The sequence below is a fragment of the Wolbachia endosymbiont of Chrysomya megacephala genome (genome assembly GCF_008245065.1).
Lineage (GTDB): Bacteria > Pseudomonadota > Alphaproteobacteria > Rickettsiales > Anaplasmataceae > Wolbachia.
The window spans coordinates 1-57,671 of the sequence record NZ_CP021120.1 but is presented as its reverse complement, the minus strand read 5'-3'; the positions used below and the strand labels follow the sequence as shown (position 1 = coordinate 57,671).

Genomic DNA, 57,671 nt, shown 5'->3' with positions numbered 1-57,671 from the left:
AAAATTTTTATATCTTCAGGTTTCTTTAGTAATAGCTTCATATCAGATATATGATCTGAATTAAAAGCTCTCTCTTTCTTTTGACTTATTGCTTTATGGGATAACTCTATGCATTCATTACAAATGAACACCTTTAAACCATCTGAAGAGTTAGTAATCAATTTATCTACTTCGTTTTGTGCCTTGTTACAAAAAGAACAGTAGTGTAAATCATTATTGTTATCCATTAAACTACCTTTTGTTTAACTTTAATATTTTCAATCTTCATATCTTTACGCTCAGCTATTACTCTGTCAATTAAGCCAGTTTTCATTGCTTCTTCAGGATCCATGAATTTATCTCTTTCCATCATTTCTTCAATTTTTTTTAGTGAATTTCCAGTATGTTTTTCATAAATTTGATTTAATTTTTTCTTAACTCGCAAAATTTCATTAGCATGTATTTCTATATCAGTTGCTTGCCCATGATAACCACCAGATGGCTGATGTATCATAATTCTTGAATGAGGTAGCGAGTAACGTTTACCCTCCGCACCAGCTGTAAGCAACAAAGAACCCATAGATGCAGCTTGACCTATACACAAAGTTGAAACGTCTGGATTTATATACTGCATTGTATCGTAGATCGACAAACCAGCAGTTACAACACCACCTGGTGAGTTAATATACATACAAATGTCTTTATCGGGATTTTCCGATTCTAAAAATAAAAGCTGTGCTACTATTACGCTGGCCATGTTGTCTTCAATAGGGCCAGTTACGAAAATTATTCTTTCTTTTACTAGCCTTGAATATATGTCATAAGCCCGCTCACCGCGACTAGTTTGTTCAACTACAATTGGTATAAGAGTCATACCTTATTCCTATCAAATATTATCAAATAATTCCTTTAATTCTTTCACAGAAACAATCTGTTCTTCTTTACTAGCTTTTTCTATCATATAATCCGTCACTTTATACTCAAGCGCTTGCCCTCTAACTAATTCCTGAAATTGTCCATCTGATTTAAAATGTTTAAATACCCTGTCAAATGATACATCTTTACTGACATATTGATTTACAATAACATTCATAATATCACTTTGAGTTAATGATATTTCATGTTCTTTACTGAACTCCATGAATAGCATTGCAAGCTTTACGCGTCTTTCAGCTTCTTTACACGAATCATCTTTAGCATTCAACTCTCTTTCCACTCTCTGCTGTTCCTGTTTTACTACTTCTATAGGCAAATCAAAACTATAACTAGCATCCAAACAATCAAATAGCTCTTTCTTAATTAAGAGATCTTCCATTTCTTTACACTGATTATCAATTACTTCTTTTACATGATCTATTAGCGAAGAATGATCTTCAAAACCAATTCTCCTAGCTATTTCATTATCACTTTGCAAATCTTTGGCAATCTGAATGTCATTAACTCGAACAGAAAAAGCAGCCTCCTGTCCCGCAAGGGAAATTACCTGGTAATCTTCAGGAAATCTCAACTTAAAGCTTTTTGTTTCCCCTTTTTTCATGCCAATTAATTGATCTTCAAAACCATTTATAAATGTTCCAGATCCTAAATTAACAGTAAAATTTTTGCCACTTCCACCTTGAAAGAGCTTATTTCTAATTCGCCCTTCAAAGTCAATTATCAGTTTATCCTCGTTTTTTGCTTGATAAGAAGCATCATCAACAGAGACAAAGTTAGGAAATTTTGTTTTTATAGAATCAATAAATTCTTTTATGTCTCCCTCTTTGATTTTTGCCTTAACTTTCTTCAAATTTATTTTATCAAGATCTATTACTGGCACTTTTGGCATCGATTCAAAAGATAATTTGTACAGAAAGTCACCTTTTTTATCCTTTTTATCAAGGTTTGGTAATGACATAATATCAACCTTAGGATGGATGTGAGACTTAACTTCGATTTTTTTCATTAAATCACTTGAGCAATAGTCAATCGTATCGTTTATCACATATTCCAAAGCTTCGTTTTTATAATTTGTAATAACAAGATCGTAAGGCATCTTTCCTGATCTAAATCCAGGAAATTTTGCATTCTTCGCTATTTCTTGTAATCTAGAGTTTATCTTTTGTTCTATATAATCACTACTAACTGTGATTTCATACTCATACTTTAGTTTATCTACACTAAGTTCCTTATAGGTATATATATTACTTAATGTATCTGCTTCGACTGCATTTTGAGGTATATTACTAGACATTACAACCTGTTATCAATATTTTATTTATGTTTTAATAAAGCCATTTTACCAGAATTTAAGTTAAATACAATCCTTAAGAACAGGTTCTTATACAAACAAAAGTGTACTTAGTGATTATAAATTTTCTCTTAAAACCTGAGTTACATGACTTTAAGTGCGGATAGAGGGACTTGAACCCCCACGAGCAAGCTCACCAGGACCTAAACCTGGCACGTCTACCAATTTCGCCATATCCGCAAGAACCCTTCATTAACTTATAGATAACCACTTCTGTCATCTTATACAATTTAAAGATTAGATTTTAGTACCACAGACTGAACTTATAATACTAGTTAACTCCACTATGAATCTAAGCCTGAATTACTTTAACTAACATTATTGAGATAAGTACTGTCTTAGAAATATTCAAGGCTTATTCAATTTATAGTATTTACACAATAAAAAAAGCTTATTAATATTCTTTAATTAAAGCTCTAAACTCTGGAAATTAATAATGAGATTAATAGCAAGCTTCTTACTCGCAATTTTTCTGATTACACAGAGTGGCTGTACGACTCTTGTAAGTGGTATAGTGGTAACAGCAACTGCAGCGGCTACAGCAATAACAATGCAAGATAAATCCTTGGGAAACATTATTGATGATACAACTATAGTAATAAAAATCAATAAGGGACTCTTAAAACACGGACTGTTCTCATCTATAAAAGTTAAAGTGAGTGAAGGAAGAGTATTACTCATTGGAAATGTTGATAATCATGAAAAGCAACTCACAGCAGAGAAAATAGCTTGGCAGCAAAAAGAGATTAAAGAAGTGATAAATGAAATAAGAGTCACACCAATTAAAATGACTTCTATGCTAGATGTTACTGTAGATGGTATGATAACAGCAGAGATAAGCACGAGGCTTCTGGGAAAAAGAAATATTAAATCAATTAATTATAGCGTTAATACAGTTGATAGAGTCGTTTATTTGATGGGTATAGCTCAAAATAAGGCGGAATTAAAAGCTGTAATAGCAATTGCAAGAAAAGTAAAAGGAGTAAAGCAAGTTGTAAGCTATGTGAGATATAGACATAGCAAATTGCGTCATTGATGAAAATTTACTTGAGTGTTAGTACCATGTAGCTAAGCCATAAAACTCCTTTACAAATTTCGTCAGTTCACTCTTATGGTATGTATAACAATGTTACAAAAAATAATATCATAGAATTCAATAGAATAATTCCTAGAAAATCTCTACATACTAAAAAAAGTAAAATGCTATTTAACACTCCCAAGCTTAAGAATAAATAGCAAACATCTATATCTTGTGCGATATGGCGTTTTATTCCTGAGATTTTTTTACCAGCGTCATAGCCTTTTTCTTCATCAGTGTCTGCGTTCTTTACACTCTGAGTGTCAATTATGCAAAAGCTGATTTTTTCTTTCCAAACATTGTTTTGTCGGACCACACTAACTATTTTTTTTAACATGCACTCCAAAATACTTTTTTTTATTTCCTTTTACTTTTTCACTCCATTTTTGAAATAATCATAACAATTGCGCCATTTTGGAAATTCTTTTGGTAGCATCCTCCACTGATAACCACTTTTTAGGGCGTACAACACTCCGCAAAATATATCATACAAATCAAGTTTTCTTGGTTTTGTTTTTTCCACAAGACTCCAGATCTGGTGAAATAATCTCAAACTTCTCTCGACTTATGTCACTTGGGTATACACTCCTCATATATCCTAATTTATACACTCTATTTCTTACTTTATGTCTTTCTTGAGATTATGAACAGGTTCTTAGAAAGCTAGCGTTCTACTAGTCATGTTCTTTATCTTGCTTTACAACAATGCATCTTTTCATTCCAGCCAAGTCGTATACGTATTCCTGAAAAGCCAGTCCATATAAGGGTATTATTTTGTCAATATTGCTTTGATCTTCGCCTATTTCCAATATCGCAAACCCATCTTTTTTAAGGCACTTTTTCAATATTGGAAAAATACTCAGGTAACAGCTCAATCCATCGATACCGCCATCAAGAGCAATTCTTGGCTCTTTTTGCACTTCAGCTTGCAGATCTTTTAACTTACTTCTTTTAATATATGGAGGATTGCTTATTATGAGATCAAATAAATCTCTGCATTCTATCCACGAATTTGGAAATATTTTAGCTCTGTTGAGAAGATTATGTTTCTTTGTGTTCTGGTAGGTAATTTTGTATGCTTCCAGGCTTTTTTCAAAACCAACTCCAATAGCATATTCATACTCACTAAGTACGGAGATCAACAAACAGCCTGTGCCTGTGCCAAAATCTGCAATTTTTATTTTTTGCTTCTTATTTTGGTAATATTTTAACACTGTTGAAATTACTGTCTCACTATCTGGTCTTGGATCTAGAACATGTTGGTTAACTATAAAATTTTTACTCCAGAATTCACGATTACCTATTATTTGCGATATTGGATATCTTTCTGCTCTTTTTTTTGTTAATTTCCAGAATAGAAGTTCTTTGTTTCTTGGTACCTGATTGGTGTGATTCATGATTGTGAATGATCTTTCTACTCCAAGTACGTACTGCATGATGATTTCACAATCCAAATGTGGTGATTCAATTCTATGTGATGATAGTAGCTTTGACCCTTCTTTAATTAAAGCGCTGATTGTTTTCATTATTCTAAAAACGTGTTCCTTGTATGCAAGAACAGCAAAATTGAGTATAGAATTTTGAACTTAGGGTAGCTGCATTAAATCTAAGTGTCAAGAGTAGGATTGTAAAAATCATCCGGCTTTACTGGTAATTCGGTTAGTTCGGTTGGTATTTTTGCATTAATGTTAGAAGCTCTTGGCTCTATTATAAGCATTATTTTCTGCATATTCTTTGATAGCCATCACAGTATATTACTTGTTCCATATCTATATTAATTCGACCACAGCAAGTGATAATTTCTTAATATTAAAACCAATATGCGCTTTAGCATATAATTATCAGTAGCTTTCAAAGCAATTGGGCTGAGATTATTAGAGTAGTAATGTTTATTTTTATATTGACTATTGAGGTTTATTATTTTATAACTAAGACTTAGTTATTTTCAGAGTTTTAAATTTACAGTATATGCCTACGATAAATCAATTAATATGTAAGGGTAGATCAGGGTTAACTCGCAAGAAGAAGGTGCCAGCTTTGGGAAAATGCAATCCTCAAAGAAGGGGTGTTTGCACTAAGGTATATACTACAACTCCTAGAAAGCCTAACTCAGCACTACGTAAGGTAGCTAGAGTAAAGATTAGTGGATACGGTGAAGTGACGGCTTATATACCTGGCGAAGGTCATAATTTACAAGAGCATTCCGTTGTTTTAATACGTGGTGGGCGAGTTAAGGATTTGCCGGGTGTACGTTATCACATAATAAGAGGTGCTCTTGATCTACGTGGTGTGCAAAATCGAAAGAAAGCCCGTTCGAAATATGGTGTAAAGAAATCTGGTTAAAATTTATGGCACGTCGTAATAAAGCAAAAAAAAGAACAAGCCCTGACTCTCGTTATGGTAGTGTCTTGCTTATGCGTTTTATTAATATAATTATGAAATGTGGTAAAAAGTCTATTGCAGAAAAGATTGCTTATAGTGCTTTGTCCTTAGCTGAAAAGAAAATAGGCAAAGATGCCTTATCAATTTTTGAAACAGCAGTAGAAAATGTTACCCCTTCTATAGAAGTACGCTCTCGGCGTATTGGTGGTGCAACTTATCAAGTCCCTGTTGAAATTCGTCAAGATAGAGCAATTTCTTTGGCATTAAGGTGGATTGCTAGAGCAACTTCTGCTGCTCGCAAAAAGAGTGGTAGAACTACTGTTTATTGTTTGCAGTCTGAAATATTAGATGCTTATAATAAATGTGGTGGTGCATTTAAGATGTGTGAAGAAAAGTATAAAATGGCTGAAGCTAATAAGGCATTTTCTCATCTTCGTTTTTAATATTAGCTGATTGATTGTGGTATGGAAGTTTTAATATCTAGGTATAGAAATATAGGAATAATGGCTCATATAGATGCTGGCAAGACCACCACAACAGAGCGTATTTTATTTTATACTGGTAAACAAAATAGGATTGGTGAAGTGCACGATGGTGCAGCTTCTATGGATTGGATGGAGCAAGAGAAGGAGCGTGGCATTACAATTACCTCTGCTGCAACAACATGTTTTTGGAATGATCATAGGATTAATATAATAGATACTCCTGGTCATGTTGACTTCACTATTGAAGTTGAGAGATCTTTGAGGGTTTTGGATGGTGCGGTTGCTGTATTTGATGGAGTTGCTGGAGTTGAGCCTCAGTCTGAGACAGTTTGGCGTCAAGCTGATAAATATAACGTTCCTCGTATCTGCTTTGTTAATAAAATGGATAGAATCGGGGCAAATTTTTATCGATGTGTCGATATGATAAAAACGAAGCTTGGCGCATCACCTTTAGTTATTCAGTTGCCAATAGGAAGTGAGAAAGATTTTAAAGGCATAATCGATCTTATTTCTATGAAAGCTATTATATGGCAAGAAGAAACATTAGGCGCTAAATTTTCTTATGAAGATATTCCTTCTGATTTGCTTGATAAAGCTCAAGAGCATCGAAATCTTTTATTAGATGCTGCAGCTGAAATGGATGATGAGGCGATAAATACTTACTTTGAATCTAACGATCTGCCAATTGATTTGTTGAAAAAGTGTGTGAGAAGCGGGACCATTAAAGGAAAATTTGTCCCTGTATTATGTGGGTCAGCTTTTAAAAACAAAGGCGTGCAATCACTTTTAGATGGTGTGGTTGATTTTTTACCCTCTCCTATTGATGTTGATGTAATTATTGGAACTGATCCTAAAGATTCAGAAAAGAAAATTGAGATCAAACCTTCAGAAAAAGAGAAATTCGTTGCTCTTGCGTTTAAAGTGATGACGGATAAATTTGTAGGTAGCTTGACGTTTATTCGTATTTATTCCGGTAAGTTAAAATCTAAATCTGCTGTGTTAAATGCTGGAAAGAATGAGACTGAAGGAATTGGTAGAATGTTGCTTATGCATGCAAATAACAGAGAAGATATAAACGAAGCTAAAGTTGGTGATATAGTTGCCTTAGTTGGATTAAAGAAAACAATTACTGGTGATACTTTATGTTCATCTGATTTTCCTATACTATTAGAGCGTATGGAATTTCCTGATCCTGTTATTGAAATTGCTATAGAACCGAAAACCACCTCAGATCAGGAAAAATTAGGTGTTGCTTTGAATAGATTGGTTGCAGAAGATCCTTCTTTAAGGATGTCAGTAAATGCGGAGAGTGGGCAGACTATATTGAAAGGTATGGGTGAGCTGCATCTTGAGATTATTATTGATAGAATGAAGCGCGAGTTTAATGTTGAAGCTAACGTTGGTGCACCTCAAGTTGCATATCGTGAAACTATCACTAAATCTGTTGAAATTGATTACACTCATAAAAAACAATCAGGTGGTGCTGGTCAGTTTGCTAAAGTTAAAATAAAATTCGAACCTCTTGAGCCTGGTTTTGGCTTTCAGTTTGAAAGTAAAATTGTAGGCGGTGCTATTCCAAAAGAGTATATACCTGGAGTGCAAAATGGCTTAGAGTTGATAAAAGAAGGTGGTATAATTTCCGGCTTTCCATTGATTGATTTTAAGGCTACTCTTCTTGATGGTGCTTTTCATGATGTTGATTCTAGTCCTTTGGCTTTTGAACTTGCTGCTAAAGGTGCTTTTAAGGAAATGGCAAATAAAGCTGGTCCAAAAATGCTAGAACCTATAATGAAAGTGGAAATCATTACTCCTGAAGAATATATGGGTGATGTTATGGGTGATATAAATAGTAGAAGAGGCAGTGTTGTTGATATGCTGGATTTAGGTAATAATAGCAAAATAATTACTGCTTCGGTTCCTCTTGCAAATATGTTTGGTTATATAAATGTTTTGCGTTCTATATCTCAGGGAAGAGCTCAGTATAGTATGCATTTTTCTTGTTATGAACAAGTGCCACAATATGTGGTTGATGAGTTAAAGTTAAAGTATAATTAAAGGTTAGTAATTATGACAGCGATAGTAGAAGCATTTGGAAAGCCGCATGTAAATGTGGGAACGATAGGACATGTGGATCATGGGAAGACAACGTTAACAGCGGCGATAACAAAGCATTATGGTAATTTTGTAGCATATGATCAAATAGATAAAGCGCCAGAAGAAAGAAAGAGAGGGATAACAATAGCAACAGCGCATGTTGAATATCAAACAGAAAAGAGACACTATGCACACGTTGATTGCCCTGGACATGCTGATTATGTAAAGAATATGATAGTAGGTGCAGCACAGATGGATGCAGCGATATTGGTAGTGTCAGGGGTTGATGGGCCGATGCCACAAACGAGAGAGCATATATTGCTGGCAAAACAGGTGGGTGTTGGATATATCGTGGTATATATAAATAAAGCTGATGTTGCTGATGCTGATATGATAGATTTGGTAGAGATGGAAGTGAGAGAGTTGCTGAGTAAGTATGGATTTCCAGGTGATGAAGTGCCTATGATAGTTGGGTCTGCGTTAAAAGCATTAGAGGATGATAGTAGTGAGTATGGAAAGAAATCAATAGATAAATTGATGGAGAAGTTAGATGAGTATGTGGCAGTACCTCCAAGGCCTATAGATTTGCCGTTTTTGTTGCCAATAGAAGATGTATTTTCAATATCGGGCCGAGGGACGGTAGTAACAGGAAGAATAGAGAAGGGGGAGATAAAGACAGGGGATGAGATAGAGATAATAGGTCTGAAAGCGACGCAAAAGACGATATGTACTGGTGTTGAGATGTTTAAGAAGTTGCTAGATAAGGGAAGTGCAGGACTCAATGTAGGAATACTACTAAGAGGAACAAAGAGAGAAGAAGTGGAGAGAGGGCAAGTATTGGCAAAACCAGGGACAATAACCCCGCATAAGAAATTTAATGCGGAGGTGTATATATTGAAGAAAGAAGAAGGAGGAAGGCATACACCATTTTTTGGAAATTATCAGCCACAGTTTTATTTAAGGACAACGGATGTAACTGGGAGCATAAAATTGCTAGATGGAAAGGAGATGGTAATGCCAGGGGACAATGTAAGTATAGAAGTGGAGTTGCAAGTACCAATAGCAATGGATAAAGGATTACGTTTTGCGATAAGAGAAGGTGGTAGAACTGTTGGTTCTGGCGTTGTTTCGGAAATTTTAGAGTAAACTTTGAATTATAGGAGTGTAGCTCAATTGGTAGAGCGCTGGTCTCCAAAACCAGAGGTTGTAGGTTCAATTCCTATCGCTCCTGCATTAATATTATGGTAGAAATGTTAAAAAACCTGTATGTTTTTTTTTGCGATATAAAGCAAGAAATAAGGAGAATTGCTTGGATAAAAAAACAGCAGGTATTGTCATCTTTGTTTATTGTAATAACTGTTATATTATGCTTTTCGATTTTCTTTTGCTTCGTAGATTTTATGTCTCTTTACGTAATTAAGACTTTATTTGGAATTATTTATGGAATATAAGTATAAATGGTATATCATTAAAGTCGATTACGGGTATGAGAAGGATATATGCGAGTTGGCAACCAATACTGTTTACTTTAAGGAGGTGTTTATTCCTTATCAGACAGTATGTGATGTAAAATCTGATATAAAAGAGTTATGTGAAGTATATATATGTATGCATCTGTGTGATGAAAGCAAAAATATTTTGAATCAAATGACTGGGTTTTGTGGTGATGAGTCTGGTCATTTTGAGATGATTTCAGATGATGAGGTAATTTTAAAACGTAAGGAATTTAATAGATATAAGTGGTACATTTTAAGAGTTGCCTCTAATTATGAAGAGAAAGTGCGCCAATATATATTAGAAAATTCTATGAGATTGAATATTAATAATTATTTTAATAGGGTTTTTATTCCTTGTGAAGAATTAAGTGAGATGGATTTAAAATCTAAAAAAAATGCTAAACGAAGGAAGTCCTTTCCTGGTTATGTCTTTTTATACATGAATTTATGCGATGAGGTATTAAATTTTATTAATAATATACCAAAATCTCTTAAGGTTTATGGATTTTTGAAAAATGGTAATGTTCCAAAGGTGATTGAGGATAATGAGATTCGCTCAATGTGTAGTGCGCTTTACAATGCTCAAGAAACGAAAAAGTTGAGTTATGGTTATGAGAAAGGTGAAAAAGTAAAAATTAATGATGGTCTTTTTCAAAATTTTACTGGTAAGGTAGATATGGTAAATGATGAGAAAAAAATTATTAATATTGAAGTATCAATCTTAGGTAAGCCAACAATAATAGAGCTTGATTTGGCTCAAGTAGAGAAAATAGAGGATTAATTATGAGTAATGTAGTTGCTAAGATTAACTTGCTTATGGAAGCTGGAAAAGCAGTTCCAGGACCGAAAATTGCTTCAGTACTTGGCCCGCGTGGTATACCTGTTCCTAAATTTTGTGAAGCTTTTAATAAAGCTACTAGCGCTGCTAACGCTAGTTATAAAGTAGGTGATTTAGTAACAGTGAGAATTTCCATAAAGGATGATCGCTCTCATGATTTTACTGTCAGCGGTCCGCCTGTGGCTTATTTGCTTAAGCAGGAAGCTAAATTAAGTAAAGCTTCTGGTAATTCTGGTAAAGAATTAGTGGCTAAATTATCTATGTCTGCTATCATTAAAGTGGCAAAGTGTAAGATGGTTGATATGAAAGTGGATAATGAAGATTCAGCAGTGAAGATGGTTATAGGCACTGCAAAATCTATGGGTATAGAAGTTGTGGAAGGTTAGGTAAATGAGTACATATAATGATAATTCTAAGCAATGTTTGGAGAAGGTTGTTGAGTCTGCTTCAGCAAAATTTAATGAATCAGTTGATATCGCAGTCAATTTAGGTGTAGATTCACGTAAATCTGAAGAGCAGGTGCGTGGTACAGTAGTTTTGCCTAAAGGTATCGGGAAGAATATTAAAGTAGCTGTTTTTGCTCAAGATAAACATTTATTAGAAGCTGAAAAAGCTGGTGCTGATATTACAGGAGGAGAAGATTTAATTGAAGAGATAAAAAAAGGTAGAAAGTTGAATGTTGATTGGTGCATCACTACTCCTGATTTCATGGCAAAAATCACTCCTATTGCAAAAGTATTGGGTGCTAAAGGGCTGATGCCTAACCCTAAATTTGGTACTGTGACTTCTAACATTGCGGAAGCTACTAAAACCATTAAGTCTGGTCAAATAAAATTCAGGACGGATAAAAATGGGGTTATTCATGGTAAATTAGGAAGTATTAAATTTGATATTGATGATTTGCTGGAAAATTTAAAAGCCTTTCTTAAAGTAATTAGAGACAATAAACCTGCTTCTGTGAAAGGAGTTTACTTTAAAAGCGTTTTTTTAAATTCAACTATGGGTAAAGCTCATAAAATAAACAAAGTAGAAGATATAATTTAAGGGAGCGAAATTGTGAAGCGTAAAGATAAGGATGAATTTATACAAAACATAATGAATGTGTTTGTAAATAATGATTTCTTAATATTGGTAAATTTCAAGTCTATGAATGTTAGCAATTCATTAATTCTTAGGAATAGTCTAAAATCTGTAATGGGTGGGATGTTAGTAGTTAAAAATACTCTAGCTTGCTTGGCTTTGGAAAGGACTGGTAAATTTTCTTATTTATCAGGTAAATTTTCTGGTTCTGTTGCTATTATATATTCTAGTGCTATAGTAGAAGCTGCAAAGTTAATAGTTGATTTTATTAATGCTAACAAAGAAAAAATGTCTGTGATTTGTGCGGCTCATATAAATGAATTGTTAACAGTGGAAGATGTTAACAAATTGGCTAAGCTTCCCTCTCTGGATGAATTGCGTGTTAAAATTATGCGTTTAATATCTTATGATATTCCTGCTCGGTTAGCATTGTCTATTAATTCATCTTCTATGAGGCTTATGAGAGTTTTGGATTACTATAGTTCTAAAAAATAAATTTGTTGTTAAATAAGGTGGTCAGTATGAATAATGTAACAAGTGATTTGGTTGATAAAATATTATCTTTAAATCTATTAGAAGCTTCTGAACTTGTAAAAGTTCTAGAAGAAAAAATAGGGTTGCCTAGTGGTTCTTTTCTTGGTGGAGCTGTTGGTGCTGGGGTGCCTATTAGTGATAATGCTAATGCTCCTGTTGCTCAAGAAAAAGCTGAATATAAAGTTGTAATCAAAGAGATTGATGCAAGCAAAAAAATAGGAGTGATTAAAGCTATTAGAGAAGTTAATTCTACATTGAATTTAAAAGAAGCGAAAGAATTAGTTGAGTCTTTACCCAAAGATTTGACTGCTAATGTTTCTAAAGACGAAGCAGAAAAAATAAAGCAAAAACTTATTGAAGCAGGAGCAACTAAAGTTGAGCTTGAATAAAATGTTAGTATATTAATTTTATGTTGATATAGCTCTTTTAATTAGTGAAGGTATTTTAATGGTTGATTCTTCTTATATGTGTGCTTCTAGTGCTTTTGTTCCTAGAGTTTCTTATTCCAGGTCGATTGATTTAAAAGATTCTTTGTTGGATTTGGTTAAAGTCCAAAAGGGGTCATATAATTCCTTTACTCCTAATAATGAGAGTAATGAAAGACTTGAAGCTATCTTTCATACAATTTTTCCAATATCTGATCCTTTGCATAGGGCTACTATCGAATTTTTGAATTGTAGGGTAGATGATCTTAAGTATAGTGAATCTGAATGTATAAAACGTGGTATAACTTTTTCTGCTCAGGTTATTGCTTCTATACGTCTTGTTATTATGCAGGATGGTGTTTCTCTTGAAAAATATCAAGAGATTAAAGAAGATGATGATCATTCTAAGCTTGCAACTGTTATAAAATCTGCTGAAGAGCAGGAGGTTCGCTTTTGTGAACTGCCTATGATGACTGATAAAGGTACTTTCATCATCAATGGCGTAGAGAAAGTTATCGTTTCACAAATGCATAGATCTCCTGGAGTGTTTTTTGATAGTGATAGGGGAAAAACTTACAATTCTGGCAAATTGATCTATTCTGCTAGAGTTATTCCTTATAGAGGTTCTTGGCTTGATATTGAGTTTGATGTTAAAGATCATTTGTATTTTCGTATTGATAGAAAGAGAAAGTTGCCAATATCAGTTTTATTAAAGGCTTTGGGCTTATCAAATAATGACATACTTAATAAATTTTATGAAAAAATAGAGTATATAAAACATAAAAGTGGCTGGAGAGTACCTTTTTCCCCTGATAAATTCAAGGGAGTGAGGCTTCCTTTTGATTTAAAGAATGTTGAAGGCAATGTGTTACTTAAAGCCAATGTTCGTATTACTTCAAAATTAGCTAAAAATCTATATGATAACGGATTGAAAGAGTATCTAATTCCTTATGATTCTATATGTGGTTTATTTCTTGCAGAAGATTTAATAGATAGTGCTAGTTCTACAAAAGTCTTATCTGCTGGTGAATCTATAAAATTAGAGGATATAAAAAAGCTTGAATTATTATCTATAGATAAAATATCAGTGTTGAACATAGATAATGTTTCTGTTGGACCTTACATATTAAACACACTTTTCTTAGATGAAAACATGTCTTATGAGAACGCTCTATATGAAATATATAAGGTTTTGCGTCCTGGTGAAGTTCCTGTTTTAAAGATAGTAGAGGAGTTTTTTCGTAATCTTTTCTTCAGTTCGGAATATTATGATTTGTCTAACATTGGTAGATTAAAACTTAACTCTTGCCTTGGGTTAAATTATGAGGAAAATTTAACTACTTTAACACATGAAGACATTATTGAAATTATAAGAAAAATAGTATTGTTACGTGATGGTCAAGGATCTGTAGATGATATTGATCATTTAGCAAATAGAAGAGTCCGTTCAGTTGGAGAGTTTATAGAAAATCAATTTAGAACTGGATTATTAAAATTGGGACGGGCAGTAGTTGATTCTATGTCTACTTCTAGTTTAGATAAAGTCTCTCCATCTGATTTTATAAATCCAAAAGTGTTAACCAATGTCTTAAGAGATTTTTTCAACTCTTCCCAATTATCTCAATTTATGGATCAGACTAATCCATTATCTGAAATAACACATAAAAGAAGGTTGTCAGCGTTAGGTCCTGGTGGTTTAACAAGAGAGAGGGCGGGATTTGAAGTGCGTGATGTTCATCCAACTCATTACGGAAGAATTTGCCCTATTGAAACTCCTGAGGGGCAGAATATAGGCTTAATTAATAGCTTAGCTATATACGCTCGTATTAATAAATATGGGTTCATTGAAAGTCCTTATAGGAAAGTAGTTAATAAGGTTGTTACTGATCAAATTGAGTATCTGTCTGCTATAGATGAAGGTTTATATTATATAGCCGATACCAGCGCAAAGCTTGATGAGAACAACTGCTTTGTTGATGATATGTTATACTGTAGGTATGCTGGTACCTTTGTAATGGTAAATAGTAATCAAGTAAGTTACATTGATTTATCTCCTAAGCAGGTAATATCGGTTGCTGCTTCTTTAATTCCATTTTTAGAAAATGATGATGCTAATAGAGCGTTAATGGGTTCAAATATGCAGCGTCAAGCTGTACCTTTATTGAAGCCTACTGCTCCTTTGGTTGCTACTGGCATGGAATCTTTCGTAGCTTCTGGCTCTGGTGCTGTAGTTTTAGCAAAACGTGGTGGCATAGTTGACAGCTCAGATAGTAACTCTATAGTTATACGTGCTTTTGACAAAGGAGGAATTAACTACTTGGATGTAGATATTTATCATCTAAGAAAATTTCAGCGTTCTAACCATAATACTTGTATTAACCAGAAACCACTGGTGCATGTAGGTGATTGTGTTAAGGAAGGTGATGTGATAGCTGATGGTCCTGCTATTAATAACGGTGAATTGGCACTTGGCCAAAACTTGCTAGTCGCTTTTATGTCTTGGCAAGGTTATAATTTTGAAGACTCAATCATTATTTCTAGTGAAGTTGTTAAAAAAGATCTATTTACTTCTATTCATATAGAAGAATTTGAATGTGTTGTACATGACACTCCTTTAGGGTCGGAAAAAATAACTCGTGCCATACCCGGTGTTAATGAAGAAAATCTTTATCACTTGGATGATAGTGGTATAGTAAAGGTTGGTACAAGAGTTGGTCCAGGTTATATTTTGGTGGGGAAAGTTACACCTAAGCATTCTCTTTCATTGCCTCCTGAGACAAAATTGTTAATGACAATTTTTGGTGAAAAGTCATTTGATTGTGTGGATTCCTCTTTATATACATCTCCAGATATTGAAGGGATAGTGATTGATGTGCAGGTCTTTACACGCAGAGGGGAAGAAGAAAACGAAAGGGCGTTTCTTATTAAACAAAAAGAGGCAAACGACTTTGAGAAAGAACGAGACCATATAATCAATGTTATTAATCAATATTTCTATGATGAATTAAGAAAAATTCTTATTAATTCTGGCTCTCAAGATCGAGAAAGTATTAATTTTATTGAACGTGAGGGATGGTGGGATATAGGATTGAAAAACCAATCTATTTCTAAGCAAGTTGAGAGCTTAAAAAAAGATTTTGATGAAAAAGTATCACATGCGATAGCAAACTTTAAGCGAAAAGTAGAAAAATTGCATGAAGGCTATGATCTGCCTCAAGGTGTGTCGATGTCAGTAAAAGTTTTTATTGCTGTAAAACATAGTTTGCAGCCAGGGGATAAAATGGCTGGTAGACATGGAAATAAAGGTGTGATTTCTCGAGTTGTTCCAGTAGAAGATATGCCTTATTTAGAAGATGGTACTCCTATTGATATTATTCTTAACCCTCTTGGCGTTCCTTCGCGAATGAATGTAGGTCAAATATTGGAAACGCATGTAGGTTGGGCTTGTAAAAAATTAGGAGAAAAAGTAGGCAATATTCTTGATGAGATCAATAAAATCAAACGTGCTTTTTGTGAGGCAATTAGATCTCTCAGTGATGATGATTTTGAAAAATTTGCAGCATTATATCTTGATAATAAAAAATTTGAGGATATTAATGATGATGAAATAACGGCTTCTATTTTAGATACGCCTAATAAGGATGAATTAAATAATGAATTGACTACATTAGTAGAGAATTATTTCAACTCTTGTAAAGATGCACACAGTAGTTTACGTCACTTCCTGATTGAGGTTTATAGTTGTGGCAGTAATTTATCTATTTGTAATAACATTCGCGATATTAATGATAATCACCTCATTGAATTTGCGTATAAGTTGCGTGATGGCATTCCTGTTACTGCACCTGTATTTGAAGGTCCAAAAGATGAACAAATAGTAAAGCTATTTGAACTTGCTGGATTGCATAACTCTGGGCAAGTTGTATTATATGATGGTTGCTCGGGTGAGAAGTTTGATCGCAAAGTTACAGTTGGTTACATGTACATGCTTAAGTTGCATCACTTAGTAGATGGTAAAATTCATGCGCGTTCAGTAGGACCTTATAGCTTAGTTACTCAACAACCTCTTGGAGGAAAGTCTCATTTTGGTGGTCAGCGTTTTGGTGAAATGGAATGTTGGGCATTGCAAGCCTATGGTGCTGCTTACACTTTGCAGGAAATGTTAACTGTGAAGTCTGATGATATTAATGGCAGGGTTAAGATTTATGAATCGGTAATAAAAGGTGACAGTAACTTTGAATGTGGAATTCCTGAATCCTTTAATGTCATGATAAAAGAGTTGCGTTCCTTGTGTTTTAATGTGGATTTGAAGCAAAATGACATAGTAATTGAAGATATATCTCATACTAACATCGCGCAATCTTTTAATGAGGTTAGCATTTCCATTGCTAGCCCTGAAAGTATTAAACGTATGTCTTATGGAGAGATAACAGATGTTTCAACTGCAAACTACCGTACATTCAAAGTTGAGAAAGGTGGATTATTTTGTCCTAAAATTTTTGGTCCTGTCAATGATGATGAATGTTTATGTGGAAAGTACAAAAAAAGAAGACATAGGGGCCGTATATGCGAAAAATGTGGAGTAGAAGTTACATCTTCTAAAGTAAGAAGAGAAAGAATGGGTCATATAGAGCTTGCATCTCCTGTTGCTCATATATGGTTTTTGAAGTCACTTCCTTCAAGAATTGGAGCATTATTAGATATGTCTCTTAGAGATATCGAAAGTATTTTGTATAGTGATAATTATGTTGTAATAGATCCTCTTGTTTCCTCTTTTGAAAAAGGTGAAATTATTAGTGAGAAAGCTTATAATGAAGCTAAAGATAGCTATGGGGTCGATAGCTTTATAGCTATGCAAGGTGTTGAAGCTATAAGAGAATTGCTAATACGCCTTGATTTACATGAAATTAGGAAGAATTTAAGACAGGAGTTAGAGTCTGTTGCTTCTGAAATGAGAAGAAAGAAAATTATAAAGAGATTACGTATTGTTGAAAATTTTATCAAGTCTGGAAACAGACCTGAGTGGATGATACTTACAGCTATACCTATTTTACCACCTGACTTGCGTCCCTTGGTATCGCTTGAAAGTGGTCGACCTGCAGTTTCTGATTTAAATCATCATTATAGAACTATTATTAATCGAAATAATAGATTGAGAAAATTGTTAAGTTTAAATCCTCCTGAGATTATGATTCGTAATGAGAAAAGAATGTTACAAGAGGCAGTTGATTCTCTTTTTGATAATAGTCGTCGTAATGCTCTGGTAAATAAAGCTGGCGCTACTGGATATAAAAAGTCTATTAGCGATATGCTGAAAGGAAAGCAAGGTCGTTTCCGTCAGAATCTTTTAGGAAAAAGGGTAGATTATTCTGGACGTTCTGTAATAGTTGTTGGTCCAACTTTGAAACTAAATCAGTGTGGATTACCGAAAAGAATGGCTCTTGAGCTATTCAAGCCTTTTGTTTACTCAAGGCTTAAAATATATGGAATGGCTCCAACTATTAAATTTGCTAGTAAGTTAATAAGAGCAGAAAAGCCAGAAGTTTGGGATATGCTTGAAGAAGTAATAAAAGAGCATCCTGTTTTGCTAAATAGAGCGCCTACGCTACATAGGCTTGGTATTCAGGCTTTTGAGCCAGTCCTTATTGAAGGTAAAGCAATACAGCTTCATCCACTTGTTTGTACAGCATTTAACGCTGACTTTGATGGTGATCAAATGGCAGTACATGTGCCAATTTCATTGGAAGCTCAACTTGAAGCTAGAGTGTTGATGATGTCAATTAATAACGTTTTAAGTCCTTCTAATGGAAGACCGATTATAGTTCCTAGTAAAGATATAGTGCTTGGTATATACTACCTAACTTTACAGCAACTTAAGAAGGATGATTTACCACTTTTTTGTGCTTTTTGTGAAGTTGAGCATTCCTTAAACAACGGTACTCTGCATATTCATTCTCATATAAAGTACAAAATGGAACACATCAATAGCGATGGAAACATTCAGTATAAAACTATTTGTACAACTCCTGGACGTTTAATATTATGGCAGATTTTTCCTAAACATGAGAATCTAAGCTTCGATTTAATAAATCAGGTATTAACAGTTAAGGAAATAACTAGTATTGTTGATTTAGTATATCGTAGCTGCGGTCAAAGTGCTACAGTGGTATTTTCTGATAAATTGATGACACTTGGCTTTGAGTATGCTACATTTTCTGGTACTTCTTTTAGTCGTTGCGATATGGTCATACCTGAAACTAAAGCTACACACGTTGATTATACAAGGGGTGAAATTAAGAAATTTTCTGCACAGTATCAAGACGGACTAATCACTAAAAGTGAGAGGTATAATAAAGTTATAGATGAGTGGTCTAAGTGCACAGATATAATAGCGAATGATATGTTAAAAGCGATATCTCTGTATGATGAAAATAGTAAGTACAATTCAATATATATGATGGTTAGCTCCGGTGCAAGAGGTTCTACTTCCCAGATGAAGCAGTTAGCAGGAATGCGAGGGTTAATGACCAAACCTTCTGGTGAAATTATAGAAACACCTATAATTTCTAATTTTCGCGAAGGATTAAATGTATTTGAATACTTTAATTCTACTCACGGTGCGCGTAAAGGTTTAGCTGATACTGCACTTAAAACTGCAAACTCTGGATACTTAACTCGTCGCTTGGTTGATGTATCTCAAAATTGCATAGTTACAAAACATGACTGTAAAACGAAAAATGGCCTTATTGTAAGAGCTATAGTTGAAGGTAGTACTATAGTTGCATCTCTAGAGAGTGTTGTACTGGGTAGAACAGCTGCAAATGATATATATAACCCAGTAACCAAAGAGTTATTATTAAAAGCAGGGGAACTAATTGATGAAGGTAAAGTAAAGCAAATCAACATTGCAGGTCTTGATGTTATAAAAATTAGATCGCCTTTAACTTGTGAAATAAGTCCTGGTGTGTGTTCTTTGTGTTATGGAAGAGACCTTGCAACTGGTAAAATTGTTTCAATAGGTGAAGCAGTTGGTGTTATCGCTGCTCAATCTGTTGGAGAGCCAGGTACTCAGTTAACGATGCGTACTTTCCATATAGGTGGGGTAATGACTAGAGGTGTTGAATCCTCAAATATTATAGCTTCTATTAATGCTAGAATAAAATTAAACAATAGTAATATAATTATAGATAAAAACGGAAATAAAATTGTGATAAGCCGTTCCTGTGAAGTCGTTTTAATTGATAGCCTTGGTAGTGAAAAATTGAAGCACAGTGTGCCTTATGGTGCTAAACTTTATGTAAATGAGGGTGAGTTAGTAAAAATTGGTGATAAAGTTGCAGAATGGGATCCGTATACACTACCTATTATTACGGAAAAGAGTGGTACAATATCTTACCAGGATTTAAAAGATGGAATTTCAATCACTGAAGTGATGGATGAATCTACAGGGATATCAAATAGAGTAGTAAAAGATTGGAAATTGTACTCTGGTGTAGCTAATTTACGTCCTCGTATTGCACTGCTTGATGATAATGAAAAAGTAATAACACTTTCAAGTGGTGTGGAAGCATGTTACTTTATACCAGTTGGTGCAGTGCTTAATGTACAGGATGGCCAAAAGGTTCATGCAGGTGATGTTATCACAAGAACGCCGAGAGAGTCAGTTAGAACTCGTGATATTACTGGTGGCTTGCCTAAGGTTATAGAATTATTTGAAGCACGTCGTCCTAAAGAGCATGCTATCGTTAGTGAAATAGATGGCTATGTAATGTTCTCTGAAAAAGACCGTAGAGGAAAACGCAGTATAGTAATTAAACCTGTAGATAAGCAAGCTTCTCCAGTTGAGTATTTAGTATCAAGAAGTAAGCATGTAATAGTTAATGAAGGTGATTTTGTGCGTAAAGGTGATTTATTGATGGATGGCGATCCTGATCTTCATGATATTCTACGTGTGCTTGGGTTAGAAGCGTTAGCACACTATATGATTTCTGAAATACAGCAAGTTTATAGATTGCAAGGTGTGCGCATAGATAACAAGCATTTAGAAGTGATCTTAAAGCAAATGCTACAAAAAGTAGAAATTACCGATCCTGGTGATACTATGTACTTAATTGGAGAAAATATTGACAGGCTGGAAATTGATAGAGAAAATGATGCTATGAATAACTCTGGAAAACGACCTGCTCATTATCTTCCTATTCTGCAGGGAATTACTAGAGCAAGCCTTGAAACTAATTCCTTTATTTCTGCTGCCTCTTTCCAAGAAACAACAAAAGTACTTACGGAAGCAGCATTTTGCGGAAAGAGTGATCCTTTGAGTGGCTTAAAAGAAAATGTTATAGTAGGAAGGTTAATTCCTGCTGGTACGGGTCTGATTATGAATAAGGTGAAAACACTTTCGCTTTGTGAAAATATAGATAAATATGAAAAATATTTTGATATTGAGACTTATGACGAAAAATTGCTGAGTGATAATAGTTATCAATTACATTCTGATGAAGAAGAGAGTGTGGTGGCATCGCACTATGATCAGTCAAATTGAATATATCTAATGAGGTAGTATGTTTAATCTGTTTTTAACTAAAAAAATCGATTATATTTTCTTTCACCTCTGTGCTGTCTATTATGTTATTTACTCTTACACGAAATTCAGATGAGTTTTGAAGCCCGCTACTGTACCATCCTATATGTTTGCGGGCCATCTTTATTCCTGTATCGCTTCCATAGTACTCAAGAATACTGTCATAATGCTTGAGTATTATGCTTAATCTCTCTGAGGCTGTTGGCTCAGAAACTTTATTTCCACTCAAAAAGTTTATTGCTTGATTAATCAGCCAAGGTTTGCCGTAAGTACCACGACCTATCATTACTCCATCTGCCCCAGATTCTTTAAGTGCACTTTGAACATCATTCAAACTCTTAATATCTCCATTTACTATAACTGGAATTTTTACCTGCTCTTTAACATTTCTAACGAATTTCCAATCTGCTTGACCATTATAAAGCTGTGCCCTTGTCCTTCCATGTACAGTAATCATCTTTGCTCCCAAATCTTCTGCAATTTTTGCCAAGCGCGGAGCATTACGATTTTCGTCATTCCATCCAGTACGCATTTTTACTGTAACTGGCACACTCACTGCCTTGACTACAGCTTCTATTATCTCAGCAGCCTTTTTTTCATCACGCATAAGTGCTGACCCTGCGTAACCGTTTACAACTTTTTTAACTGGACAACCAAAATTTATATCTATGATTTTTGCACCCATGCCCTCATTTAACTTTGCAGCTTCCGCCATAACATCAGGCTCACAACCAGCAAGTTGTACAGCGGTTAGTTCATCGACTTTTGCTTTTTGCATGCTCTGGCGAGTTTGCATGATCATAGCTCTGCTTGCAATCATTTCTGAGACTAGCAAACTTGCACCAAGTTTCTTTACAATACTCCTAAATGGATAGTCAGTCACTCCAGACATTGGCGCTAAAATAACTGGAGAATCAATCGTCAAACTTCCTATTTGTAGGGACATAGGCTTTCTAGTCGCTAGAAAATGCATTTTTAACACTATTACAAGCTGCTATTATAACATCTTGCACAAATGAATTTGCTTTCTCTATAAGAGAAGGCTCTACCTCTACCACCTCGCACCTCTCATAATGACCAGGCGTTAAGTATATCGTTTCTTGTTTTTTATCACCCCACAACTCGTCATTTAATTTATAACTCTCACGATTAAATATCTGATTTAGTTGATCATCATTTATCATTTGTAGATTTGGCTCAAACTTTTTTTGCTCCTCGCTGTTGTTATCTTTATAGTAAACATTAATTTCAATATTAGCTAAAGAAGCTAATATACTAATTTCTTCAATAAAAATAAAATAACTTTGACTTTTTATTGCTTCAAGATAAGCTTGATAGAGTTCAGGTTTGTTAAGGAATGATTGTGTAATAAATTCACTATTATACTGGGTATTGTATTCATTTTCACCAAGGCCATAAAGAGCTTCTGCATATTCTTTTAAATTATGTATAGCTTGATCGCGTGATATATTAAGTTTACTAACAGCTTTACTCACTAACTTTTCTACATTATCTTCAGCATTTTTAATTTCCTTATTCATTTGTTCAACCAACTTCCTTATTTTATCAGACTTACCAGTTAAATCGCCTGGCTTATTTAAAAACATATTAAAAACCTTTTCTAGCTGCTCCTTTAAAGGAGTTGGCATACTTGAATCACCTAAAGATTTAAATTGACTTAAAAATTTGTTCCATTCCATTCTCATATCTTGTGCTCTTTCAGCCTTATATTGACCGGAGCTGCTATCACCAAACACTGCATGAAAAAAGCAGTTTCCATCACCTGTAGTATTATATCGAACAATTTTTGTTTGTTTAGGTTGCTCACTTTCTATTGAGCCCATACTCACACCACTATCTGTAGATGGAGAATAGGAATTTCTACGTACCCTCTGATCCGAATCATTTGTTTGTCTTGATATAGTATCTAGTCCACTATCCAGTGATTTACTTCTTGTGAATTTTTGCTCTTTTGGACTCTTTTCTTCCTTTACAGTTCCTTTTTCATCAACATAACCTTTTACCAAGTAAAATAAAGGTTCAATAACCATCTTGTATGTCGCTGCAAGCACTATTCCCATTAAGATCCAAGCTATAGGGTTGGAGATGAGCATAGCAAGTGGTAAGGTTAAGAGGAAAGATCCCATTATTAATCCCAAACAGCCAATGGTAAATGTAGTTGCCAAATATATACAAAAAGCGTAGACAGCAAATCTTCCACTAGCCTTAAGTTTAGTGAAATGAGTACTCTCTTTAGATTTATTGTATCTTTCTATGATGGCTAACATATTATATTTTACGTTTATCAATTCTAGCAAATTATGAAGGTAAAATCAATATTAGCATTTATATGTAAAAATATTGAGCATTCAAAGCTTTTGAAGTAGAGTAATGATGTTAGTAATAGCACAACATATGCATGATATAGAACATATACGCAAAAACCCTAAAGGATTTGAAAAAGCAATAAAAAGCAGAGGGGTGAAAGAATTTACTGCAAAAGAAATATTAGAGATTGACCATAAAAAAAGATCACTGACTACTAAATTGCAAGCTTTAAATAAGCAACGAAACGAGGTCACGGAAGAAATAAAGAGGCTTAAAATGAACAAAAGCCCATGTGAAGAACAAGTAAAGTTATCAAAAAGCATCACAAGTGAGATAGAGACAATCAGCCTCAAGGAGCAAACAGAAAAAAATAAGTTAGTGGATATTTTATCTAACTTACCAAATATTTCTGCACAAAATGTACCAACAGGTGAAGATGAGAGCTCCAACGTAGAAATCAGAAAATATGGAAAGAGAAGAAAATTTGATTTTACACCAAAATTTCATTATGAACTCGGAGAAAGGTTAGGCTTGATGGATTTTGAACAAGCAGCAAAAATTTCTGGATCAAGGTTTACAATACTAAAAGGACAGTTAGCTAAGCTTGGACGAGCATTAATAAATTTTATGCTGGAAACACATGTTAATGAATTTGCCTATACTGAGGTGTATCACCCAGCCCTGGTGAAAAACGAGGCGATGTATAACGTTGGTCAGCTACCAAAATTTTCTGATGACTCATATTTAACTACCGATAAATTAAGATTAATTCCCACAAGTGAAGTAGTTTTAACAAATTTAGTTGCTGACAAAATAATAGAAGAAAAAGAACTGCCTATTCGTTTTACTGCATATTCAGAATGTTTTCGTAAAGAAGCTGGCAGTGCAGGACGAGATACAAGAGGTATGATAAGGCAACACCAATTTGGTAAAGTGGAGTTGGTAAGCATCACAACTGAAGACCAGTCAAAAGACGAGCTTGAACGTATGACTAGTGTTGCCGAAGAGATATTAAAAAAACTAGAATTACCGTACAGAGTAATGCTACTTTGCAGTGGCGATATGGGTTTTGCTGCACAAAAGACTTATGACATAGAGGTATGGTTACCTGAGCAAAATAAATATAGAGAAATATCAAGCTGCTCAAATTGCGGTACGTTCCAGGCAAGAAGAATGAACACTAAATACTTCTTAGAAAATGACAGAAAAACAAAAAAATACGTTCACACTTTAAACGGCTCAGCTTTAGCCATAGGAAGAACAATTGTTGCCATAATGGAGAATTATCAAAATTCCGATGGGTCAGTTACAATACCAAACGTGTTGCAAAGATACATGAGTAATGATACTGTTATAAGCAAACAATAATTTTGACATATATAGAAAAGCGAGGAAATAAAGATGAAGGTTTTGGTTATAGGTTCTGGTGGGCGTGAGCATGCTTTACTTTGGGCTCTAAAGAAGTCTCCTATCTTGACTAAGTTATATGTTACTCCTGGTCGCCCGGCCATGGAGAATTTTGGAGTTCTTGTGAATATAAATATTCAAGATTCAGTGGATGTTACACAATTTTGCAAGAAAGAAAATATAGAGCTAGTAATTATTGGTCCAGAGCAACCGATAATTAATGGACTTGCTGATGATTTAACTGCGGAGGGGATAAACGTTTTTGCTCCAAGTCAAGCAGCTGCAAAACTTGAGGCATCAAAGTCTTTTACGAAGGAACTATGTAAACAATATGGTATACCGACCGCCAAGTATGAACGTTTTATTGATGAAAGGTTAGCTAAAAATTTTGTCCGTAGTAATAAAATAAAATTGCCGCTTGTAATTAAAGCAAATGGAATTGCAGCAGGGAAAGGTGTCATAATATGCCACACAGAAAATGAGGCTTTTTCAGCAATAGATTCAATGCTAGTGGAGAAAAATCTTGGTGAGTCAGGTGAAGAAATAATCATAGAAGAGTTTTTAATTGGAGAGGAAGTAAGTTTTTTTGCTCTTATTGATGGGTTGAAGGTAGTAACCCTTGGGTGTGCAAAAGATTACAAGAGAGTTGGTGAAAATAACGAGGGACAAAATACTGGAGGCATGGGGTCATACTCATCACCTTCGATTATAAGTAAGGAGATGGAGCAAAAAATTATCCAAAAAATAATATATCCTACAATTCAAGCACTGACTAACATGGGAACATCCTATAAAGGAGTACTCTTTGCTGGTTTAATGATTTGCAAAGATAGTCCAAAGCTTCTTGAGTATAATGTTAGGTTTGGGGATCCGGAAATACAATCTATGTTACCTAGACTTGATCCAAATTGTGATTTGCTAAAGTTGATGTTGTCAGTTGCAGAAGGCAAGTTAAATACAAAAATGGTGGAGTTTAATCACAAAACTACAGTTTGTGTAGTTGTTGCAAGTAAAGGCTATCCTGGTGATTATCAAAAAGGAGAGGTAATTAAAGGATTGGATAAAATTGAAAACATTCCTGGTGTGCTAGTTTTTCATGCTGGTACTAAGTTGGATGAAAGTGGTAATTGGATTTCCGATGGCGGAAGAGTGCTAAATATAGTAGGAGAAGGAAACACTGTGGAAGAAGCTAAAAGTAAAGTGTACTCAGCGTTAAATTCTCTAGAATGGCCAGGGGGGTTCTTCAGATATGATATTGGTAGTTAACGTTAGCTAGCAGGTAGCTAATATAGAAACGAAAAAAATCACTTTACAAGCAGTAATAAAGACAACTAAAGAAAAATATCAACTAGGTTTATAGTCTATTACTACTGTTTTTGCGATTTTATCATAGAAAGTTTGTTTGCGTCGATCAAATACTGCAAATATTAAAACAAAAATTGGTAAAATAAAAAACCAACCAGAAATATAGCAAGGTACCCATAAAAACACTTTAAAAGTACTTCTTATTACTCCTTGCATTAAAGCAACATTTTTAGGTGTATTTGCATCTTTTATATATATACCACATAACAATTTTCCTGGAGTCCAGCCAAGTTTTATTATCATTAATACTTCTAATACTATATATATTAATGCTTCTAGTACTTCATTTTGCACTGAAGGGGCTGTCTTGGTATCAGAAAAGAAATCGCTAAAAAAGTCAGCATAGTGTTTACCTGATAACATGAACAAAATGAATAAATAAAAGGCTAGAAATATTATTTGGTCAACTACATACGCTGTAACGCGTTTAGTAATTTTCGCATAATTTACTTTAATATTCGTTTCAGTATCCATAACCCCACCTACATTTTGCAATATTACCAACTAATATAAAAGTATGTTATTAAATAATCATAAATATTCTAATTCAGGCAATACTAGCTGCTTGTGCCACTCTATTATTTGAATTAACATTAAGTTATTTATAGTTAGGAAAGTTATGTCAACACCAATCACAGTTGCGTATGGTGACGGTATTGGACCAGAAATTATGGAAGCGGTGCTGTCGATATTGCGTGAAGCGAAAGCAGAGATCTCAATAGATATTATTGAAATAGGGGAGCGTGTTTATAGTAAGGAATGGTCTCATGGAATTTCTCCGAGTGGTTGGGAATCTATCGAAAGGACAAAGATATTACTCAAATCTCCAACAACAACTCCGCAAGGTAAAGGCCACAAAAGCTTGAACGTTGCACTCAGAAAAAATCTAGGGTTGTATGCAAATATCAGACCATGCATTTCATATCATCCTGTCATAGAAAATAAATTTGATAAGTTTGATATTGTAGTAATACGTGAAAATGAAGAGGACGTTTACACCGGAATAGAGCATAGGCTCACTGGTGACTCGTACCAATGCACTAAAATTATTACTAGATCTGGTTCAGAAAAAATATGCAGGTACGCTTTTGAATATGCGAAAAAACACAACAGAAAGAAAGTAACTTGCCTGACTAAAGACAACATAATGAAAATGACTGACGGCGCTTTTCATGCAGCGTTTGATCGTATTGCAAAAGAATACCAAGATATAAAGACAGAACATTATATAGTTGATATTGGAATGGCACGTGTTGCCACAGAACCCGAGAATTTTGATGTTATAGTAACCGAGAATCTATATGGCGACATATTATCAGATATAGTCGCACAAACCTCAGGTTCTATAGGGCTTGCCGGAAGTAGTAACATCGGCAACGAATATGCGATGTTCGAAGCAGTGCATGGTTCTGCTCCTGATATTGCAGGAAAAGACATAGCTAATCCTTCTGGTCTTTTAAATGCTGCAGTGCATATGTTGGTCTATATTGGTCAAGTGAGTACTGCAAAACTAATTTATGATGCGTGGCTGAAGACTTTGGAGGATGGAATACATACTGCTGATTTATATAAAGAGAAAAAAAGTAAACAGAAAGTTGGTACAAAAGAATTTGCAGAGGCTGTTATAGATAATCTAGGAAAGAAGTCTGCAATATTATCTGAGCTTACAGTCGGTAGCAGTACAAATAGCAAAAGAAGTGAAATACAAAATAGCTACGAACAGGACTACAAAGTTAGAAAGCTAGTTGGTAGCGATATAACGCTTGCCTGGAGTAAGCCGGCTGATTTTGACCAAATAGTGAAGTTGTTTGAATCAAGTAATCTGCAAATTATAGCAATATACTCAAAAGGGCTAGCGATTTCGCCAGGAAACTCAAAATTTTTAAGTGACCAAATAACCTGCAGGTTCATTGCAAATAATGAAATTACAAATAGTGATGTGAATAACTTGCTAGTCAAATTTGAGGAACATAATTTTGATGTAGTGAGAATGGACAAATTGTATTTATACGATGGGAAAGAGGGTTTTTTCTCTTAATGAGAGTTAAACATGTTTATGCTTGTGTAAAATACAAAATGTAGTATGCTAATAGCATGGTATATTTATGTGAGGCACAGTAATGAATCAACATTTTAAGTTAACTAGTCAGGAGTTTTATGATAACGCTGACCTGTTTAAAGTATTAGAAATAAAAGCTGAGCAAGTTGTAGACAAGAATTATGAAGAGCTTAGCGCAATTTTGAAGAAGCAGCATAAGAAATTAATTCTTGTAAATCATCCTGACAAGGGCGGAGATAAAAATAGATTTGATCAAATTTATAAAGCTTATCAAGAACTAAAAAAATATATTGAGCCTTTGGAATCAGGAAATCCTTGTTTTAAAGTCAGTATTGATGCTGAAAGTGATGGACGTTTAACGGCAAGAGAGTTTCACTATAGGAAGAAGCTATTTAGTACACTAGGGATTGGTGAAGAAGCTATAGGTGGGGATTACGAAAAATTGAATTCTATATTGCAAAAAAAACTTTATGAGGGTTGTGCTAATGATGATACTGAGCAATTACGCTCTTATATTTCTCCTCTAGGGAACAAAAAGGATCTAGTAGATGAGGATAAAAAACAATTAGCATTGAAATTTATAGGGTATAAAAATTTTCTACTGCTTGTCCCAAAAATAAGTTTTCTGCCTTTAAGTCTATTAACCACAGTTACTGTAGGTTGCTATTTTTCATGGTGGATCATAGCATTTAATATCATTTGTAATAAAGTCATTGGTTCATTAGTAAATTATTATATGGAGAAGTATAAAAACTCAGAAATTTCCACTGATGAATTCACAAGTAAAATGAGCTATATCATGCTAAGCAGTAAGCTTCTTATGCTCTATCCTTTAGCTACTTTTTCTTTTTATCTACTTACAACAAACTTCATTGCTAATGGATTAACTGTTGGTGGGGCTATACTTGGTCCACTATTGTTATTGGCAGTATTAATTGAAGCGTTAGCTTCTGTTTTCTCAAAAGGCTGTGAAATATATGCCGACAAGCACACAAAAGATTTACTAGAAGAGGATCCAAAAGATAGAGTGCAAAAGGAAACTGATCTGTTAGGACGGTATGATCCACGAAAACTGTTAATGCCAATTATCATGCCTCTTGTTAAAAAGTGTTTTGCAGAAGTGGCAAGTGAATTTGCTGAGAGGAATTTTGATGAAGTGAACACTAATGTGTCTGATGTCAACACTGAGCAGCAATTTAAACCTCAAGAAATTGGATTTACACAACAAACAGTGTAGTTTTAGCTCTATGCATGGATTCAAAAAAAGTAGAATTGATATTTGAAAAATTCAAGCAATCAAATCCTACGCCAAAAATAGAGCTAAATTATACCAATCATTTTACGTTATTAATTGCAGTAGTTCTGTCAGCGCGGACGACCGATATAAGTGTTAATAAAATTACAAAGGAGCTATTTAGTATCGCTGATACGCCAGAAAAGATGTTGAATCTTGGGCAAAGTGAGCTGAGAAAATGCATAAGCAGTATTGGTTTATATAATTCCAAAGCAAAAAATATAATCGGGCTCAGTAAAATATTGATTGAGCGGTACAATAGCAAAGTGCCTACTAATTTCGATGATTTGGTATCTTTACCAGGGGTTGGGAGAAAAAGCGCTAATGTGTTCTTAAATTCAGGGCTTGGTATTTCAACATTGGCAATTGATACTCATGTTTTTAGAGTAAGCAATAGAGTTGGGCTTGTGAAAGAAAAAGATGTACTTAAAACAGAGCAGTCTCTTTTGAATGTGGTTCCAAAAAAATACCTGCTTTATGCTCATCATTGGCTAGTTTTGCATGGTAGATATGTTTGCAAAGCGCAAAAACCTTCGTGTGAAACATGCATAATTCATGATTTATGTGAGTTTGAATGTAAGAGGTATAAAGTCTAGCACAACACTTCGATATTTCTTACTTTTATCATCCGAGTAGCTGATCTCTATGATGGTGTCATCCGAGTAGCTGACACTGGTTTCTTACCAACAAAAACTTAGAATAACTTTTATTCTTAAAAAATTCCTGGATTCCAGACTCATGTTTCAATGTTAAACAAGGTACAATAGAATTGAGTAGGGTAATTTCTAGGGAATTATTATATTCTAGAAAAAGTAAAATGTCATCCAGATAGACTAATGTACAAGGTAAGCTGAATGTCTATAAGGAAAAACAGCAAGGCATTTTAGGATTTGCTATAAATCGCATCAGGAGCTCAAGAGTACAGCTTACAATTACAGATAGGTATAGTTGAGTTTAAAGTAACTACATAAATTTACTACAATTTTCATACCTATAAGCTGCTATGCAACAAAGCCCTGTGTGGGTATAATTTTGACAGGATACAAAGCTTAATGGAGAAAGTTACGAACATCAGTGAAAAACATGGCAATTTTATTCTCATTTGCAGCTGCTATCACGTCTTGATCTTTCAATGAGCCACCTGGCTGAATTATAGCTGTAATTCCATGCTTTGCACTTTCTACTATACTATCTGGAAATGGAAAAAATGCATCTGAAGCAAGCGCTGCGCCTTTACATTTTTCACCTGCTTTTTTTACTGCAATATTCACACTATCTATTCTGCTTGTTTGTCCTGCACCGATGCCAATAGCACAACCGTCTTTTGCTATCACTATTGCATTGGATTTTACATGTTTACATATTTTCCAAGCAAAAATAAGATCTTCCTTCTCTTTTTTTGTTGTAGTGCATTCTGTCACTCGGTTTATTTCTTCTACTTTTACTGTATGGTTATTATTTTCTTGCACTAAGAACCCGCCAACAACATTTTTGATTTGATATTTTGCATTTTGCTGAAGAGATTGATGAATAATCACTCTTAAATTTTTCTTTTTTTGTAAAATTTTTAGTGCCTCATTGTTTACCGATGGTGCTATCATCACTTCCAAAAATATCTCGTTTAATTTCTCTGCTAGCTTTAAATCTATCTCCCGATTGAAAGCAACTATTCCACCAAAACTGCTTATTTCATCACATGATAGAGCTTTTTCATATGCTTTTAAAGCACTATCACTAACAGCAGCGCCACATGGATTATTGTGCTTTATTATCACTGCTGCAGGTTCTTGAAACTCAGAAATTATGTTAAGTGCAGACTCTATGTCAACTATATTATTATAGCTCAACTCTTTTCCATGTATTTTCTCCAGTGGATACTTGCTAAATTGATTGCTATAAAATGCAGCTTTTTGATGAGGATTTTCACCATATCTGAGTCCTTGTGCTTTACATCCATATAAAGTAAAAAACTCTGGTAACTCATTGCTTTTACCCTGTGATAAAAACCAATTGTAAATATTAGAATCATACTGTGCAGTCAGAGCAAATGCTTTAGTTGCTAGATGTTTTCTATATTCTAATGTTGTCTGATTGTTATTTTTGATCATCTCAGCTTTCAGTGTTTCGTAATCTTGAATGCTAGAAATCACTGAAGTGAAATGAAAGTTTTTTGCTGTAGCTCTAATTAATGCTACTCCACCTATATCTATTTGTTCTATGATTTGCTTCTCACTTGAGTTGCTATTAACCGTTTTCCAAAATGGATATAAGTTAGTTATAAGCAGATCTATCGGCTTAATTTCTAGATTCTGCATTTCCTTTTCGTGCCTTTTTCGATCACAGAGTATTCCTCCATGAATTTTAGGATGTAAAGTTTTCACTCTGCCATCTAGTATTTCTGGAAATTGTGTGTAATCTGAAACTTCTTGCGTTTTTATTCCCGCACCTGATAGCACTTTATAAGTATTCCCTGTTGAGAGAATTTCTATTTGTTGCTGCATCAAAAACGATGCAAGTTCAATTATATTTGTCTTATCGTATACTGATATTAAAGCTCTTTTAATTTTCATATGGAAGGTTTCTTAAGATTATATCTAAGAAAAGAAAATTTGTCTATATATAGCTACTACGTCATACCACTGCGGTATCTCGTTGTAGATTCCGCTAACAAGCACATAGCTGTACGAACATTGTGATACAAGAGATCAAGAAAGATGTCATCCTAGTCCCCAGACACTGGGATGGCTTTGTTGCACCACTCAAGGAAAGAACAGGCAGTTACTGATGGAATTTGTTATAAAATAGATATTTAGCCGACAAAGGAAAAATATGCCAATAAGAATGAAAGTCAGTAACTGCAATGAATATAACAAATTTCTTCAAGAAAGGGGAAATGTTTTTCATTATATCAACGATGCCATTGAAAATTGGTACGAAAATAGTCCAAAAGTAGCAGGTGGCAACAATGTCTACAGCGACAAAGTAGTGATTCTAATTCACATAATAACCTATCTATTCAGGATTGGTCTTAGGCAAACAGTGGGATTTATAGAGAAATATCTTGAGCAAATAGGGAAAATTTTGCAAATTATCAGCTATTCGCAGGCTTCAAGAAGGTTTAAAAAGCTTAATATCAAAATCAACGACTGCAGAGTTGATAAGAACGATATGGAAGATATTGAAATTGCTATAGATAGTACAGGTATCAGCATCTACAATAATATTCCAGGCCATAGTAAGGCAAATGGTACAGATAGAAAGTATCGCCGCTATGAGCAAACAAGATGTAATGCTAGAGATAGGTAGTAAAAAAGTTATAGCTGCAAAATACAGTAGTGGAGTTTATTCCGACCACTATGGAGCCTGTGATCTTATTGAAAGAGTGGATACCAAGTATAACATAAGCACGATATATGCAGATAGATCGAAAGAAGTTATACAAACTGTGCGATGAGCTTGACATAAAGACAAGGATTCCTCCGCAAAATAATGCAGTAGAGCATCCAAAGTTGGATTATATGAATGAGAGAAATTCTACAATCAAGCTCATAAAGTCATATGATGAAGATGGTATGAAGAGGTGGAAAAAAGAGATAAATTATTGGAAGAGATCTTATATAGAAAGTTTTTTCTCGCGACTGAAGCAAATATTTGGATTTAGTTTTAGGAATAAATCTGAGATTAATCGTGAGAAGGAACTGCTACTCAAGTGTTATTTGCTTAACAAATTTACTGAAATAGGCATGGCTAAGTTTGATATAGCTTCATGAATTTATTATACATTACCCACTATCCGAAGAGCTGTGCAACAAAGCCCACTGGAATCCAGAAATTTTTTGAGAACAAAAGTTATGCTAAGTTTTTGTTGGTAAGAAAGGCTGGATAGCCTACTTGCATGACAAGAGGAAAACTACTGGGATGACAAGGGGAGAGCTACTAAATGACATCTTCAATTTCTATGTGTCAAGCACTGAAGAGGTCTCTCCTATTTTCTCTTGATGAATAAATCTAAGTAGAGTATAGTAAAAATGCATTTATGTAGCGATTAATGAGCAACTTAGTTTTAGTCTATATAACTTTTTCAAACCTGAAAGAGGCTAAGACTATTTCTGAAGAATTGTTAAACGAGAAGTTAATTGCATGTGTAAATATATTTCCCAAAGTAAATTCTCTGTATTTATGGGAAGGTAAAATTAATAGTAATTGTGAAATAGTGGCAATTATGAAGAGCAGGAATGATCAGACTGATAAGATTGTAGAAAAAATCGAGGCAATGCATTCTTATGATCAACCAGCCGTTGTGATAATACCCATAGGAAAAGCGAATAAATCTTTTACTAATTGGGTTAATAATGTTATTGATATAAACAATATTGGGGTGTAGCCAAGTGGTAAGGCAGCGGTTTTTGATACCGCCACGCGAAGGTTCGAATCCTTCCACCCCAGCTTTATTAAAGTGTGCGTGAAATGATATCACTTTTTTATAAATTAAGGTTATTTAATTATATACTGGGCAGCTTGAAAGATATAGTTGTCAAGCTATTTCTTTTCACTCTGTATCTTTATACATCGAGCATTATGCTCATGTTTCTCACCAGTGGCTTTTGGTATGCTGTAGAGTTTAGCTCTTTCAAAAATGCATTTTACCATTTGTATCAATATTTAAAATGGTATTATGAAAATAGAGATGATTTGGGTTATGGAGTTTCTATTAGAATATTAGTAGCGTTTCTTACTCCGCATTTTCTCTACAAATTATTTTCTGGCACAGGCTGGAAGTCTTTTTTCAAGGAGAAGATAGTTCAGATACTCAGCACAAGAAGAAAAATGAGTAATAAACCAAATGGCAGTAGTTATGGTTATAGTAATAAGAACAGTTACGGTAACAATAATCTTCAAGAGGCAAAACGGAAAGTGAATATGATAAAGCAGCTATTAATCCAAGATATAGATGAAGCTATAGAAAAAAGATTAAATGATATTTTTCTTGGTGAGAGGGGTAAACCTCATTAAAAGGGCTTTATCTTTTTTAGAATTGGCTGTATTTTGTTTTTTACGTATAATGGATCGCAATCAGCCAGTATACATGTTTCAACAAAATCTTGACTGAAGTCTGATAGCCAGGAAATTGCTTTACGTTTCTCTACCAAGCTTTCTGTTTTTTTACAGTTACTTGCTGCATCAATCATTGCCTGTGATATCACTGATTGCCACAGTATGCAGTACCTTTGTATATCATCTAAAGTGCTATTTGCTTCGTGATGGTGAAAAAATTCTTTGAAATTGAAGTTATTTGACATTACGTACCTCTTTAAGTTGAAAATTAGAATTTGAAGTAGTGCGAAAGTTGTCTGCTGCAATGAGTAGCCTTTATGACAGTCAGACCGGGTTTTATGTGAGCTATAAATGTTTAAGAAATTATATCTGTTCAGATCTATGTGAAACCAGTGCTTCTTTTCTTGTTATCCGAGCTGGGATGGCTTTGTTGCACAGCTCTTCGGATAGTGGGTAATGTATAATAAATTCATGAAGCCATATCAAACTTAGCCATGCCTATTTCAGTAAATTTGTTAAGCAAATAACACTTGAGTAGCAGTTCCTTCTCACGATTAATCTCAGATTTATTCCTAAAACTAAATCCAAATATTTGCTTCAGTCGCGAGAAAAAACTTTCTATATAAGATCTCTTCCAATAATTTATCTCTTTTTTCCACCTCTTCATACCATCTTCATCATATGACTTTATGAGCTTGATTGTAGAATTTCTCTCATTCATATAATCCAACTTTGGATGCTCTACTGCATTATTTTGCGGAGGAATCCTTGTCTTTATGTCAAGCTCATCGCACAGTTTGTATAACTTCTTTCGATCTATCTGCATATATCGTGCTTATGTTATACTTGGTATCCACTCTTTCAATAAGATCACAGGCTCCATAGTGGTCGGAATAAACTCCACTACTGTATTTTGCAGCTATAACTTTTTTACTACCTATCTCTAGCATTACATCTTGTTTGCTCATAGCGGCGATACTTTCTATCTGTACCATTTGCCTTACTATGGCCTGGAATATTATTGTAGATGCTGATACCTGTACTATCTATAGCAATTTCAATATCTTCCATATCGTTCTTATCAACTCTGCAGTCGTTGATTTTGATATTAAGCTTTTTAAACCTTCTTGAAGCCTGCGAATAGCTGATAATTTGCAAAATTTTCCCTATTTGCTCAAGATATTTCTCTATAAATCCCACTGTTTGCCTAAGACCAATCCTGAATAGATAGGTTATTATGTGAATTAGAATCACTACTTTGTCGCTGTAGACATTGTTGCCACCTGCTACTTTTGGACTATTTTCGTACCAATTTTCAATGGCATCGTTGATATAATGAAAAACATTTCCCCTTTCTTGAAGAAATTTGTTATATTCATTGCAGTTACTGACTTTCATTCTTATTGGCATATTTTTCCTTTGTCGGCTAAATATCTATTTTATAACAAATTCCATCAGTAACTGCCTGTTCTTTCCTTGAGTGGTGCAACAAAGCCATTCCAGTGTCAAGCACTGATCTTCAATCTCCGTACATCTCTGCGTCACGCACTGAAATGACACCCTGAAGCTTTAGCTATAAATATTAAGCAAGCAAAAAAAGGCAAAAGAAGCCTCATGGAGATAGTTGCTCCACTCTTTTTACTTGATGCTGCTCAAGCAGGTCACTTGGATGTAGTAAAATACTTAGTAGAAATAGCAAACGCAGGTGTTAATTATGTAGTTAGTACTCTTAGTCTACCTCATTTTGACTATGAAAAAAACTGCTCTTGGAAAAACTGCTCTAATGTTTGCTGCTAAAAGTAGTCATTTTGTATAGTTTTATCCAACTCAGACGTAGTTTAACCTAAAATCCATTACTAATTAATTTATCCTTTGCAGTTGTAATAAGGTCTATAAACTACTGCAAATCCAAATTTCTATTTGATCTTACATTCTTATTGTAATAACCTCTATGGATCACACAGCATTAGTCGTGTATCTTAACAGATACTTTTGTACATGGATCAGCTTTATGTGTATCAATTCTGTCTACTTCAAGTTTCCAGCAAAACTACTTTTTAATGTATTGCTTTCAATCAAGTTCTTTGTTAAGCTCACTGTTAGTGGATGTTCAATTATCTTAACATAAAAATCAAGGCAGCTTTAGGTATAAATACGAGTAACTCGTATAAGTAAAGAGGCTATAAGAAGTTTCTTACCATTCTATTCAAACGGGTTTTAAACTTTTGAAATGTCATGACATTGTTGATACGTTTGTCAAGAAACGACAGGGTATCTGCAAAATCTTCTGAATAATCATTGATAAAAAAAAGTATCGTACTTAAGTACACTCCAGCTAATATTGCTCTTTTTGTATAGTAGTTAAAATCTGTTGATTGATCATGAATGCCATACCAAATCGCGCTAACAGTTCTGTACAAGAGTTTACTAGAAAAATATGTATTTTGGGGTAATATAGAGAATGATAAAACATTTTTTAAAAACTCTCTGTAATTTTGTAACTTAGCATAGTTTGAAAGGCGTATTTGGACAGCTAACTTTATCCGCTCTCTTACCTTCATATCTTCTAAATTGGAATTCCAAAGTTCAGTTTCCATTGAGCTATTTAAGTCCTCTGCTATGTACTCCAAAGCACTATATATTCCATTCTGAAATTTACAAAAACTATTGGCTAGGTTAAGGTTCGTGCACACTTTCAATAAGGTTGCATCACTTATTCCTTCAAATGGAATAACCTTAATCAGCTCATCTACTATTAACTTTTGTTCCATACAATATTATACTAAACATCACATATAATTGTACCTGAGATTTGCAAACATTCTGCAAAATGCTTCACCGCGCTCTTCAAAATTTTTCCACTGATCAAAAGAAGAACATGCAGGAGAAAGTAATATCGCTACTTCTTCTTTGCTATTTATGGCCTCTTCAAAAGCCAGTTTAAATGCGTTTTCTAGATTATAGCACTTCATATAATCTATTTTGTTCTCCATAATGTTTGCAAAAACTTCAGTTGATTCTCCAATAAGAAAAGCTTTTCTAATCTTGGTGAAATGCTTGCTTAATGATTCTATTCCGCCTTTTTTGCTTTTTCCGCCAACAATCCAATATATGTTTTTATAAGATAAAATTGCCTTTTCGGTCGATTCTGCATTGGTTGCTTTGCTATCGTTGATAAAAAGTACATTATGTATTTTGCCAAGAAATTCATTTCTGTGTCTTAGCCCTGGAAAGGATTTGATTTCATTGACAATAGTGCTGCTATCTACTCCAAGTAACTTGCACACAGCGTGTGCAGCTACTATATTTTCTACATTGGATACTAGGTTTATTTTCACGTCGCTTACTGATAAGCTATGATTCTCTAGTTTCCCAGTGCCTAGGCACTGGGATGACAAAGAGGGTGACATCGAAGCTGAGATTGGAATTTTGTTCCCAGTGAATTTATTGAATACATCAGAGGTAATTTTGTTATCACATCCTATCACGGCAATCTTGCTACCGTTTATCAATTTTAGTTTAGTTGCTATATAGTTATTCATACTTCCATGTCTATCTATGTGGTCTGGTGTGATGTTAAGCAATACAGAAATATCCACATTAATTTCATTCATTAGCTCCAATTGAAAAGAGGAGAATTCAATTACATAAATTTCTGCATCTCTTTCTAAATCCAAAATAGGCATACCTAAATTCCCACCGATAGCTACTTTTTTCCCTGTGGATTTTAATATGTGCCCTATTAGTGATGTGGTAGTTGATTTGCCATTTGTTCCTGTAATGCCTATAACCTTCTGATTTGTAGTTTTAGTTTCAAGAAATAGCTCAATGTCTGATTTTATTTTGCAGTCAAAGCTTCTTGCAAGTTTTACTACCCAATGCGTTGGTATTGGCACTCCAGGGCTCAAAATTAGTGTGCTTATCTCATGCCAATTATACTCATTGGGATGAGTAAAGTTACACTCTTTATATATCTTTTTTGCATTTGCTATTTGCTCTTTATTATCATCCCATGCATATATTTTTGCACTGCTTTTTGTTAGAGCATTAATAACGGACAAACCAGTTTTACCAAGGCCGAAAACCGCAACACTTTGATTTTTGTATTTGTTTAGTTGCACTTCTAGATAACTTATGCGAACCATTTTATAAAGATATAATACAAATTATAATGACTTCTTCCATAGTTTTTGGCAGTGCTTAACTTTATTGTCACAACCTTAGCCAATAGAAAACTCCTTGACACATTTTGCCAACTCCCTTGCCATGATATGTATAACAATGTTACAAAAAATAATATCATAGAATTCAAGAAGATAATTCCTAGAGGGTTACTCATCTATAAAAGGCCGAATTTTGTTAGCTATTTAGATGTAAAAGGTAAGCTAAATTTTTATAAGGAAAAAACAATAATTAACTAAAAGAGAGCGCTGGACGAAGCAACTTAATTAGTTTGCTATTTCAACCACCATAACTCAATCAACAAATTTTGGAAAAAAACACCGTGTTTTGAGAACCTTATTTATCGACATATAAAATTTTTCTTGCCTCTTTTCAAAGAAAAAAATATCTTAAATTAAGAATATTGATAATTCTTTATAGGGGGTATTATGCACGTAGGAAATTCTAATAGTCAGCAGGTAAGTCAGAATTTGCTGTCTTTTTCAGCTAATTCCTCTGATGAGGAGTACTGTGATGCTAGTGATAAGGTTGAGAGATCTTCTATATCTTGTGAAAGTGATTCTGACCTGGAGTCTATTCCTACTGTATCACATTTTAAGCAGCATACTTGGAAAGACGGCAAATCTAAAAAAGTTGGCCAAAGTAGCTTTAATGAAAATAAGGGAACAAGGAAGTCATTTGGTGAAAATGGATATATAGAGGGACAATGGAAGAACAATCATTTGATAGAACTAGATTCGTGTCAATTTACTCATCCACATAATAATAAAACAGTTTATATTAGGAAGCAAAGTCCAGGTTATTTATTTACTTTTGATCAGGAAAACTTTATTGCAAGAGTAAGCTTCAACAAGATTGAAGAGTTAGATTTTGCTGGGCATCCTATAGATATAAAACGAAATTTTCTTGAAAAGCTTAAAATTACTAAAATTATAGAAGATGAATTATTAAATAACAGGGATAAAGCTTATGAACAATTTAAACAGTTTTTGCAGGATAGAAGTGGTAAAACTGCAGATAATCTTGAGTATGCAGAGGATCTTTTTCAGTTTTCTAAAAGATTAGAAGATTGGAGAAAGTTCTCTAGTAATATATCGATATTAGATGATGTAGTTAATAATCAGAACATTTCACGCGAGACAAATAGTAGTAGTCAACAATTGCTTAATAGAGAAAGAGCTCTGAATATAAGAAAGAAAGAGTTTTCTCGAGTTGATCAATTTTATACAAGGGATTTGCTGACAGGATTACAACAAATCTGTAAAGATGGAATAAATAATCACGGAAGTATCTTATATGACAAATATCTTTGGTCTATTTCTGTAATGGCTCCATCTGTTATGGTAGATCATTTATCTGACTTGCATGATAAATCGGTATTTTATATCAGTAATAAAGATATGGAGTTGTTTGCAGATCTTGTTGATATGATGAGTGAGCAACCTTTCCTGGATCTTGTAGGTGATTCATGGAATGCTTTATTTAAAAGGATAAAGGAAATGAGGGGAGAAGCACTAGGGAAACTTGCTTCTTCACAAAGTTTTACACCTTTAACTCATCCTATGTATTTTTATCTTTGTAAGAGCTTTCAGGAGCTAATTTTAGAGATTAGTAGTAAAACAGATATTTCTGTTAATGATCTACTGAAAAAAGACGGTCAAGGAAAATGGGGCTTAATACAAACTATAAATTGGCCATTAACTTCCTCTCTAAACCGCTCTCTCGAACAGCAATATCACTTTATCTTTACACTAATGAAACATTTTGAGCCCGGTTATTATTCTGACAAAAAAGAATTTGAATACAAACTTAAATCGTTACAGGACCCTGGTGATGAAACGTGGTTGCAACGTATAAAAAACTCTGTTTCCAATTTATTTGGCAATAATGAGTTATCATCCATATCTCAAGAGCGCTTAGCATGGATATATATTATTGACAGTGCAATTACTAATCTGCTTTCCGAAAAAGAATTAAAGTTATTTGAACCTCTCATACAAGGCTATATGGATTTTATTAAAAACACAGAAGGTGATCATTATGAGTCATTTCGAATAGCAACACATAATGTTATAAGATTTATAGCACAAACAAGTCCTTATCTTTCAAAAGAGATTTCAGTAATTGATCAAACTATTCTAACAAAACAAATAGAATCTATTAAGAAGGCGTTTTTAGATAAACAATCTGGTGATTTTAGAGATTTGGTAGATGTATATAATGAGTATTGGAAGAATAGGGAATCTATTTTAGAAAAAATTCCTGATAAATTTCCTTATGGGAAGTTCAAGCAAGACATGGAAGAAATACGTCAAACATTACTTAATATTGCAAGTACTGTACTTGATCAAAAAGCAAAATCACAAGAGTTAATTAAGTACTTTAGATCATTTAATGAGTTTTTAGAGGATTTAAATAGTATAGAATTCAGTTGGTTTATTAAAGGAACTAATAATGACTTAACTGAAGTAGAAGTAGCCAATAAAGATAAAAATTCATATAAGGTTTTAGATCCTGAAAATTTCATCAAAAAATATAAGGATAATATCCCTAATCACTACTTAATTGAAATCACTCAAGATCTATTAAATAGTGTAAGTAATTTACTTGAGCAAAAAAAATGGTCTGATGACGATAATTTGAGTGCAGCAAGTGAGTTACTGTCAGCAATTAAGAAATCTTTTCTTTATCTAAAGGAGCAACCTAACTACGTGTCTTTCGATATATTCAAAGAAGAAAGTACAAAGCCGTTTATTTCTGTAGTAGAGAATAGCATATCTTATGAGGATTTTAAAAAACGAATTGGTATCATAGGGGAATCTTTTTGGTATTTAAGAAAACAAGATGAGATTGATATAGACAAAGCTTTAGAGCTATATAGAAAAGAAAACAGCAACAGCACAGTAGAAGCACTAAGAGATTGCTATAATAGATACTTAGAAAAATTTAATTCTTATATACAAGAGACTTCCGGCAAAAGCTATCAAGATAAGATCGATTTTATTACTAAAGAAGTAAAGAAGCAATCTAAAGAAATTAAAATCCATGAGTGGGATTTAACATTCAAGAAAGAAACTTTACCTGATCTTCTTGCTGGGCTAGCGGCTATGTGGTCTATACAAGAATCAAAAGATATTGCAAGTACAGGAAAAAGTTTAAAGCCACATTGTATTCAAATATTGTGCATTTTGCGGTTATTAAGTGTTGATAAAGACTCTAAAAGTGTTGATAAGCATCTTGCGCAAGTCTTGACAGGACAAGGCAAATCGCTCGTATTAGGGTTGCTATCTTCACTATTAGCATTGATGGGTCATAAGGTAAGGACTGTTTGTTACAGTGAATACTTAGCAACTCGAGATCAACAAGATTTTGACAGCTTTTTTAGGAAATTTGGTATTCGTCACAAGATAACTTATGGTACATTTGAAGAGATGGCAAATGAAGTGATAAAGCTTGAGGTAAATGGCAAGAAGCAAGGGTTGCGAGAATTAGTTGAAGGCCGTATTTTAAATCATAGCGTGGAGCAATCTGGACAGATAAAGCAAGAGGATATCAGTAATACTACTCTTTTAATAGATGAAGTGGATGTTTTCTTTTCTGATCAATTCTATGGGAATACTTATGGTGCATGTAATACTATAAGAATTCCAGCATTAGATAGTATTCAGGAAAAAATATGGGAAATGGCCAGCAAAAATTATGAAAAAAGTACTATTTTGAAAGAGGTAGAAGAATTCATTAAGAAAAAGATAGGAGAAAGAAATCAAGATTTTAAAGAATTTAATAAATTTTTATTTAAACCTGGAAAATACTATCTTTTGAAAGAAAAAGATAATGTGGTTATTAAAAAAGAATATACTAATCTGTCTCTCTATCAAGAACATCTAGAGGAAATGATTGATGCTGCAATACGTGTTACAAAAGGAAGTGATCAAGACTGGTACATTAACAACTATAAAATTAACGATAAAGGAATCATAAGTTATAGAAGAGACGATGGATTTTATTCCACTTTCACTTATTGCAGCTATTACAACGTATTTAATTACTTTAGGTTAAAGAAAAAAGACTTTGATTGTAAAAATTATGGGTATTTGAATATAGACTGTGGCAAAGTGTCTTATGCAGAATTGCCTGAGAAATATCCTCTTATCTTAGGAGTGAGTGGTACCTTGACTACACTAAATGACCATGAAAAAAAAGCAGTAAGAGAATCTTATAACATCAATGAAAATTCCATCATGCCATCATTTTTTGGTGATTCTCATTTGCAATTTGATTCAAGTCGAGATTTTATATCCCAAGACTCAGAAGAAGAATGGCTCAGTAAAATTTTTAATCGTGCAAACTCTAAGGTTGGTTCAGGACAATCAGTGTTAATATTTTTTGATACAGATGTAGAAATAAGAAAGTTTAAAGAAAAATTCTTCGGTAAATTTGATCGCTTACACATATTAACAGAAAATACGGAAGAGCATACCAAAGAAAAGTACATCGATGAGGCAGGTATTGCAAAAACAATAACGCTAGCAACAAGAGGTATGGGTCGTGGTGTTGATTTTAAGTCTAGTGTTGCTGTAGAAAATAGCGGCGGGGTGCATGTTATACAGACATCCTTTTCACTTGATATAAAAGAAGAAACACAGATTAAGGGTAGAACTGCACGTAAAGATAATAAGGGTAGTTATGAGTTGATACTCTGTAAAGAACATTTGGTAAATGCTGGGTTTCTAAAAGAAGAAGAAAAAGAAATTACTATAAATTATGAAAGCTTGAATAAATCCAGAGAACAAAAAGTAAAAGAAAAAGGCTCAAACAATGAAAAAAGAATTAGAGAGTCAGAAAGTAATCATAAGACAACGATGGATTTTCTTGAATCTTTTTTTCAAAAAGAATGTAGCACTAATATAGATCAGCCATCTGTGGAACCAGCAGTAAGTAGACAACAAAATAGGTAGGAGTTATGTATGTTTAATGTTCAAAATCAACAGATTAGTGACAGTGGAAGAAATGTAAGCTCTGTTTTGAATATTGAGCAAGCTATTCAGTATTTAAATTCTTTGGGGAGTTGGGTAGGAAATGAGCCTTGGCTAGCAAACGTGTCAGAAGAATTAAATAAACGGTATAGAGAGCTAAGGAAGGACATAAGAGAAAATACTAATTCTTGGTCTTATTCACAGTATTATGAGCGTTTAGCTTACCACTATTATAACCTTGCGTGCTACTATAATGATGAGCTGTTTAATAAATATAAGGTTAACTTAGAAAGCGTAAAACAATGTTTAGAAAAATGTTTAGAGAAGCTTGCTGAAGTTTCTGGAGAAGGCTATTCAGACAGGACAAAAGAATTAAAGAATGATGCTAAAAAGTTTTTGACAAAAGTAAAGAAAATACATGAGCAGCAAGAAGATCTGCTGACAAAATATAGCACTTTTAATAAATTCAAAAAGTACACAAAATTATGTATTGTTTTAGGTAGTATAAATCAGGTTCCTTTGCAACAATGCTCTGCTGAGAATAGACAGCGGATTCAAAATATTCAGCTGTTAAAAGTCATTAATATGCTAGAAGATGCAATTACTGTACCTGAGTACAAAAATACTTTCATTACTGCAGAGCAGTCTGACTATTTAGGTCAAGTGTATCAATTGGCTGGCCAACCTGCACTGAGTATACGATATAAGAGAACTAGTGACAATCTCAAAAAAACTGTAAATGCAACGAAGGAACATAGTGATAAGAAACAGGAGATAAAAGATATTATTAGCAAAGAAGTTAAAGAGTATAGAAGTAATTTAGTACAAGTTAAAGATTATATAGAAGAAAGGCTTCATAGATCGCTTAGCACTATTGACAATGCTTATATTGAGAGAAAATATATAAAATATTGCGCAAGGCTTTGGCTACAAGAAACAACAAATTTACTAAAAGAACTGACTGAAAGTAAAAGCCGTACTGTTATTCAAGAAATTTTTAATTCACTAGATGACATACAGGGTTTTAGCCAGATTCCTAATCCTTTAAACCAACTTGAGTATTACACCCTTTTAATGGAGCACTATAAATTGGTTAGGAAAGAAGATGAAAAAGTTTTCATAAGTCGGTTTAAAAAAGAGTGCTTGGAACAAATAGTTGCCTATAGTGATTCTGCTGAAAAAGAATTAGTTTTTCTAGAAACTTTTGTTGACTTTTTAAGTTCCTCTAAAAATCTTCAATCAATTATTGTTGAACTAGAATTAGAAGACTTTTGTCGTGGTGATTTATCGTTTGATAAGTTGATCAATAATATTATGAAGCTTGAAGTAGATACTTATGGTGAAAATCTTATAGTTTTGAAAAAAGTGACAGAAGGCTTAAAGGAGAAAGAAGATCTTTTTTTAATAGACAAGTTTAAGGAAGTTATAGGTGCTTATATAAAACCAGTAGAAGTACAAGAAAGAAGAATAGATGGTCGATTAGTTGTTGAAGTAACAGGTAAGAACATTGTTGTCAGTGAAATTTTATGGCAATTAGAAAATACACTTTCAGAGAATTCAAATATAGAGGAAGTACGCTTTGTTGGCGCTGATGTTATACATATTGATGCAGATTTTAAAAATAAAGTTTGGTACGGAAAGAATGTAGTTGTTTTAACCAAAACAATAAAAGTACATGATAAAGTAACCTGGAATGTATCTGGGAAAGATAACAATCATACCTATTCTGATAATGCAGGTACTGGAAAAGATGGTCATGGTAAACAAGGGACAGATGGTTATCCTGGGGAAAGTGGTGGCAATGTCTTGATTCTAGTAGAGAAAATAGAAAATCCGGAAAATTTTACCATTATTTCAAATGGTGGTAAGGGTAGTAAAGGACAAGATGGTGGAAATGGAAGAGATGGTAAGGATGGAGTAGGTATTACGAAGGCAGAATTTAAAGAAAAATTTCCTCCGGCTGCTAAATTTACCCACGTGGGCAGAGCAAATAATATATTAAAAACTGTTAATAACATTAAAAAAGATTCACAAGTCATAATATCTGAGTGGTATGAAAGCAAACGGGACGCATTCCCTTTTAAACGTGATGTGACTTTTAATGAAGAAATTATTGAAGAAGTTATAAAAGATTCTAAAGAAACAAAAGAACGTCATGGTAGAAGTTATGGAAGGGGGGGCACAGAGAAATGCCCTTTTGAGGGAAATATTTTCATAAATGCAATGACGAATCAAGAAAACGAGATTATCTTTTCTTTTGAACGTGGAGGTAAGACTACAAATTGCCAAGCTTTTCTGCTTTACAAAGGATCATTAGGGCAACCTGGAGGACATGGTGGAGAATATGGATTAGGTGGTCAAGGTGGATATGCTGGAGGAATAACAGTAAAAAACCCAGAAAGCAGCCAGGAATTCAATACTATAAGAGAAGTTAAGCAAGGGAAAGAAGGAGAAAAAGGACAGGGAGGCTTATATGGTAATCATGGAGAAAATGGCTGGGATATGGGTTATATGGACTATTCGGTTTCAGAGTTTTTTACAGAAGAATGGCCTAAATTTCCTGGTGTAAAAGAAAAAAGTAAAGTTGAGTTAAAATACTATAGTGATAATTCATCAAAACGTATACGATGTCCCTATAAAGAACGTAAAGGTGAAGGGGATATATATGCTGAACTGGAACCTTCTAAGATTGAGCATAAAAAGCAAAAAAGGTATGAAGAAAGGAAGAGTACTAGACAGAATAGTGAGCGACAACATCACGCACAAGCTGTAAGGAAAAAAAACATTTCACAAAGCAGCATTTTAGCTAATTATTCTCATCATCTTAGTTCTATGGAAAAAAATACACTGCAGAACTTACGATCTGATTTAGAAAATACTAAACAACAAGCCTTACAAGCGATCACTGAAAATCAAGAACAGCAGGAAAAGCAAACTACAGAATTAGGAATTAGGCGTCATTCTTCTTACCAGAGTAAAAGTAAGCATCATAATAATGTCTTTATTACAACATCTAGTATCACTTACAGAGAGACTATTGATGTTGAAAGTTTTATTGATAAGCTAAAAAAAGAACCATTGCTGCTAGACAATTGGTTTCAGTTAAAAAAGGCAGAACTTAATTTATCTCAGCTTAGTCAGTTATTTTTAGTTTTTGAAACCTTAAAAGGTAGCCCTCCTGAAACGAGTAGCTTACAAAATAATACAGAGCTACAAGACATAGAGAAGCTTTTGATTGATAAGTATAGACTTGCTACATTGCAAGAAATTGTAAAGCAATTACCACCTTATCAGGAGGTTACAAATAATGTAGAATTAACACCTGAAAATGCAGCAAGATATCTCATTGAAGCAAAAGGAAATGATAACAATATTTCTCACCATATTTTAGGAACTCTGAATCAATATCTTTATAAAAATAGTACAGAACAACATGAGAAAATTTCTAAATTCGGTAAAGAAGAATTACAGAATACAGAGAATAAAGCTTTAAAATACTCAATTAGAGCGTTTGTTTTAGAAGTAGGAAAATTAGAAGAGGAACATACAGATGTTAAAAAATATTATAACAAACATAAAAAATTTCTAAAAGATCAAGAACATAGTTTGAATATATTCTTTGAGGCGTTTAAAAGAGAGCTATCCCAGCCAAGACATGCAGAAGTATTTGGTTTATGGATTGAAAGTATTAAAGATAAATCTCTAAGAAGTAAGCTAGAAGAAAAAATACAAAAAGACGATTTTTTGAAGGCTCTTTATAATCGTTTTAATAATCAACTTAGACAAGAATATGATTGGAAAGAGTGTTGCAAAGATCAAGCTGTTCTTCAGAAATACGATGATTATATTCAAGAAAAAGGCTTATTATCAGAAAGCTATAGGGAATTATTAGCCTACATTTTCGATGTTAATATTAGATTATACGCTGAAAATCAAGATAATAAATTGTTTCTGCAAGGTGATCACAATCCTTCATCTAAGCAAATTATCCACATATTATGTAGAGATAATGAATTTATACAATTAAATATAGATGGAAACTACTTAAAGTTAGAGCAAGAGCGTAAGAAAAAAGATAATTTTTACGCAAGGATTCTTATAGAAATTGAACCATTTAAACAAAAACAAGAATTTGATAATTACTTAAAGAATAAAGCTTTTTTATCTAATAACAGTCCTTCAGAAGATGAACAATATTTTAATGAAGAGGAAGATATAGAAAAAATTATAGAATACTTTCCTGAAGGGGAAAAACAACAGTTAAAAGAGCGATTGAACAAAATTACATCTCAATATATTGGGCAGCAAGGAATTTTGCATAACATGTTGAAAAGCTTTTCTAGCGAAGGAAGACATGTATCCTCTCAAGAATTATATTGTTTAGTGAACTCAATTCTAACTTCTGTTATTGAAGATAAAAAAGAATTGAATATCTTTTGTTGGATAGTTGCAGCTTATCCTCAAAAGAGTTGGATAGATGAATTGATGTTATTACAACTCGAAGATTATTTCAAAAAAACATTAATAGAGAAACCTGAATGGAGAAAGTACTTATCGAAAATAGAAAGTAAGGACGTTTTACTGTTATTTAAAGTAAAGTTGGATCAACATAAATCAAGCAATCCTATTTCTGCTCAATGCATTGAAGATATTCTGCATTTATTAAGTAATATTCCAAATGAAACAGTTAGTTTAGAAGGACTAGAGTTATCTGAGTGGCCTTATGCACTGAAAGAAAAATACTGGACATGCAAGCTATCAAAATTAGTAGATTGGCAAAAGGATGACTTACCAACAGCTTCTTACTATCTTTTATCTATAGAGAATATTTTTGGCGCTCTTTTATCGGAGAAATTTATAGAGGCTCTAGAAAAGAAAAAACAAGAATTGTCATCTGATAAGCTTACTAACATTTTATCTAATTTTCATAATGAAAAATGGAACTTAAGTACAGAAGAGTTAAATACCCTTAACAGTTGTAGAATTGATGATTGGGCACAGAAAATGCAGGAGAAGTTTACTGCTAATAAAGAAGAACGGAAGATAACTCAGTTAGTTGAACTAATTAAAAGTAATGCTAATACTTCGAAAGAAATTTTAAACAAATTGCCAAAAATTAAGAATTATATTGAAAGTATTGATAAGTATATAACTGCTGAAAAACCTATAGGTAGTTTTACGGAAGATGATATTAAAAATTGGGTAAAAGAATTTCAGAGCAATATGGGTAAAGGAAAGCAAGATGTAAAAGAGGAAATGCTTGCTGTAATATATAGAGCAATAGAGTTAAAAAAAGAATTAGAACTAAAAAGAGTATTTAAGCTTCGTGATACTCAAAAATTAACTGTATTGGCGTTATTGACAAATGATCGCAGCACCCTAGCACAAGTGTCTACTGGAGAGGGAAAATCATTAATTGTAGTAGCAGCATCAATTATGAAAGCACTTTGTGGAGAGAAAGTAGATGTTATAACTAGTTCTTCTGTATTGGCAAAACGTGATGCTGAGGATAATAGAGATATCTATAGTTTATTTGGTATTAATGTATCACATAACTGTAGTGAAGATATTGAAAAAAGAAAGGAAGCATATTCAGATAATCAAGTGGTATATGGTGATTTATCTAATTTCCAGCGCGATTATTTATTAGATAAATTTTATGGGAAAAATATTTTAGGAGATCGTAATTTTAATAATGTAATTGTTGATGAAGTAGATAGTATGTTGCTCGATAAAGGTAACAATATGTTGTACTTATCTCATGATCTGGCAGGACTAGATAAGCTGGAATCTGTTTACATTTACATTTGGCAGTGGATTAATAGACCAGCTAGAGATAATAAAGAACTTTGCTATGCTTTTGATGCTAAAGCAATTAAAGAAGCAGTGATAAGTGACTTATATGGATTGGTGAAAAAAGAAGATATTGGAAAGCTTGGGTCTGAATTAAGCGAGCAGCAAAAAAATATTATGTGGGAACGTTTAATCAAAACTGAGATATTAGATGATCAGGGCAAATTGTTAAAAGGAAACATTAATGACAATGAACTTAATAAAGTACTTTCACCTGAATTTAATTGTTACAAAGATCGTTTTCTTTACCTTTTAAAAGAGTGCATTGAAAGAGAAAAATTTATACATGTTCCCAATAATCTCAGACCGTTTATTGAACAGCACTTAGAATCTTGGATTAATAATGCTATAACCGCGTTCTTCATGAAAGCAGGAGAGGATTATGTAGTGGATGTAGATAAAACCGGAAGTAGTCCAGATCGCAATCCTAATATTACAATTCTTGATAGAGATACAGGAACAGATCAAGCTAATTCTCAATGGGATGAAGCATTACACCAATTTTTACAACTCAAACATGGATGTAAATTATCTTTACAAAGCTTAAAAGCTGTTTTTATCTCTAATGTTTCTTTCTTTAAATTGTACAGTAACTTATATGGATTAACAGGCACTTTAGGGTCACAGAGAGAAAGAGATTTATTGCAGGAGATACATGAGGTAGACTTTGTAACTATCCCTACAGCCAAGTCTAAGCAATTTCGTGAGGAAAAACCTATTCTTTGTACTGGCAAAGATGAATGGATAAAGCGCATATGTAATGAAACAAAAAGGCTAACTGAGGAAAAAAAACGATCTGTTTTAATCATCTGTGAAACAGTAAATGATGTAGAGACTTTATACAAAGCTTTTGGAGGAAAGGATGCAAAACATGTTCATACATATACAAGAGATTACGAAGAGTTTGATAAAGGGTTTGAAATTGTTCAAGGTAACAAAGAGCTGGGGCAAGGACAGATTATTATTGCAACGAACTTAGCTGGCCGTGGAACTGACATAAAAATTACAGAAGAATTGAGGAAAGCAGAAGGATTACATGTTTGTTTAACTTACCTACCTAGCAATATTCGAGTTGAACAGCAAGCATTTGGGCGAGCAGCAAGAAGTGGAGACCAGGGTTCTGGTCAGTTAATCATCATGGATTCAAAAGGACAAGAATACAGTAACTCAAAAATACTTGATTTAAAGAAAGAGCGTGATGTGGAAGAATTACATCGTATATCTGACATTAAAGCTTACTATGATACTCAGATTACTATGGAAGAAAGCTGTTTTAAAGCATTCAAAGAGCAGTACGAACAATTGAAGAAAGACCTTGATGATAAAAAAGTACCTACTGAAGTTAAAGAAATTGTATTGCAGAGTTGCTTGGACAAATGGGCTTTCTGGTTAGATGAACACACTAAATATGTAAGAAATTTGACAGGTGAACAGGATAAAAGAAATCTTTACAACCTACTGGACAAATTTATCTCACGATTAAAGAATTTAGACACTGGGTATAGCGAAAAGTGGTTACCTTCGTATGAAGGACCTCCAACTCTAATTATTGAATATGATAGCACAAACTGGTTAGCCTGGGTTAAAGAAAATCCAATTCAAATGATTAAACTTGGAAAGTATCTCTCTCAAAATGAGGAACATAAAAATGCTCATAAAAATGCCCTTGAGCTGTTTGATGAGGTGATTAAAAAAGAGCCATATTTTTCTGAAGCAGCACGTTATTACAAGGCATTTGCATTAGTAAAGAAGGTTGATTTAGAACAAAAGCCTTTAAAAGAAGAAGATGAGAAAGTTTTGAAAGAATTTAAGCAAGAATTGCGAGAAGCTGCAAGGCTTTTAGATGAGCATAGTAAATTTGCTATCAATGCAGCAGGTATTATTGGTAAGATTAAGAAGAATAATAACGAAAGTATCATTCAAATCGACGCTTATGAAGAACAGCAAAAGAGCTTGGCTAACCTTTATTATATGTTTTCACGGTCTATAGATGATATTTTTGGACACACTATTACTCCACAATCTTTTGCTAATAATGATATTAAGGAAGAGCTGGCTGAAAGTCTATATAAGGATCTTCTTGAAAAGGGCATGCTAAAAAAGCCGAGAGTAAAAAAGAGCATTTCTGAAGAAGAGCTAAAAGTGATCAGTGCTGGCTATGGAGTATCAGTTGAAACATTAAAAATTTTTCTTTCCAAATATGAAGGGAAGGAAATTAATGAGAAAGAATTTCAAAAAGAATTAAAAAAAGAAGTACAATTGCCTAGCAGAGAAGCATTTTGGAAGTCATTGATTAAACAAAAAATCTTAAATGAAGAAGTTAAGTGTGTTGTAGTTAATAATGAAAAATTGAAAGAAACAGATCCTTCATTATTGGATCATCTGACTGGAAAAATAAACCAAAAAGAGTTAGAAAAGCAAACTCTAGAGCTCAATAATGAACAGATTCTTTTAAATGTAGAATGGGTTACACAACAGAAAAATAAAGGTAATATTTTTAAAAAAGATGATTTTATAAAGATTGTAGGCAAAGACAAATATAAAATATTGAAAGAGAGAGGAGTACTTTCATTTAACAGAAAAGCGCATATAGACCAAAGTAAAATTGAATCTATGACTTTTCCTTGTTACGATTCCATTACTCTGGAAGACTTTACTAAAGTAAATATCACTAAAAGTGAAGCTGAAAAAATTTTAGCAGAACTAGCTAAACAAAAGGTCATTGAAAAAAAGGATGGCTCAGAAAATAATGCTTATGGACTAAAGATCAAATTTGATGAAATCAAACAAGTTCAGCTTTCTTTCTGTCCAGTTTATGAGAATGTCCTAAAAGGACTATTATCTACATGTTTTACCTATAGAATAGCCCTTCAAAAAATTGCAGTGCAGCTAGAAGAAAAAAACTTTCCTGTTCGTCTGCAATTAATAACAAAACCACATCAAAGTTTAGTCTTGGAATTATTAGAACAGAAAATTATCAGAACTACTATGGTAGCAACTAAAGATGAAGGCTTAGAGGAAAAGTTGAAGAGTATATATAGTCAAAAAATGACTAAAGATAATTTTAAATGTATACTTTCTAAAAGTACACTCATTCAAGAAGAGTGTATAGAAAAGCTTTTTGGCTTCTTGGTTGAGAAAGGATGGATTACCAAGTACGATCCAATGCAGTCTATACAAGATGAGGGTATTAGAGCTATTAGCAAGGAAAACATTAAAAATGCTGGCAAATCTTTAGTACAAGATCTTTATTATATTAATAGCCCTGATAAAAGACAAAAACCTTTAAACTTTTTTCCCGAAGGAAGCCATGAAAACGTACCGACCAAATTGCAAAGTATTGATAAAACAGTGGAAAAAGTTTTAGACAATCAATTACAACTAGCGAAAAAAGATACAATTAAAAATATTGTTAGCACCTTGAAAAGATCAAGAAGTTCATTGAAAGCTTTAAAGGTTCCTGATAGTAAACTAAAATCTCTAACTGAGTTTTGTGGTCAAGGTGAATTTGCAAATATAGAGGAAGTGCATGTCTTTTTTCTCAATGGATTAGATCAACTTTTACAATTAGAAGAGAAGAAATGGACACAAGAAATGCTTATCAACACTGTAGCAGTAACTGCTATGGGAGTAAGCCAAATAGCTGTAGGTACTGCTATAGAGTTATATTCAGTGGGTATTATGACCCATGTTGGTGCTGCATTTGTTAGCGAGGGTGTAAATGATCTCTTCTTTGCAGCAGGTGCTTTAAAATCAGGCCATTTTAGTTGGGAAGATTATAGACAACATAAGCTTGAAAGTTTAATGATGACAGCTGTTACTGTTGGTATAGGAGCTTATCTTTCAAGAGGTGCTAAGGTATCACGTTTTGGTCATAAACTAGCTGGACCTAATTTTGAATTTGGTAAGAAAGTAGCAGAAATGTCCGGAACTCAGCTGATTCAAACTGCAGGTTGGAAAGTAGTAGGAAAAGAAGTTGCAAAGCGTATTACATTAAAAACTATAGAAGGGTTAGCGCTTGGCTTAGCTAATGCAGGAGTTGATACACTCGTTGAAAATTACCTTCAAGCACTATGTGAAGGCATAGCCTCTGATATTTTGTCAGATATTGAACGCGAAGTAGAAGAACATAATATCTCTATAAGTTTAGAAAAAGCCTATAAAGTATTAGGAAGAGAAAGAGCAGAAAAAGTTATAGGTGACTTAACTAAGAGTGTCTTTACTAGGCAAAGTTATGTGGAAGAGTTTTTACCTATTGCCAACAAGATAGCTAGTAGTGTAACTCAAGGAATTGCAGAAGCTGTTAAAAAAAGAAGCAAAACAAGTAATAAGCTGGTATTACCTATTCATGCTATTAGTAAGATAATGGTTTGGTCAGAACGTTCTGTTCAGATTGCCAATATAATAGTGATTACTAATAATCTTTTAGGTAACTTAGATCAGGAAATAAAAGGTAGACTAAATAAGCTGGAAAAAGACTTAGAACGCAATCAAAAACAAGAAGTGGAGAAAGATTATGAGAGTTTTAAAAAAGGAGTAATTGATCAGTGGAAATCATTGCTTCGCGAAAAGGCTGGGCAAATTATAGCACGGCATATTGTGAGCCCTGTCCTTAAAGAAGGCGCTAATCATCTGGTTAGATGTATTGGAAAAAAAGTGCAAGAAGCATATCAGTCTTACAAAGAAAGTGGGCATTTTGAGCGCTTTGAAGGATTGAAACAGGAGCACAAGGAAAAGCTACAGAGTGAACAACAATGTGACAATACATCTAAAACAGAAAACCATATTACGGAAAAATATCATAAAGATTTGCGAAAGTTGATGATTAAAACTAGAAATCCTGACTTACTTGCAGATATAGTCCGAGAAAACATTCCAATGGATATGACATGTGTTAACGCGTGTACTCAAGTAGTATATAAGATACTAAAAGAGCAAGGAGTTGTAATTCCAGGGCTAATCGTTATTGTTCAAGGAAATGGTGGTATAAGACAAGAATTTTCATCTATATCAGAAGGAACAGGAAGGATAATTATTCCTCTTGAGCTCAAAGATAATCATTTTGAATTTTGCGGAAGCAGCACATCGGAAAACAGTAGTGAATCAAAAAATAATTGCTTATATGAAGCTTTATCAGAAGCTATACCTGGATTAAGAAATATAATATCACCAGAAGGATTCAGAGATAAGGTAGCTGATTGTATTAACATGATAAAGGAATACGGTATCACATTCAGCAAGGCTGGCACCGGCTTCCTATATCTCTTGGTGCGTTTGTGGTGCATCTGCAAGAAAGCGTTCGAAGGTAATACATGATTTTGAATCGTCATCCTTTGATAATGAAGAGTTTCTTGATTACGAAGAATATCAATATAGGGAACGTAACGTATCTGATCACCTAGAAGACCGTTTTACACGCTTTTTTCGTATTGGTGGAATAATACAAAGAGCTTCTGAACAAACAAATATACTAAGGAATCAAGTAGTCAAAAGTGGATCAAGTAAGTCTCAAGATCAGAGTAGCAACAAAGGAAGAGAAATTCATGCAGCGCATGTAGTCAGACTTGGTGAGATTAATCACGAGATGGTAAAACAATCTGAACAGCTTTATAATGAACTCGTAAATTTTCTAGGTCATACACAAAATGTTCCAAAGTATGCAAACGAGTGGCATGGAATAGGTGGAGATATAGATAAGTTTCAATCAAGGAATCTAAAAGAATTAGGTAAGATAAATTTTAGAGAAAGCCTTACCGCAGAAGATGCAAGTATAATAAAAAGCGTAAAGGAGGATTTTATAGCCGTACTAGATACCCGAATTAATGGAGGAAAGCTTAGTGATAGAAAGAAATTAGAGCTAATAAATGTAAAGACAGCTTTAACTAATATTACAATTGAGTCAGTATTTGAAAAAGGAAAAAAAGGTTATTCAGGTGAGGGCATGAATGCTTATCGATAGGCAACTACTTGCCATTGAATTTTAAAGAATATTGCAAGATTAATCGGGGGTTATTTTCTCTACCGTTCTCTACATTTTTATTACGGAAAGTTCAAATTCCAAATTAGGAAGAAATAGAGAAGCAAGTCAGAGAAGTTCCACAATTTTTAATCCACAGCTAAATGAGGAGTTATAGCTTTTTACCCAATAGTGAGAACATTTCATAAAAAAGCAGAATCGACAGCTTGACGAAAAGATTTGAACAGAGTTTCTGGCTCGGGTTTATAGCAAATCAATGATGCTCAGTTTCATTAAAATCTGGAGAATAAGGAGGAAGATACAGAATCTCTGCACCAATACCTTTGGCAAATTCACTTGTTTTCTTGGATTTATGAAAAGTTGCATTATCCAAAATCACTGTTTGCTCAGACTGTAATATTGGTACCAAAAATTGCTCGAATCAGCCATTAAAAACCTCTGTATCACAATACCCTTCAAAGGTCATAGGTGCAAAGATTTTTCCCTTACTTAAAGCTGCAATCATGCTGAGTTTTCTTACCTGATTTTAGTGTATGAAACCTTTCTCCCTTTCTGCAATATCCGTATATTCTGTATTCTCTATACCAGATTCATCAATATATCAAATTTTTAGGGGACTCTGCCGATATGACTTTCAAAAATTCAGCACGTTTTTCTTCATTTCTTTCTTTATATCAATAAGTCTTTTTTTGCGTTTAAATCCACTTTTTTTAGAGCTGTATGAATCGTTTGATGACTATATATTGCCTCAGCACCTCTGATTGTGTTTTACCGCCGTGTTTTTTTATAAATTCTGCAAACGCATTCCAATCGGTGATTTTATGATTATAGCCTCTACTTCTCAGTTTCTTCGATTCCTGTTTCTTTCCGCCTTTTCTCCCATTTGTACAATGTTACTCTACCGATTTTGAACCTCTTTGCTACTGCTGTTTTACTCTCTCCTTCATCTAACGCCTGAATGGCTTTTTTCCTTAAGTCATAACTGTACGCTGCTGGCACTTTTACCTTCTTATTACCCTAAATCTCTATTTTATTCTGTTGCCACTATTATTAGAAGGGCTATAATTCAGTAAAATTTAAGAATTTTAATAGTTTAGCAGCATGAAACACGCAATAAACTGCCACTTTTAAATTTGATCAGACTTAATTAAAAAAGACAAGACTTTCAATAATTTGCCAAAATCTAATCCAGAATTCGGGTTGAAAACATGGCAAAAATTAGATGAAACTGCTTTACAACATAGTATAAGCTTACAATGGGTAATATGTATAATTAGAAAAGCAAGCTATAGGAAGGAAACTAAAATACAGAAATCAGAGACACCAAAAAAGAGATATAAATTTTAGACAAAGTAAGTCATGAAGGGTATATTTTACTTTCAATCAAAGCTTCTATGGCAATAATTCTTTTAGATACAAAAATAATAAACCGTATAGCAGCGGGTGAAGTAATCGAAAGGCCAGCAAGTGTAGTAAAGGAATTAGTAGAAAATGCAATAGATGCTGGAAGTTCAGAGATAGAGATCAAAATAGAAAGTGGTGGACGTAACCTTATAACTGTGACAGATGATGGAAATGGAATAGAAAAGGACGACTTAGAACTAGCATTTATGAGGCATGCCACTTCAAAATTAAGCGATAGTGAGTTAATAGAAATCAAACATCTTGGCTTTAGAGGAGAAGCTTTGCCTTCAATTGCAGCAGTAAGTAGAATGAAATTATCGTCTAAGGCAAGTGGAGCAAAGGAAGCATGGTCTATAAGGTATGAGGGAGGAGAAAAAATAAGAGAGATTACCCCTTATTCTTTATTGCAGGGTACATATATTGAAGTTCGTGACTTATTTTTTGCGACTCCAAATAGACTAAAATTTCTAAAAACCGAAAGGGCAGAAACACAAAGTATTGTTGATATTGTG

The 57,671-nt window shown here is 33.7% G+C and carries 35 protein-coding genes, 3 tRNA genes and 5 pseudogenes (1 of these 43 running past the window's edge); 27 read left to right on the top strand and 16 right to left on the bottom strand.

The window, feature by feature from the left end; genetic code table 11:
* From clpX to CAI20_RS00220, 4 genes are all read right to left on the bottom strand, one after another.
* Window positions 1-227: the 5' portion of an ATP-dependent Clp protease ATP-binding subunit ClpX gene (gene clpX, locus CAI20_RS00235; RefSeq protein WP_007302000.1), read on the bottom strand. Its footprint begins 1,051 nt before the window's first position; the window shows 227 of its 1,278 coding nt (coding positions 1-227); the start codon lies at window positions 225-227; the stop codon falls past the left edge of the window.
* On the bottom strand, window positions 227-853 hold the full coding sequence (clpP, locus tag CAI20_RS00230) for an ATP-dependent Clp endopeptidase proteolytic subunit ClpP (RefSeq protein ID WP_007301999.1): 627 nt from the start codon (window positions 851-853) through the stop codon (window positions 227-229). Before clpP ends, clpX begins: the two co-directional genes overlap by 1 nt.
* Window positions 854-865: 12 nt before the next feature.
* Window positions 866-2,209 (bottom strand): trigger factor, encoded by a 1,344-nt coding sequence (tig, locus tag CAI20_RS00225; protein ID WP_007301998.1) that lies wholly within the window; start codon window positions 2,207-2,209, stop codon window positions 866-868.
* Window positions 2,210-2,364: 155 nt separating this feature from the next.
* A tRNA-Leu gene (locus CAI20_RS00220) sits at window positions 2,365-2,446 on the bottom strand.
* 256 nt (window positions 2,447-2,702) lie between these two features.
* On the opposite strand from CAI20_RS00220, the gene CAI20_RS00215 reads away from it, so the two are divergent.
* Window positions 2,703-3,302 (top strand): BON domain-containing protein, encoded by a 600-nt coding sequence (locus CAI20_RS00215; protein ID WP_012481858.1) that lies wholly within the window; start codon window positions 2,703-2,705, stop codon window positions 3,300-3,302.
* Window positions 3,303-3,513: 211 nt separating this feature from the next.
* Here CAI20_RS00215 and CAI20_RS06835 read toward each other — a convergent pair.
* The 3 genes and pseudogenes from CAI20_RS06835 to CAI20_RS06765 form a co-directional block, all read right to left on the bottom strand.
* Window positions 3,514-3,937: pseudogene (locus CAI20_RS06835) on the bottom strand (transposase); the annotation flags it as partial.
* 81 nt (window positions 3,938-4,018) lie between these two features.
* Complete coding sequence (prmC, locus tag CAI20_RS00200) at window positions 4,019-4,870, bottom strand: peptide chain release factor N(5)-glutamine methyltransferase (RefSeq protein WP_007301995.1); 852 nt, start codon at window positions 4,868-4,870, stop codon at window positions 4,019-4,021.
* A gap of 80 nt (window positions 4,871-4,950) precedes the next feature.
* Window positions 4,951-5,073, bottom strand: coding sequence for a hypothetical protein (locus CAI20_RS06765; RefSeq protein WP_019078684.1), 123 nt, complete (start codon window positions 5,071-5,073; stop codon window positions 4,951-4,953).
* 239 nt (window positions 5,074-5,312) lie between these two features.
* On the opposite strand from CAI20_RS06765, the gene rpsL reads away from it, so the two are divergent.
* From rpsL to CAI20_RS00140, 12 genes are all read left to right on the top strand, one after another.
* A complete protein-coding gene (gene rpsL / locus CAI20_RS00195) occupies window positions 5,313-5,687 on the top strand; it encodes a 30S ribosomal protein S12 (RefSeq protein ID WP_010406837.1) in 375 nt (124 codons plus the stop codon).
* Window positions 5,688-5,692: 5 nt separating this feature from the next.
* Window positions 5,693-6,169: a 30S ribosomal protein S7 gene (rpsG, locus tag CAI20_RS00190; RefSeq protein ID WP_006014699.1), complete on the top strand. Its 477-nt coding sequence runs from the start codon at window positions 5,693-5,695 to the stop codon at window positions 6,167-6,169.
* Between the two features lie 21 nt (window positions 6,170-6,190).
* Complete coding sequence (gene fusA / locus CAI20_RS00185) at window positions 6,191-8,266, top strand: elongation factor G (RefSeq protein ID WP_149168626.1); 2,076 nt, start codon at window positions 6,191-6,193, stop codon at window positions 8,264-8,266.
* A 12-nt stretch (window positions 8,267-8,278) separates the two neighbouring features.
* Window positions 8,279-9,451 carry an elongation factor Tu gene (gene tuf, locus CAI20_RS00180; RefSeq protein ID WP_007301992.1) on the top strand — a complete coding sequence of 391 codons (1,173 nt, stop codon included), beginning with the start codon at window positions 8,279-8,281 and terminating at the stop codon, window positions 9,449-9,451.
* Window positions 9,452-9,463: 12 nt separating this feature from the next.
* Window positions 9,464-9,536: transfer RNA gene (locus tag CAI20_RS00175), tRNA-Trp, on the top strand.
* A gap of 10 nt (window positions 9,537-9,546) precedes the next feature.
* On the top strand, window positions 9,547-9,756 hold the full coding sequence (gene secE / locus CAI20_RS00170) for a preprotein translocase subunit SecE (protein ID WP_012481857.1): 210 nt from the start codon (window positions 9,547-9,549) through the stop codon (window positions 9,754-9,756).
* The gene (nusG, locus tag CAI20_RS00165; RefSeq protein WP_010406831.1) at window positions 9,746-10,582 is read left to right on the top strand and encodes a transcription termination/antitermination protein NusG; all 837 of its coding nucleotides are present in this window, start codon (window positions 9,746-9,748) and stop codon (window positions 10,580-10,582) included. The genes secE and nusG overlap by 11 nt, the downstream gene beginning before the upstream one ends.
* Window positions 10,583-10,584: 2 nt before the next feature.
* Window positions 10,585-11,025 (top strand): 50S ribosomal protein L11, encoded by a 441-nt coding sequence (locus tag CAI20_RS00160; RefSeq protein ID WP_007301989.1) that lies wholly within the window; start codon window positions 10,585-10,587, stop codon window positions 11,023-11,025.
* 4 nt (window positions 11,026-11,029) lie between these two features.
* Window positions 11,030-11,683: a 50S ribosomal protein L1 gene (gene rplA, locus CAI20_RS00155; RefSeq protein ID WP_007301988.1), complete on the top strand. Its 654-nt coding sequence runs from the start codon at window positions 11,030-11,032 to the stop codon at window positions 11,681-11,683.
* Window positions 11,684-11,695: 12 nt separating this feature from the next.
* Window positions 11,696-12,214 (top strand): 50S ribosomal protein L10, encoded by a 519-nt coding sequence (gene rplJ / locus CAI20_RS00150; RefSeq protein WP_007301987.1) that lies wholly within the window; start codon window positions 11,696-11,698, stop codon window positions 12,212-12,214.
* Between the two features lie 26 nt (window positions 12,215-12,240).
* Window positions 12,241-12,642, top strand: coding sequence for a 50S ribosomal protein L7/L12 (gene rplL / locus CAI20_RS00145; RefSeq protein WP_007301986.1), 402 nt, complete (start codon window positions 12,241-12,243; stop codon window positions 12,640-12,642).
* Between the two features lie 58 nt (window positions 12,643-12,700).
* On the top strand, window positions 12,701-21,220 hold the full coding sequence (locus tag CAI20_RS00140; protein WP_149168625.1) for a DNA-directed RNA polymerase subunit beta/beta': 8,520 nt from the start codon (window positions 12,701-12,703) through the stop codon (window positions 21,218-21,220).
* A 34-nt stretch (window positions 21,221-21,254) separates the two neighbouring features.
* Here CAI20_RS00140 and dusB read toward each other — a convergent pair whose 3' ends face one another.
* Together dusB and CAI20_RS00130 are read right to left on the bottom strand one after the other, a co-directional pair.
* Window positions 21,255-22,205, bottom strand: a complete 951-nt coding sequence (gene dusB, locus CAI20_RS00135; RefSeq protein WP_012481856.1) for a tRNA dihydrouridine synthase DusB — start codon at window positions 22,203-22,205, stop codon at window positions 21,255-21,257.
* Window positions 22,206-22,212: 7 nt separating this feature from the next.
* On the bottom strand, window positions 22,213-23,547 hold the full coding sequence (locus tag CAI20_RS00130; protein ID WP_026097231.1) for a hypothetical protein: 1,335 nt from the start codon (window positions 23,545-23,547) through the stop codon (window positions 22,213-22,215).
* Between the two features lie 127 nt (window positions 23,548-23,674).
* On the opposite strand from CAI20_RS00130, the gene serS reads away from it, so the two are divergent.
* Together serS and purD are read left to right on the top strand one after the other, a co-directional pair.
* Window positions 23,675-24,955, top strand: coding sequence for a serine--tRNA ligase (gene serS, locus CAI20_RS00125; RefSeq protein WP_026097230.1), 1,281 nt, complete (start codon window positions 23,675-23,677; stop codon window positions 24,953-24,955).
* Between the two features lie 33 nt (window positions 24,956-24,988).
* Window positions 24,989-26,260, top strand: a complete 1,272-nt coding sequence (purD, locus tag CAI20_RS00120) for a phosphoribosylamine--glycine ligase (protein ID WP_143689754.1) — start codon at window positions 24,989-24,991, stop codon at window positions 26,258-26,260.
* A 78-nt stretch (window positions 26,261-26,338) separates the two neighbouring features.
* On the opposite strand, the gene CAI20_RS00115 is transcribed toward purD, so the two are convergent.
* Window positions 26,339-26,833: an RDD family protein gene (locus tag CAI20_RS00115; RefSeq protein WP_143689755.1), complete on the bottom strand. Its 495-nt coding sequence runs from the start codon at window positions 26,831-26,833 to the stop codon at window positions 26,339-26,341.
* Between the two features lie 145 nt (window positions 26,834-26,978).
* Between CAI20_RS00115 and icd the strand changes: the two genes are divergently transcribed.
* The 3 genes from icd (at window position 26,979) to nth (ending at window position 30,308) form a co-directional block, all read left to right on the top strand.
* Window positions 26,979-28,397: an isocitrate dehydrogenase gene (gene icd / locus CAI20_RS00110; protein WP_143689756.1), complete on the top strand. Its 1,419-nt coding sequence runs from the start codon at window positions 26,979-26,981 to the stop codon at window positions 28,395-28,397.
* A gap of 82 nt (window positions 28,398-28,479) precedes the next feature.
* The gene (locus CAI20_RS00105) at window positions 28,480-29,655 is read left to right on the top strand and encodes a molecular chaperone DnaJ (RefSeq protein ID WP_149168624.1); all 1,176 of its coding nucleotides are present in this window, start codon (window positions 28,480-28,482) and stop codon (window positions 29,653-29,655) included.
* 14 nt (window positions 29,656-29,669) lie between these two features.
* Entirely contained in the window at window positions 29,670-30,308 is a 639-nt protein-coding gene (gene nth / locus CAI20_RS00100) for an endonuclease III (RefSeq protein ID WP_149168623.1), read from the top strand.
* Between the two features lie 453 nt (window positions 30,309-30,761).
* Here nth and purH read toward each other — a convergent pair whose 3' ends face one another.
* Window positions 30,762-32,282, bottom strand: a complete 1,521-nt coding sequence (purH, locus tag CAI20_RS00095) for a bifunctional phosphoribosylaminoimidazolecarboxamide formyltransferase/IMP cyclohydrolase (protein WP_007301976.1) — start codon at window positions 32,280-32,282, stop codon at window positions 30,762-30,764.
* Window positions 32,283-32,541: 259 nt separating this feature from the next.
* Between purH and CAI20_RS06865 the strand changes: the two are divergent.
* The 4 genes and pseudogenes from CAI20_RS06865 to CAI20_RS00065 all read left to right on the top strand — a co-directional run bounded on the left by CAI20_RS06865 (window position 32,542) and on the right by CAI20_RS00065 (window position 34,725).
* A pseudogene (locus CAI20_RS06865) lies at window positions 32,542-33,482 on the top strand (IS5 family transposase).
* 278 nt (window positions 33,483-33,760) lie between these two features.
* Window positions 33,761-34,096 carry a divalent-cation tolerance protein CutA gene (gene cutA, locus CAI20_RS00075; RefSeq protein WP_007301975.1) on the top strand — a complete coding sequence of 112 codons (336 nt, stop codon included), beginning with the start codon at window positions 33,761-33,763 and terminating at the stop codon, window positions 34,094-34,096.
* Window positions 34,087-34,158, top strand: a tRNA-Gln gene (locus tag CAI20_RS00070). Before cutA ends, CAI20_RS00070 begins: the two co-directional genes overlap by 10 nt.
* 138 nt (window positions 34,159-34,296) lie before the next feature.
* On the top strand, window positions 34,297-34,725 hold the full coding sequence (locus CAI20_RS00065; protein WP_007301974.1) for a hypothetical protein: 429 nt from the start codon (window positions 34,297-34,299) through the stop codon (window positions 34,723-34,725).
* On the opposite strand, the gene CAI20_RS00060 is transcribed toward CAI20_RS00065, so the two are convergent.
* Both CAI20_RS00060 and CAI20_RS06860 read right to left on the bottom strand, forming a co-directional pair.
* Window positions 34,722-35,012 (bottom strand): hypothetical protein, encoded by a 291-nt coding sequence (locus CAI20_RS00060; RefSeq protein ID WP_007301973.1) that lies wholly within the window; start codon window positions 35,010-35,012, stop codon window positions 34,722-34,724. The genes CAI20_RS00065 and CAI20_RS00060 overlap by 4 nt on opposite strands.
* Before the next feature lie 224 nt (window positions 35,013-35,236).
* Window positions 35,237-36,177, bottom strand: a pseudogene (locus CAI20_RS06860) (IS5 family transposase).
* A gap of 204 nt (window positions 36,178-36,381) precedes the next feature.
* On the opposite strand from CAI20_RS06860, the gene CAI20_RS00040 reads away from it, so the two are divergent.
* Window positions 36,382-36,564, top strand: coding sequence for a hypothetical protein (locus CAI20_RS00040; RefSeq protein ID WP_007301971.1), 183 nt, complete (start codon window positions 36,382-36,384; stop codon window positions 36,562-36,564).
* A gap of 383 nt (window positions 36,565-36,947) precedes the next feature.
* On the opposite strand, the gene CAI20_RS00035 is transcribed toward CAI20_RS00040, so the two are convergent.
* Together CAI20_RS00035 and murD are read right to left on the bottom strand one after the other, a co-directional pair.
* The gene (locus CAI20_RS00035; RefSeq protein ID WP_007301970.1) at window positions 36,948-37,538 is read right to left on the bottom strand and encodes a COQ9 family protein; all 591 of its coding nucleotides are present in this window, start codon (window positions 37,536-37,538) and stop codon (window positions 36,948-36,950) included.
* Window positions 37,539-37,556: 18 nt separating this feature from the next.
* A complete protein-coding gene (gene murD / locus CAI20_RS00030) occupies window positions 37,557-38,912 on the bottom strand; it encodes a UDP-N-acetylmuramoyl-L-alanine--D-glutamate ligase (protein ID WP_012481852.1) in 1,356 nt (451 codons plus the stop codon).
* A gap of 465 nt (window positions 38,913-39,377) precedes the next feature.
* Here murD and CAI20_RS00025 point away from each other — a divergent pair, with 465 nt between their 5' ends.
* The 3 genes from CAI20_RS00025 (at window position 39,378) to CAI20_RS00015 (ending at window position 55,737) form a co-directional block, all read left to right on the top strand.
* Window positions 39,378-43,907, top strand: a complete 4,530-nt coding sequence (locus CAI20_RS00025; protein ID WP_246111605.1) for a hypothetical protein — start codon at window positions 39,378-39,380, stop codon at window positions 43,905-43,907.
* Window positions 43,908-43,916: 9 nt separating this feature from the next.
* Complete coding sequence (locus tag CAI20_RS00020) at window positions 43,917-55,094, top strand: DEAD/DEAH box helicase (protein WP_246111604.1); 11,178 nt, start codon at window positions 43,917-43,919, stop codon at window positions 55,092-55,094.
* 268 nt (window positions 55,095-55,362) lie between these two features.
* Window positions 55,363-55,737, top strand: coding sequence for a hypothetical protein (locus tag CAI20_RS00015; RefSeq protein WP_149168621.1), 375 nt, complete (start codon window positions 55,363-55,365; stop codon window positions 55,735-55,737).
* 200 nt (window positions 55,738-55,937) lie between these two features.
* On the opposite strand, the pseudogene CAI20_RS00010 reads toward CAI20_RS00015, so the two are convergent.
* A pseudogene (locus CAI20_RS00010) lies at window positions 55,938-56,754 on the bottom strand (IS630 family transposase).
* Window positions 56,755-57,149: 395 nt separating this feature from the next.
* On the opposite strand from CAI20_RS00010, the pseudogene mutL reads away from it, so the two are divergent.
* Window positions 57,150-57,671: pseudogene (gene mutL / locus CAI20_RS00005) on the top strand (DNA mismatch repair endonuclease MutL); the annotation flags it as partial.

What these genes read in the sequence shown, in the direction of transcription:
- clpP (WP_007301999.1), bottom strand. Translation starts at nt 853, where the DNA reads ATGACTCTTATACCAATTGTAGTTGAACAAACTAGTCGCGGTGAGCGG.
- tig (WP_007301998.1), bottom strand. Translation starts at nt 2,209, where the DNA reads ATGTCTAGTAATATACCTCAAAATGCAGTCGAAGCAGATACATTAAGT.
- CAI20_RS00215 (WP_012481858.1), top strand. Translation starts at nt 2,703, where the DNA reads ATGAGATTAATAGCAAGCTTCTTACTCGCAATTTTTCTGATTACACAG.
- prmC (WP_007301995.1), bottom strand. Translation starts at nt 4,870, where the DNA reads ATGAAAACAATCAGCGCTTTAATTAAAGAAGGGTCAAAGCTACTATCA.
- CAI20_RS06765 (WP_019078684.1), bottom strand. Translation starts at nt 5,073, where the DNA reads ATGCAGAAAATAATGCTTATAATAGAGCCAAGAGCTTCTAACATTAAT.
- rpsL (WP_010406837.1), top strand. Translation starts at nt 5,313, where the DNA reads ATGCCTACGATAAATCAATTAATATGTAAGGGTAGATCAGGGTTAACT.
- rpsG (WP_006014699.1), top strand. Translation starts at nt 5,693, where the DNA reads ATGGCACGTCGTAATAAAGCAAAAAAAAGAACAAGCCCTGACTCTCGT.
- fusA (WP_149168626.1), top strand. Translation starts at nt 6,191, where the DNA reads ATGGAAGTTTTAATATCTAGGTATAGAAATATAGGAATAATGGCTCAT.
- tuf (WP_007301992.1), top strand. Translation starts at nt 8,279, where the DNA reads ATGACAGCGATAGTAGAAGCATTTGGAAAGCCGCATGTAAATGTGGGA.
- secE (WP_012481857.1), top strand. Translation starts at nt 9,547, where the DNA reads ATGGTAGAAATGTTAAAAAACCTGTATGTTTTTTTTTGCGATATAAAG.
- nusG (WP_010406831.1), top strand. Translation starts at nt 9,746, where the DNA reads ATGGAATATAAGTATAAATGGTATATCATTAAAGTCGATTACGGGTAT.
- CAI20_RS00160 (WP_007301989.1), top strand. Translation starts at nt 10,585, where the DNA reads ATGAGTAATGTAGTTGCTAAGATTAACTTGCTTATGGAAGCTGGAAAA.
- rplA (WP_007301988.1), top strand. Translation starts at nt 11,030, where the DNA reads ATGAGTACATATAATGATAATTCTAAGCAATGTTTGGAGAAGGTTGTT.
- rplL (WP_007301986.1), top strand. Translation starts at nt 12,241, where the DNA reads ATGAATAATGTAACAAGTGATTTGGTTGATAAAATATTATCTTTAAAT.
- CAI20_RS00140 (WP_149168625.1), top strand. Translation starts at nt 12,701, where the DNA reads ATGGTTGATTCTTCTTATATGTGTGCTTCTAGTGCTTTTGTTCCTAGA.
- dusB (WP_012481856.1), bottom strand. Translation starts at nt 22,205, where the DNA reads ATGTCCCTACAAATAGGAAGTTTGACGATTGATTCTCCAGTTATTTTA.
- CAI20_RS00130 (WP_026097231.1), bottom strand. Translation starts at nt 23,547, where the DNA reads ATGTTAGCCATCATAGAAAGATACAATAAATCTAAAGAGAGTACTCAT.
- serS (WP_026097230.1), top strand. Translation starts at nt 23,675, where the DNA reads ATGCATGATATAGAACATATACGCAAAAACCCTAAAGGATTTGAAAAA.
- purD (WP_143689754.1), top strand. Translation starts at nt 24,989, where the DNA reads ATGAAGGTTTTGGTTATAGGTTCTGGTGGGCGTGAGCATGCTTTACTT.
- CAI20_RS00115 (WP_143689755.1), bottom strand. Translation starts at nt 26,833, where the DNA reads ATGGATACTGAAACGAATATTAAAGTAAATTATGCGAAAATTACTAAA.
- icd (WP_143689756.1), top strand. Translation starts at nt 26,979, where the DNA reads ATGTCAACACCAATCACAGTTGCGTATGGTGACGGTATTGGACCAGAA.
- CAI20_RS00105 (WP_149168624.1), top strand. Translation starts at nt 28,480, where the DNA reads ATGAATCAACATTTTAAGTTAACTAGTCAGGAGTTTTATGATAACGCT.
- nth (WP_149168623.1), top strand. Translation starts at nt 29,670, where the DNA reads ATGGATTCAAAAAAAGTAGAATTGATATTTGAAAAATTCAAGCAATCA.
- purH (WP_007301976.1), bottom strand. Translation starts at nt 32,282, where the DNA reads ATGAAAATTAAAAGAGCTTTAATATCAGTATACGATAAGACAAATATA.
- cutA (WP_007301975.1), top strand. Translation starts at nt 33,761, where the DNA reads ATGAGCAACTTAGTTTTAGTCTATATAACTTTTTCAAACCTGAAAGAG.
- CAI20_RS00065 (WP_007301974.1), top strand. Translation starts at nt 34,297, where the DNA reads ATGTTTCTCACCAGTGGCTTTTGGTATGCTGTAGAGTTTAGCTCTTTC.
- CAI20_RS00060 (WP_007301973.1), bottom strand. Translation starts at nt 35,012, where the DNA reads ATGTCAAATAACTTCAATTTCAAAGAATTTTTTCACCATCACGAAGCA.
- CAI20_RS00040 (WP_007301971.1), top strand. Translation starts at nt 36,382, where the DNA reads ATGGAGATAGTTGCTCCACTCTTTTTACTTGATGCTGCTCAAGCAGGT.
- CAI20_RS00035 (WP_007301970.1), bottom strand. Translation starts at nt 37,538, where the DNA reads ATGGAACAAAAGTTAATAGTAGATGAGCTGATTAAGGTTATTCCATTT.
- murD (WP_012481852.1), bottom strand. Translation starts at nt 38,912, where the DNA reads ATGGTTCGCATAAGTTATCTAGAAGTGCAACTAAACAAATACAAAAAT.
- CAI20_RS00025 (WP_246111605.1), top strand. Translation starts at nt 39,378, where the DNA reads ATGCACGTAGGAAATTCTAATAGTCAGCAGGTAAGTCAGAATTTGCTG.
- CAI20_RS00020 (WP_246111604.1), top strand. Translation starts at nt 43,917, where the DNA reads ATGTTTAATGTTCAAAATCAACAGATTAGTGACAGTGGAAGAAATGTA.
- CAI20_RS00015 (WP_149168621.1), top strand. Translation starts at nt 55,363, where the DNA reads ATGGTAAAACAATCTGAACAGCTTTATAATGAACTCGTAAATTTTCTA.